Here is a 57,671-nt window from a genome sequence, read left to right on the forward strand (position 1 = left end):
CGCCGCCCTCGCCGCAACCGACGAGGAAAAGTGCGAGAAGAAGAAGCTTCTGGCGCTGGGCAAACGCGAACTGTGCCTCCAGAAGGAGCGAGCGAAGGAGGTCCTGGGCAAGACGCCGAACGTGGCCGGGTGCGCGGAGAAGTTCGACAAGGGGATCGCGGCGGCGGAGAAGAAGGCGACCTGCCGCTGGCTGGAGAACGGCGACGGGACGGCCACGGACCTGAACTCGGGGCTTCAGTGGGAGCTCAAGACGGACGACGGCTCGATCCACGACAAGGACGACACGTACGTCTGGGGCGGTCTCCTCGGTGGTGGTCTGTTTAAGCCGGACGGCACAGCGTTCGTGGACTTCCTGGGGACCCTCAACGGGGGCAAGATGATGCCAAGCGCCGTGACGACGACGGGATGCTTCGCGGAAAAGTGTGACTGGCGGCTTCCGAAGATCGAGGAGTTGCTGGGGCTTCTGAGCCACCGCGCCCCCTGGATCGACGCACCTTGCGAAACTTCGCCGTGCACGACGATTCCGGGCGAGACCGTTTTGTCGTTCTACTGGTCGTCCTCTACCATTGGGGACGACTCTTCCAGCGTGTGGGTCGCGAACTTCGACCATGGCGGCTTAACCGACCGCGGTAAGTGGGGCGACCTTCATGTTCGTGCCGTCCGCGGCGGCTCGTGAGGTCGATGATTCCGCTACACGCCGCGTTGACCGCTAGAAGTGGCCTGGGCCAAAAAGGACCTTGATGTCGGCTACCGTCCTTCAGCTCGATCCAGGCAGCTTTGCCGCCCGCGCAGATATGGACGTCCGGCACGCCAGGGCTAGTGGCGCTTTCGATCCGCGTCGCATGGACGCCGCCCAGGCGCCGTTTCAGGGCAGCCCAGAGGTTCGCTTCAGCAGGCATTTTGAGCCCCATTTTGAGCCCCACGGCAGTGATAAACCGAGCAATGTGGTGAGACTCGCTGGAATTGATAGTTCAATGAAACCGGGCGTAATCTGACTCGATGTGACGCCACGCACGCCCTTTTAGCGGACTTGAAATCCTCTGGGGCGTAAGCCCCGTGCGGGTTCAAGTCCCGCCCCCGGCATTGATTAGGGTCTGGTTTCCAGGGGTGTTTCAGGGTCCCGGACTTCCATTGGCTCCCAGCCACAGGGTGCTGAGGAAATTGGCTCGTGAAGCCCATTTGGAGGCTTGTTTACATTCCAAGTACCGCCCGACCGTCCTCTGGACGGAAGTGGCATCAGTCGAGCGCGGGACAAGATTTGGGCTTGATCTCGTTCGGGTTTTGCTCACCCAGATAGATCCCGATGATCTGCACCTCTTTGTCGCCGACAGCGGAGCCGACGTGGCACCAGTCGATGGCCTCGACATAGGCCTCACCCGCCGAAAAAGATCGCTTGCCTCGGCTTCCGTAGTCGACCCCCAGCGTTCCCGATATCACGTACGCGAGCAACGGAATGGCGTGCTTGTGAGGTCCGGTCTTCATGCCTGGCTCGATAGTGATCTTGAACGTCTGGATCAGAGGCGTACCAGCCGGAAATGAATATGGCTGGCCGAGAACGGTCTTCGATGCCTCCTCTATGGGGATCGGTTCGGCACGGATGGCCTGATAGGGCTCGGTACCCGATTGGTGATCGATGGCAACGGCTGTGGAAGCGCTCGAAGCGACGATCACCAGGATCGCAAAGCGAATAATGAGGTTGCGGTCTTTACGAATCATCTGCTCTCTTTTCCATGTTTCGAGTCCATGCGTCGAGTCGTCGGATTATTTGGACGCGAATGACGAAGCCCTGCTTTGCGTGGGTGTCGAAGCCGAGCCGTTCGTAGAATTCATGAGCCCCGTCGCGGTGGGTGCCAGACATCACCATATAACAATTCGCGCCCCAACAGCAGTCGAGCATCGCCCTCAGAAGTGCCGAGCCCAGCCCTTCACACCGACGGTCGGGCGCCGTCCATACGTTTTCAATCACGGAGTACGGGCGGCCGCCTCGGTGAGATTGGGGACGACGACGGCGTTATATGTCGACAGGAGCGGTAGCCCATCGAAGGCTCCCGGCGGGATTCCCGGGGCTATGCTGAAATTATTCTACCAAGACATGTGCGGGCAAGTGATGTGATGGATTTGATTGAATCAATCCTTTTATTTGGGAGCCCTGTTTATGCGTCCGGCTGCAGTTGAAGCCCGTTTAGAAATTGCAGCAACAGTTCATCGCTGCAGGCGCGAAAGTTTTTGCTGCCGGGTTTGCGAAAGAGTCCACTAAATTCACCGCGAGACAGCTTTGCACCACCTTTTTCAAATTTTATCAGCATGTCATCTTGCTGAAGGTTGAAAGCAATCCGCAGTTTTTTGAGGACTTCGTTGTTCGAAATATCCCTCTCGTCGAGACTCGGAGGCTCTCCGTCCTGGCGCGGACCCCGCTTCGAAAGAATCAGGCCTTCGAGTACGCATCGCATTTGCTCATTGCTGCATTCGGCTAGTAACTCAGCTGACGGGCCTGCGGCCAAGGGTCGATCGCAAAGTTGGAATAGCCCGCATAAATCCTGCTCACTCAGCGTGAGAGCCCGACATATAGTTTGTAGTAACGCGTTGTTCTCCATGCTGGGGAGTAGTCTTAATGGAGTCCGAGACAACTTGACAGTCTCTCCACCTCCGCCAGAGCAGAGGCCCAGTTGCCAGGCACGATCGGAGCAGGTGCGGCTGCGACTCTCAGGTGGCCGTGGCCCGGTCTCGGTTATCGCCAGCCCGGAGGAAACTCCGATTTTAGTCGAATCCGCTCATGTCTGCATCCCGACGCTTTGGCCCGAGCCTTCGAACAGGTAGAGCAGGGAAGCGATCCGGAGGCCCGATGCGTGTCGACTATGCCCAGCTGAACAAGACTATCGTTGCACTGCTTCAACGCGAGACCGATGAGGTCGCCATCATGGCGACGTTGGCCTGCGAGGTGCATCATAGCGACGATCGTTTTGATTGGACCGGGTTCTACCGAGTCACTGCGGGGGAGTTGCTGAAAATCGGTCCCTACCAGGGCGGTCACGGCTGTTTGGTCATCCCCTTCGCCCGGGGCGTCTGTGGCGCGGCAGCCCGGACCGGTCAGGTGCAGTTGGTGCCCGATGTCGAGGCATTCCCGGGCCATATCGCCTGTGCCGCCTCGACGCGGTCGGAATTGGTGCTGCCGGTCCGCAGCGGGGCGGGGCACCTCGTCGGCGTCCTGGACATCGACAGCGATCAGCCTGACGCCTTCACACGAGAGGACGCCGACCAATTGGCGGACATCCTCTCAATCAGCTTCAGAAACTCAAAGCCGGACGGTCCGTTATAGGTGACCAAATCGTCCTCCAAATCCGGTTTCGCGTCCATACGAGCCCTTTCCGGAACTCGTTTTCGATCAAATTGCCGCCGCAGTCGGATGTCCGTCCGAAACCGCTGCAACGGGCGATCTGCCCTCGATCCTCCAGACCCGCCAATCGGAGGGGGCGACAGGTGGCAGTCGGCCTGTCGTTGGTTATCGATGAGTTGATGCGGATTTTCGCCTTTCTTCTGAGCTTGCTTCTGGCGGCCTGTACCGAAGGTGGTGCCGACAGGAAACCTTCGGGTTTAAGTCGTCCCTCGCCGGACCAGCCATTTGCTCTGGATCCATCGCGTCTCGATCGCCCGGTACCCCTCTTTCCTGCCAATGACATGGACCGCGATCCGCAGAAACGGGCGTACTTCGGCGACCTTCATGTCCATACAAAATGGTCGATGGACGCTTTTATCTTTGGCGGTACCGTAACCCCGGACGAGGCCTACCTGTACGCCCAAGGCGAGGCCCTGGCGCATCCGGCCGGGTTTACCATGCAACTCCGGGAGCCTCTCGATTTCTATGCCGTCACTGATCATGCGCTTTTTCTGGGCTTGAGTGCGGCAGCTGCCGACCGGGAGCACCCGTTTTCCAGCTATCCGGCAGCGGAGCCGCTACACGACCTGAATCGGGATGGGAATCGGACCCTTTTATCCATTCCGGGACGGCTGGGCTTGTTCTCCAAATTTGTGCCCGGAGTCCTCGATGGGCTGCGCGACGAGTCGATTCCGCAAGACGACGTAGCGGCCATCAGCAAAAGCGCCTGGCTGGATATCGTCACGGCCGCAGACGCGCATTATCAGCCTGGTTCGTTCACCACCTTTGTTGCCTATGAATATACTTCCGGCGGAGGTGATGGCGGCAGTCTGCATCGCAATGTGATCTTTCGCGACTCGGTGGGACTCCCCGCCGAGCCATTCTCCCGTTTTCATTCGCGCGACCCCGAGGGACTGTGGGACTGGCTGGACGGTCTGCGCGCCGACGGGGTCGAAGCATTGGCGATTCCCCACAACTCCAATGCTTCGGACGGGCAGATGTTCTCGCTGGTCGATTGGGCCGGCGATCCCTTCGATCGCGATTATATCGCCAAGCGGATGCGCAACGAGCCGTTATTTGAAATCAGTCAGGTAAAAGGCACCTCCGAGACGCACCCGTCGCTTTCGGACACCGACGAGTGGGCGTCTTTTGAAATCAAGCCTTTTATCGGTAGCAGTTTCGAGATTAGCGAGCCGAAAGGAAGCTACGTCCGGCAAGCTCTGCGAGACGGTTTGGTGATGGCCGATCAAGATTTGGGGAACCCCTACGCGCTGGGCTTCGTTGCGGCCAGCGATTCACATACGGGAGCCACCACGGATAATGAGGCCGACTTCTATTCCAAGATCGGCCTACTCGACGCGACCCCCGAACTACGGGGCTCGGTACCCTTGCCGTGGTGGCAATCGCTGGCGATCGGCTGGATCCTGCCCAAGCGCGTGGTCGAGCTCGAGGGGCAAACCTATGCCCGCACGCCGACCACTACTTTCGGGGCGTCCGGACTCGCTGGTGTCTGGGCGGAGGAGAATACCCGAGAGGCCCTCTATAGCGCGTTTCGGCGCAAGGAGACCTTTGCGACATCCGGGCCCCGACTGCGAGTCCGGCTCTATGCCGGCTATGGTCTGGGTCCGGATGTCCTGGAGGATCCGGCGCGATGTGCCACCGAATGTCCTTCCGCTGTACCCATGGGCGGCGAGTTTGAAACGAGGCCCGGAGAAGCCCCGCAATTTCTGGCATGGGCGGTCCGCGACCCTTTGAGCGCCCCGCTGCAACGATTGCAGATCGTCAAGGGCTGGAGCCATAACGGTATATCGGGAGAGGAAGTCCATGATGTCGCCTGTGCTGTGGGCGTCCCCGACCCCGAAACGCACCGGTGTCCACAGGTGGCGGCGCCGGTCGACCTGGGCGATTGTTCCTACACCGAGAGGCCAGGCGCCGGAGAGCTTCGAGCCCTCTGGTCGGACCCTGACTTCAACGCGGAGGAAAGAGCCTTCTACTATGTTCGGGTTCTCGAGAATCCGACTTGCCGATGGTCAACATGGGACGCTCTGCGCGCGGGGCTTCCGCCGCGGTCGGACCTGCCCGTCACCGTTCAGGAGCGGGCCTGGTCTTCCCCTGTCTGGCGATTGCCTCTGTCCTGAAAAGCGTGGCTCAGAGCCCCCGAACGCACCCGAGGGGCATCTTGGGGCGGGCATGCGGGTTTCGGATCCGAGACGTTCAGGAACTCGAGTTTCCAAGTCATTCCTCAATACTGCGCCGGGTGAGGCGGAAGACGAGGATTTTTCTTTCCGTGCGGGTTTCGTAGGTATCCATCTGTGGAATCGTCTTCTTGATTTGAGGCCAGAGTCGGCTTTTTTCTTCTTCGCCGAGGACACGAGCCCGGGCCGAAAAACGCTCTCCGCGCACCTGCACCTCCACCTCAGGGTCGGCCTCGATGTTATAGCGCCAGCCAGGATGACGCTCCTGGCCCATGGCACTTGCAACGACCAGGAAGTCGTCACCGTCTTGATGGAAGGCAAGTTGCACGTGCCGTGGCTCGCCCGACTTCCGGCCGGTCGCCGAGAGCGTCAGCATGGGCAGAGTCGGGATTCCGGTCGAGGTGAACCGACCACCTGTCGCACGGAAAAGGATCGGATCGACTTTGGTAGCAAAGTTGCGGACGATCCAGGACCCGGCCCGTGTCGCCGAAAAAGCGTTGATCAATTTCGAGTACACAAGCACTTTCCTAGCATTGGTTTTGCCGCGAGGCTCGCACGATCGCGAAATGGAACCCCCTCGCAAACCCCGATTGCGTGAGCCGATACGTTGGAGGCGGGGACGGGCCAATCACAGGTTTTCTGATCGACTCCTTGTCCCGCTCGCGCGCCAGCGCTCCGTTGGCGCCCGTGATAACCGGTCGCTGCCGCGTCCCTCTCCTCTGCCGGGCATGGGAGATCCGGCGGGCGAGCAGGAGGTTCAGGAAAACGGCCCCGAGCCTGCCACTCGAATCGTCTATGTCTTTTTCTGTCTCGTCAGGATAGGAATTTTTCCATGCTCCTCAAACGCACATCGCAGAAAGTCGCCGGCCCGATTCTCGCCGCGCTTGGTTCGCTGACTCTGTGCAGCTTGGGCTGCTCGGATCCAGCCACCACCTCAGGCACTATTCCTGCCGCCACTCCTGAAACGGGTATTGTGGAAACCGATAGAGACGTGATCGAGCGCGGGCACCGTGAGAAACAGATGGCGGCCGATATCGAACCCAATGAAGTCACGGCGACGGTCACACGGGCGATCGCCCGTGAGACCGAGCGGATTCAATCGCTGCCAGGTCGGACCGGAATTCTCGCCGAACGCTGGCAGTATTCGGTTTTCGCCGAGGAAGTCATCATTCGTGATTTCTTTCAGGACCGGAAAGAGGGTTTCTTCCTGGATGTCGGGGCCGCCTGGCCCGTTTACGGGAGCAACACCTACTATCTCGAAAAGCACCTGGGTTGGACGGGCATCGGTATTGATGCGCTCGCCGACTACGCGCCCCACTGGGCGAAGTTGCGGCCGAAATCGACCTTCCTCGTCTCTCTCGTGACCGACAAAACCGGCGGCAGTGGAAAATTCTTCAAGTCGGCGGGGCTGGGAATTTCCTCGACCGACCGCGAGCATGCCGCTGGTCGAATGTTCGGGGTCGATGTGGAACCCGAGGAGATTTCGGTACCGATGGCCACGTTGAACGATCTCCTTGATCGTGAGGGCATCACGAAGGTGGACCTGGTTTCCATGGATATTGAGGGCCACGAACTCAAGGCACTGCGGGGTTTCGACATCGAACGGTTCCAGCCGGAATTACTCGTGATCGAAGGGAATCGCCCCGAAGTCCGTCGGTACTTCGAGCGTCGCGGCTACGAACAGATCGACCGCTATCTGGAGATAGATCGTGGCAACCGATACTTCCAGCGCAAACAGAGCGCGGCGAACGCGCAGGGGGATTGAGGTCCAACGGTGATGAACCTCGGAGCGGACCGCACCGGCGATGATGGTGCGAGTGCCTCCCCTCAGGCCTTGCTGGAGCACCAGGAGCTGATCTCCAGTACCCGAGAAATGGTACTTGCCAATGCCCGGACCACGAGCCGCGAGAGGCGGGTTTTCCAGGCTCGAACGGAGCGGGGAAGGGTGGATCAAAAGGCTCGCTCGGGAAAAAAGTGTCGCGGCCGAGAAGGCAAGTCGAAGCGCCCAGTGGGCCGGGTCGGGCTTGACGAATGGAACGTCGTTGAGGCAAAATGAGACACTATGTCTTGCAAGCACCGCTTCCCCTTGTCCCGAAAAATGAAAGACGGATGGACGCGGGACCCAGCAAGAGGCCCGGTCCGTCGGACCGACGCGGCGAGCCCCTCCAGGGCAGGCCATCCGGCCTTTTTTTGCATCTGAACGAATCATGGCTGGCGTGCGAGATTTCATATCGATCCTGGCCTTTGGCCTCTTTCTGCTCGGTGGATGCACCGAGCCCCCCAAACCACCCAATATCCTACTCATCTCGATCGACAGCCTTCGCAGTGACCATCTGGGGGCCTACGGATACTTTCGTGACACGAGTCCTAATCTCGACGAGCTGGCTGAAGGTGGCGCGCGATTTGAAACAGCGATTGCCCCAAGCCCTTGGACTCTTCCTTCTCATGTCACGATGATGACGGGGAGGCACCCTGCCGCCCACGGAGTGACCACGAACCTGCGCCGACTCGGAGAAGACATACCGACTCTCGCCGAAGCCCTCAGGAACGCAGGGTATGCGACCGCAGGCTTCGTCTCGGGGCCCTACCTGCGGAACGTCTTCGGGTACGACCGTGGCTTTGACCTCTACGACCAATCCATGGCCGACGTTACGCCGGAAGCCTCGCGGACGGGAATTTCCTCTCCCCAGCTGATAGCCGCGGTCCGGGATTGGCTTGAGCAACATCGTCGGAACTCGCGTCACCAGCCGTTCTTCATTTTTCTGCACCTTTGGGATGTGCATTACGACTTCCTTCCTCCGCCCCCTTGGGACAGCCTTTTCGACCCAAACTACGCTGGATCGATCGACGGTCGCGATATCGAGGGTCTCAGCCCCGATATTAGCGAACAAGACCTCGCCCATGTCGTTGCGCTCTATGATGGCGAGATCGCTTTCACCGACAGCCAACTGGGCGTCCTCTTCGACTCGATGGAGGAACGCGGCCTTCGCCAGGACACGCTCATCGTCGTGACCGCAGACCACGGCGAAGAATTTCTGGAACACGGCAGAATAGGGCACGCCATGCAGGTCTTTGACGAGTCCCTGCGGGTTCCGCTGATCATTTCCTTTCCCGGGAGAATCGAGCCGGGATTGGTGATCGAGGAACAGGTCCGGCTGATGGACTTGCCCCAAACCGTCCTTGGGCTGACTGGGATCAAAGCACCACAGATTGGAATGCCGGCCGACGCGCCGATCCGGAGCATGGATTTGAGCCCCTGGTTGCGAGACGACTTCCTGAAGGGGTCTTTTCCCGAGTTGGTGGCTTTTCCCGAAAACCGCATCTGGGGTTCGGGAAGAACCAGCGTTCGAACGTCCACGGACAAGCTTATTCGGGACGGCGCGTTGGACTACTACGAAGTCTTTGACCTCGGGGCCGATCCCGAGGAAAGAAGCAAAAGGACAGGACACGGCGATGACCTTGCGCGTACCTTGTTCGAACTGCTCGAACTGGAGCGAGGCTGGCAGGAATGGCTGGCGGCGACGCCCGTCGATGCCCCCTTCAGCCGCATCGACGGTGGACTGCGCGCACAGCTCGAAGCTCTCGGTTACGTCGAGTCCGAGCCCGGGACCGTCGCCCCGCCCGCAACCAACCCGCCGGGGCCGAGCAAGCCTGCTCCTTCCCGCTGACGCCTGAAGCCACTCGGACCAGTTCCGCGGCAACCTACCGTCGGGCCCACCAGCGGCTCCGCCCCCGAGAATCGCCGCGCAAGACGTACAGAGATTTAGGAATGCCGTCAGTTGTGCGAAGATAGACACATGTTGCGCGCCGACAAGCCTGCCTTTTTCTGGGCGCTCGGACTTCTCGTGCTCTCCCTCGTGGTCTATCGATCCATCCTGCCGGCACCGGCGACCCTCTCCCCGTACCCGGCAGATACCTTCAGCCGGCTGGGCCAGTCTTCGTTCAACCCCGTGAATCTCAGCTTCGGAGATCGATCGATGGTCATGGCTTCGCTCGCCGCCAACGGCGACCGAATTCTCAGAAACCCGCTCCAACCGTTGGGCGAAGGGCAATGCTTTCCGACCCCGGACGCCTTCACCCTTGGCGAACCCATGTTGACGACCTCCTACATGGCTGTGCCTTTTTATGCTGCCACGGGCGAACCGATCCTGAGCTATAATATCCTCTTGATCCTCCGCCTCTGGCTCGCCGGACTCATGATGTTTTTTCTTTGTCGGAGACTCGGGCTCGGAGATCCTGCGTCGTTCCTTGCCGGTGCCGCATTTGCACTGCAGGCGCCCCGACTCGCCGACACCGATCACCCTTACGTGTTTGGCGACCTTTGGTTTCCGCTCATTCTCCTGGGCACAATTCGGTTGATGGCAAAGGGCGGACTGGTAAATTTCGTTCTCCTCCTCAGTGCAGCCCTTCTGCTCCTTGGAGAGTCGATCTATCCGATCCTGGGCAGTTGCTTGCTCCTCGCAGCCTACGGTCCTTTCCTGATCTGGGAATACCGCACGCGAATGCACCGATGGATACTCCCGCTCGGCGCGGCTCTTGGGCTTACTCTTGCCGCGGCCTTCCTGCTCCTGAACCCATGGCTGATCGCGGCCGAGACCTGGGGGACCGTGGGAAGCCGTTTCTCGTACCCCGCGGGACTGGACAAGCTCCTTCCAGGAGGATTGGTTTTCTGCGGCCCAATCGTGCTGGGGCTTGCCTTTCTCGGGACCATGTCGCCATCCCGTGATTCGTTCCGACCTGACTTACGGAAGGCCTCGATTTTCGCCTTTCTGCTGATATTGTGGAGCAGTCTCTATCGAACCCAGATCCCCGGAACCGAAATCCATATTCCTTCCCTGCTGAGCATCGTCCGGGCCGTGGTGCCCGGTGCAGATTCAGTTCGAGCCCTGGCTGCCGTGGCCAACCAGGCAGGCTTTCCCGCGGCGCTGCTTGCCGGCTATGGCGCACACGTGCTCCTGTCCCGCGTCAACGTTCGGCAGGCAGGAGTGCTGACGCTCCTGCTCGCTCTCCTGATCCTTGGCGTGCGCTCCTATGGTCCCGTCACGAGACCCCTCTTTGGACACCTGCTCCGGATCGACGCCATATCGATGCGACCCGCCGAGGAAGATCTACAGATCTATGGCAGCGATCTCGACGGTCCAATTCTGGAAGTCCCGACCTACTTCAAATCGGGCCAATTACAGCGTCTGGATCCGGGCCGATTCCTCCTGATGGGCGCCTGGAACCCCAAGGTCACGAGCACTTGCTACAATTCCTTCGCTACGCCTCTGCAGCAGCAGATCGCGGATATCGCGGAAACTCTTTCTGACCCGCGATCCGCTCAGGCCCTTGCGTCGCTGGGATTCCGAACGCTGGTCGTTCACGAATCAGCCGACCGGGCGATCCAGATGCCTTCGGACGCCGAGCTTGCCGAGGCGGGGTTCGACTTCATCTCCCAGGGAGAAACTGTGCGCGTGTTTCGCATGCCGGCGGCGCCGGCCACGATCCAGGACCCACGCAATCTCGAGCTCACGAAGGTCTCTCTCCAACCGGGCAAGCCGGCCGGTCAAAACATCCTGAATACCCGCTTCCGAAACTCTTCAGATCATTCCTGGCTTCACCCGCAACCCTTCCGACCCACTGGCGTCGTCGCGCATTGGACCTCCCTCGAGAGCGATGAGGATTTTCAAGCCGAAGCCGTCGGGATGCTTCCGGTAGCCCTCGGCCCTGGCCAGTCGAGCGAGGTCCAGTGGGAGACCGAACTGCCGGACGAGGGAAGCTGGCAACTGGAGCTGAGCCTTCGCGACGGCCAATTCCTTGGAATCGGCAGGCTGGACTTCCAAAACCGGTAAAGAAAGTATGATCCGAAACTCCAGCGCCAGATCAAATGGCCCCGCGAACCACGTGCACCAATGCAGGGTTCCTCAGCCGGAGCGGGAGGCTCCGGTTTCTGCTTCCGCGGGCATATCCCGAAGGAGGATCGTCAGCGCAGAGGACTCTCGGCGCCCGGGTTGGGCTCGCCGAGAGAAGAAATATGGCGGCACGCGGCCTCGGCTCTCGTATCAGGATCGTTTGGGTCGACTGGACGCTTCGCCGGTTTCCCACGCCTCGGGGTCGATCGCATGCAGCATATCGCGGTGTGCGCCCATCGTCCGCGGCCACTGGGTAACGATGCGACCGCTCGGTCCACGGTAATAGTCGCTACATCCGGCAAACCAGACGCCGATGGTTTCGATCTCTTTTTGCAGAAGGTCGTTGTAATCGGCCATCACGTTCGGCTTGACGTCGATCCAGTCGATATCGTCGGTGGCGAGTCGTTCGATATGCAGCATCGCATGCTCGACGTGGTACTCGATCATGGTGATCAGGGAGTCGCTGTTGGTGTTTGGGCCATAGAGCATGAAGAGATTCGGAAAGCCCGCGGTGGTCACGCCCTGGTAGGCGATCGCTCCGTCGGTCCACGCATCGCCGATGCTGCGGCCTTCACGTCCACGAACATCGATGGCTGAAAGATAGCGCGTGGTCTTGAACCCGGTCGCGAGGACCAGCGTATCGATTTCACGATCTGTGCCGTCGGCGGTGCGGATCGAGGAAGGAGTGATCCGATCGATTGGTTCAGTCACCAATTCAAGATTCGGTCGATTGAAGGCTGCGTAGTAATCGTTGGAAAAGAGAGGCCGTTTGCAGCCCCATGGATGGGTGGGGACCAGATTTTCGCGTACCTTCAGGTCTTTTACCACCGACATATTCTGGTGGCCGGCCGCTTCCATATCCGGGCGGAGCATGTCGAAAATGCCCGGTCCGCCAGCATTCAGCTGATTGAAGATTTGGTCGCGAATCTCCTGGGCTGCGTTGGGATCCTTTCGAAAATGGTCGAGCACTTCATCGGGATAGGGCGTGTCCTCCTTGGGCAGCACCCAATTGGCCGTGCGTTGGAAGTAATGCACCTGGGCTGCGTCCTTCACGATCTCGGGCACGAACTGCACGGCGCTGGCCGCACTGCCGATTACCCCGACACGCTTGCCCGCCAGATCGTGTTCCCAATCCCAGCGCGCAGAATGAAACTGCTTGCCGGCGAAGGTATCGAGGCCCTCGATCTCGGGGTAATTCAGGTCATTGAACATCCCGATGGCGCTGACGACCGCATCGCATCGGATCTCTTCGCCGGAGGCCAGCGCCAAAGTCCATTGGGCCTGATCTTCAGCCCAGCTCACGCGTTTCACCTCTGCGCCGAAGCGACAGTGGCGTCGCAGGTCGTATTTATCCGCGCAATCCTCGAGGTATTGGAGAATTTCGGGCTGCGGCGCGTAAGGACGGGACCAATCCTTTTTGACCTCGAACGAGTACGAGTAGAGATGCGAGGGGATGTCACAGGCACAACCCGGATAGCGGTTGTGGTACCACGTACCGCCTAGCCCGGGCGCCTTCTCGAGGATTTCGAAGTTCTCGAATCCGGCTCGACGCAGATGAACCCCCATGCACAACCCACCTGGGCCCGCCCCGATAATTACAATACGCAGATCGCGCTTTTTTGCCGTTTTCGTCATTTCGACTCTTCTCCCTCGACCAAATGCTTACCCCATCAGAACACGACAAGGTGCCCTTGCTCAACTCCTGATGCTCTCCGCGCTCTCGGGCATTTGTGACTTCAGCTTGGCATTTGAGCTCCCTGCTCGCCGGAAGGCAGTCTTGGCGGCCGCCGCTTGGAGCAGCCCCCCCCTCGGCACCCCGATGCTGTCTACGGATGGCAGTCCCGCAAACTAAAGTTAGCTTGAAATGCCCTTTGGAGGTCCTTTTTCGCTGTTTTGGGTGCATGCGGGGGCGGCACGGAAGCTGCTCTTACCAAGGCAGCACCCGATGATCCGAATACCCGGAGTCTGGAGGATGCACGAAAAGGAATGATGAAAATGGTTAAAAAGGAATCGATCGCAAGCAACCTCGACTGCACTTCGGGGCAACGTAAAACAATCAGCACGGCCTTCTCTGGCTTCCTGCGTCATACCATAGCGGGCGCGGTCGTGGGAGCGACCCTGCTCGCGCAACCGTTGGCCGCAATGGCGGTCCCGGGGGGCCTCGATACCGCTTTCGGACCGGGACCCTGCCTGCCGGGGTATCCCGGCTTCACATCTGTCACCTTTAACGGACCGGGCGGCTCCTGTCCGGACGATCAGGTGATGGGTATTTCCGGATCGGGCCGCGCTCTCCTCTGGCAGTCCGCCGTCGGCTCGGCGGAAGAGGCGAACGAGGGTGCATCGACCGAGATTGTTGTGGGCGGATCAATCAATCTGGGCTTTGAGAGCGAAACAGGCGAAATCCAGACAGCATTTACCTCGGTAGACCTCAACGGAGACCTTGTGCCGGAATTTCGGGATGGCGGAGCGGCAACTTCACGCGATGGCAAAATGACTGATATGTACGGTGAGGTCGCGGACCTTCTGGGGCGCGACAATGGTGCCGGGAAGCGTGACTTTATCGCTCTGGTGGAATCGGGTGGTGGTAGCGGTTTTTCGCTGGCGAAGTTCGGTCAGGACGGCTCGAACAAGGGACGCAGCTTTCGTTCCTACATCGCGCGTAACGGAGTGGCCGGCATGGCGGATGTCGATGGGAGCGATTTTCTCGTCGTTGCTACTGACCGTGATGCCAGCGGCAAGTCCGAGGTTCTCGTTCGTCGTTTCGATGCGACCTTTGGGCATGTCGCGCTGGGCGGTGCCACAGAGTACCGGATTGGAAATAGTGCCCTGGCGTCCACCGGGAAATCCTATAACGCAAGCTCCGTGTTCGTCGATCAGGACTCTGGCAGCCTCTACATCGGTGGATCGGTAAACTATATCGTTGGCCGGATTGGTGTTCTGCACATTGACCCTGTCGTGTTCAAGGTAGATTTGGCTACGGGAAAACTGGATGCGACCTTTGGCACCAACGGCATGGCCGCCTTCTCTTTTGGGGGAGGCTATAGTACGGTCGCTGCGGTCAATCAGTTGAGCGACGGTACGCTCGTGGTTGGCGGCAACACGCAGGTTCCCGCCATGTCGGGCGGCTTCTTCAACGGCATGGTGGTGGCCATGCTCGACAGTGCCTCCGGCTCAATGGTGAACGTCCGTCAGATCACACTTTCCAATGGCAAGATCGCTGCGATTGCGGTCGACAGTGTCGACCGTGTCGTGGTCGCAGGTAGCGCGGATGGCCCGACCGCCCAACAGAGCCCGGCTGTGGCGGTTGCACGGCTGATGCCTGACCTCTCCATGGATCCTCTGTTCGGCGTTGGCGGCATCACGGTAGCGCCGGCTTCCGACGATGAGAGCCGCGCCCTCGACGTGATTGTCGATCCCGTGATGGGTGATATCTACGTTGCTGCCGAAGCAGAGTTTCCGGGCTTCATGGGCACGCAATATCCGCAATTGACCCTTGGACGTTTCTTCGGTGGTCCGAATTGCTTCGATGGTCGGATCGATCCCAGCGAAGCGGATACAGACGGTGATGGCATCGAGGATCGTTGCGATAACTGCCTTTCGACTCCCAACCCGGATCAGTCCGATCTGGATGGTGATGGGCTCGGTGATGCCTGTGACAACTGCGATGACGTTCCTAACCTCGACCAGTTGGACAGGGACGGCGACGGCGCCGGTGATGTCTGCGACAACTGCGTCGACACTCCGAACCTGGACCAATCAGATGTTGATAGTGACGGTTTTGGAGATGTCTGCGATAACTGCATGGACGTTTGCAACCCAGACCAGGCAGACACCGATGGTGACTGTTCGATCCACGCGCAGGGGCCCAATCAATGCGGCGACGTCTGTGATGTATGCCCGAACACCGATGTGGAAAGCACGATGTGCAACAGCATTCGCAGCGGCAGCAACCCAGAACGTGCGAACGTGGACTGCTGCCTTTCGGATCCCGATTCGGCACCTGTCGTAGAGGGTATCTCCGTTGGCCCTGATGGCGAGTCTTGCACGCTCTCGATGGTTGACGAGTATATCGAATCTCAAAACGATATGGTCGAGCTCAAGTTGCCTCACGGCGTCGTCACCGCCGACACCAGCTTCTCGATCGAGGAACAAACTCGCAGCAAGCTGGAGCGGGTAGCCACCGGCGACTACGGACACTACTGGGGGGGGCTCGGCGAAAACTCCGGCGCGACCCACGTGGTGAACGTGGAATTCAACCCGGATGCGGGATCTTCGGCGATGACATTCGCCAAGAACGTCGTGATCAAGCTGAAGTGGGAAAACAAGACGGGTACAGACAAGGTGGTTGGTACGAACAAGAGCGAGAAGAAGTTCGCGCCTCGCTGGATCGATGCCGATCCCGGTACCAGCTCGACCTCCCCGGCGACGAACAATCTCATTGCGGGCATGTGCGAAGACCAGCAGTGTGGCTCCGTCGACGCTGATGGTTTTCCGCTGGACTGGGGAACCGACAAAGACGGAAATCCTAACGTCCGGTTCGATGATGCAAGTCTGCGGGCGTGTTGCGATATGGCCAGGAACTTCTACGCCTTCGAGACCTCCCACTTCAGCAGCTACGCGGGAATGACGAAGAATTGCTCGGAAGCGGTGCGACCGTCGATGAAAATCAAGAACCTGCACCGTTCAGGTGCCCAGCAGAAGCTCGATCTGCGATTCGACATGGTGGTCGACCCAGAGGAGGAATTGACCTGGAACCCGGCAGAGACGGGCATCCGAGTTCGACTTCAGGCCGACGGCAATGCAGTCCCTGTGGACCTGGAAGTTCCCGGAGGGCTTTACAGCCGCGAAACCGGCGAAGGTTGGAAGGCGATCAGGGGTGGCTTCAAATGGGCGAGCAAGCAGGGACCCGGCGGTCTCTCCAAGGTTATCCTGAAGGATCGCGGTCAGGGTCAGATTCAGGTCAAGGTGCAGGGCAAGGCGATGCTCCTTGCCACTTCCATCGGGAATGCCCTCAAGGCAAGTGTCGACCTGACGCCCAAATCCTTCTCTCCCTTCTGCGCGGAAGCCGGAGAAGGTGATTCCTGGAGTTGTGTCATGAATCGAGGGGGTACGACCATGACCTGCCGCTAAAGCAAAAGGGAGGGGCAGTCACCGGCGCTGCTTCCTCCAGCATCACCATCCGTCGGAGGGGTCCCCGCGAGAGCAATCTGGCGGGGATCCTTTTTTTTGGACGGCGCATCGAAGCCGTACCGCGGGCCACGCACGGACACGATGTACCAGGGCCCGCGGTGACGCGGGACCGCCAGGCCTCGCGGTTCAGCCTGTCGGTCGGGAACCGCTTCCAGGGTGCGCAATTCGGGCACGCATACCCAACGAAAACGACGCGCATAAGGACGGCTGGCTGCGGAAAGTGGAGGGAGACCAGTACCAAATCAAGGAAGCGAATATCGCGCCTTATCATGTCGATGCGACGCTTCCCGACCATCGGCTGGCGGATAAATGCAGTCTGGTTCCTGCACCTCGTTTGATGCCGACGGATTCCCGGACGATTGGGGTGGAAACACCCGTTGCGACGAAGCCTCAACAGGAACTGTGGATGAGTCGACGTTGGGAGCCTGCTGTGGGGCAACCGAGAACAAATATTGTTTCGAGGTCGTCCACTTCAGTACCTATGCGATTCTTGATCCGAACTGCGGGCTGACAATCTGGACCGCAGCAAGCTCAAAGTCCTGAAATTGGAAAAGGAGGTCGGCCAGCAGAAAATCGTCTTCTCGACGGAATTCACAGTTCCGATCGATGATACCAGCGGCGAGCCCGATCCGGCCATCGACCCGCTGAACAATGGATTCCGGATCGCGTTGGTTGATGAAGACGAGGTTGCCGCGCCCACTCTCTGGTCCGGTAGCGTGGAAGGCGGAGCCTATGACAAGGCCACCAAGACGGGGTGGAAGGTGAACAAGGCCGGCACGACCTGGACCTTCAAGGGGCGGGACCGCGAGGACGGGATTATCAAGGTGGTTGTAAAGACCCTCTACCGCAAGGAGCCCGGTCTTGTGAAGGTGAAGGTAGTGGCGAAAAATGCCGCCGTGGCGGGGGTGGACGGGCCCGTGCAGGGGGAGATCAGCCTCCATCCGGCGGGCTTCTGTGATCGATGTGCGCAGACGGCCTTCAGTGTGCCGCCAGCTGCGGAATTCTGCGTGGCGAACGGGGCTGGCACGGGTTTGATCTGTCGCTAAGCCATGGATCCGGTGCGCCAGACCATAGACTCGTTTCGCCTGCTCGAGTGCGGGAGTGCCGAAGTCTCGGCTCAGCACGTTGAAGTTGATCAATCGCGTTTTTATTGACGGATCAATGGCCAAAAGGCAAAACAGGATTTCTTATGTCGACTTATTCCTATCTGCGAAATCTCCTTATCGTTATGCTGGTATGCTCTGCGGTGCCGAGCTCGGCCCAGATTTGCGCCGGTGATCCCTGCGTTGTCAGCGGGGAGCATCGTGTTGCGGCAGGCGAGATTCTGGATCTGGGCGATTCGGTGACCTTGAGGATCGCTTCCGATGCCAGAATTATTCTCGAATTCGGCGGCAGCGAACCGGCCACGATTCGAGCAGGGAGCATTCTGGTGGACGCGGGTGCTCGTTTTTTGATGGAACCCTCAACGATAGTTCAGGCCCGCAGGCAGTGGGTGTCGGACTTGCATCTTTCCGCAACCAACGCGATCCAGATCGGCGCGCCGTCCGGGCCACCGGTAATGGGCCTGCGGGGGCCCTCGCTGAAGCTAACGGCAGGCGGGGATTTGAGCGTTCTGGGGCCTTTTGAATTGCGGGGAGTGGAGACGGATGCAGGAAGTCTCGATGCGGTTGCCGGTGGGAATCTTCAGATCATTGGCTCGCTCGATCTCTCGGCCGATGGGAAACCCCAGGGGCTTGAGTTTGCCCCAGAAAGCGGTGGTCTGACTCTGGATGCTGGCGGCTTCGTGTCCGTACCCGGCGATCTCCATCTCGGCAGCGTTGATGGGTCCGCTGGAACCCTCGACGTCGAGGCCGGGGGCAATATCCAGATTTCAGGCGCAATTTCGATTGCAGGCGGGAAGAAAGACGAGGGCGATGGGGGTGCTATTTTCCTGCATTCACTCGGTGGAGACATCCGCCTTGCCGGCAGCATTACGGGATCGCCGGGTAGCAGCGCCGAGGACTGCGGAAGTGCGGTCGAAATCGAGCTCAACGCCTCTCCTTTCGCGAACATCGATTTATGCAGTCGCAGTCGGGCAAAGGGGCCAGGCAACATTTACCTGGACGGAGTCCTGAACGTACCGGGGGATGGAAGTGCGGAATGTGAAGGCGCCTCGGTATCGGCCTGCGCGGGGGGCCGGATCGAGCAGGGACCGCTGGGCGAATTGCACGCGAGTTCCAAGCGTGGCGTGGGCGGAAGTCTGACGATGCAGGCGGCGGGTGGGATCCTGCTCGGAGCGGTGGATCTTTCCTCGGCCAATGGCACCGGCGGCTTTGTCGATACCATCGCGACTTCCGGTGAGATTCGGTTTGCCGGAGATCTGGACACCAGTGGGAAGCGGTCGCAATTCGATTTTGGTGGTATCATCTACGCGACTGCTTGCCGCATAGCGATAGAACCCGAGAGCGAATTACTGGCAGGTGGCAGCACGAACGGTTGTTTTCCGTCAGATCCCGACTGCCCAAAAATCTTCGCCGTAGCCAACCTTGCTGCGGGAGATCAACTTCGCGTCGGGGGCCGGGTAGCAGCAGGCCATGCGGTTCGGCTGGCGACGAGCGGTCTTGCTCCCGAAATCACCGGATCGGTTTCCCCAACTCCGGAGATATCCGTGCTGCCGGATTTACCGACCTGCGGCGATCTGCCTGGGGAGTGCGGCGACGGAACCCTCGATCCTGAAGAGATCTGTGACGATGGCAATACATTGGACTGCGACGGTTGCCGTGGGGATTGCCGCGCGACGGATGCAGTCTGTGGCGATTCGATTCTCGAATGCGACGAACAGTGCGACGATGGAAATGAGGAAGACGGCGACGGCTGCTCGGCGCAATGCCGACTGCCTACGGGGGAGGGCTTGCGCATACCTGGACCGATCGCGCGAAGCGGCTGTCTCGCCGCCTGGAACCTCCGGGGCAATTCTCTAAGCGTGGTCGGGTCGGGTGTGGCCTCTCGACGCCAATTCTGCACCGACGGGGATCCGGGTTGTGATCAGGATGGTATAAGCAATGGCCAATGCGAGGTCGCGGCCGCGGTCTGCTTTGGCTCGGCGGCCCCGGCCTTTCCTCAGTGTGCGGAGGCGCAAGTGGCTCGCGCGACTCTCAAGAGCCCCCGATTCCCCAAGCGCTCCGGTCTGATTGATGCCAATGCGATCACGATCAGCGATGCTTTCAAGGACACCGGAGTGACGGTCTTTGCGGGCACTCGCGAGCTCCATTCTGGAACTTCGATCGCGTCAGGCACGTGTACGAGCGAATTTTCCTTGGAGATTGCAGCCGGCCGCCGCGCCCGTTTCGACATCGGGGCACGGACCGGACCTGGCGATCGTCGCAAGATGGTGCGCAATCCACTCGATATAGAATGCGTCGTCAACACAGCTAGTTGCGGCAACGGACAGATCGAAACCGGCGAATCCTGCGATGACGGGAACACAGCGAACTGCGACGGATGCTCCTCTCGCTGTGTCCAGGAGGCCTGCGGGAACGGAATTCTCGAGTGTACCGAAGAATGTGAATCGGGAACGGGCGATGACGGCCGATGCTCCGATACCTGCCTACTTGAAGCTCCAGCAGTGCGTATTCCAGGAGGTCTTCGCCGAACCGATTGTCGTTTGAGTTGGGCGCTTGAGCATGGGGCCGAGGCGATTGCCATGGACCGCTCCGGGATTCCCTCGCGAGTGCAGGAATGCACGGACGGTGATCCGGAATGCGATTTCGATGCGGCCTCAGGCGTCTGTGGCTTCCGTGTCTGGGCATGTCTGGGTGAGGCGGACGAGCGGATTTCATGCGCGGCCGAGGAAATTGACGGGGTTCGCGCCCTGGGGTCCTGGAGACAGCCGGCAACTCTGAAGATCGCCGGCGTGCTCGCCGGGCTGGAGTTCCCCCTCGAGCCGGGTGGAGAGTGCACGCGAATGGCAACGATCCCTGTTCCTGCCGGTGGCAGGCCTGCATTGGTTGGTGCGCGTGCCCAAGCTGGTAGTGGCGGTGATCGGGACCGTATACGACTCAGCTGCCGTCCCTAGGTCGGCGCCGCCCCTGTTGGATGCCCCTCTGGCCGCTAAATGCGGGGCTCTTCGTTGCGAGTTTGACGAAGGGCGGCAGATTGCGCCAGAAGGAGCCCTAATGGCCTCGCTGGTCTGGTGAGATTAGCTCGTAGACGTAATCTCGGGCATCGACGGTGCCCGTGGCCCTGTTCGCGACCATGACCAAGCAACAATGCAAAACGCCTAGCGCTGGACGGAGAGTAACTGTGGCAAAAGACCCCCTGACCGATAGCCTGGCGGAAGATCTGCCGCCCTATGAGCCCCAGCGCATCATCGATGCCTCATTCCCCGAGCGGATTCGATTGGCCTGCACCACGTGGGCGGACTCGAGTCCGAACCGGCCGAGCGTAATGGCGCTTTACTGGGGCAAATACTTCATCGGCCTGATCGGGATCTGGGCCTTTTGGTGCAGCTTCAACGTTGGCTACCCCGGATTCCTTCAGTTCGGGGAATGGGCGTTTACGGCCGAGGCCTTCAAGAAGGCGATCGTCTGGTCGATGACCTGGGAGCTTTTGGGGTTCGGGTGCGGTTGGGGGCCGATGAATGCGCGTTTCGACAAGTTTTTCGGTGGCTATCGCCATTTCGCACGCCCCGGCACCATCAAGCTGCCGCTATTTCGCGGGGCACCGCTGATTGGTGGCGACACGCGGAACTATATCGATGTGATCGCCTATGTTCTGGCGCAGCTTTCTCTGTTTCGGGTGCTCTTTGCCCCTGAGGTCACACCCGCTTTGCTGCTTCCCTGTTTCGTGCTCGTCGCCCTGAACGGAGTGCTCGACAAGACGCTCTTTCTCGCCGCCCGCTACGAACACTATTGGGTCGTGATGGGCGCGATGATCTTTGCCGCCGCCAATGATCTCTGGATTGCCGGTGCGATGCTGACCTGGTCATTCATCTGGATCTGGGCTGCGGTATCGAAGTGGAACGGCCACTTCCCCTCGGTGATCATGTTCATGATGAACAACGGTCCTTTTTTTCCGAAAGTCCTGAAGAAGCGGCTTTTCCGGAATTTTCCCGACGATCTCCGTCCCTCTGCGATGGCCAAGAAAATCGCAATCTTCGGCCATATCTCCGAAATCGCGATTCCCTTCATCCTTCTTGCCGCGGCGCTTACCGGAAGCACTGAGCTGCTGCTCGCCGGTTGCATTCTCTTGACCGGCTTCCACGGATTCATCGGCCTGAACAACCCCAATGGGATGCCGGTGGAGTGGAACATCCTCATGATCTATGGCGGTTGGTTTCTCTTCTGGTTCCACCCCGAAATGTCGGTACTGGACATGAGTGGGATGCCGCTGCTGCTGGCGGTGATGCTTTTCTCGCTGGCGGTGGTGCCGGCATATGGCAATCTGGTGCCCTCGCGCGTCTCGTTCCTGCCCTCGATGCGCTATTACGCTGGCAACTGGGCGTATAATGTCTGGCTCTTTCGGAAGAATGGATCGGTCGAGAAGCTGAAAAAGCTCAAGAAGGTCGGCGGCACGGTCAACGACCAACTGGCCGATCTGCTCGAAGACCCCAAGGAATTTGAAGTCGCCAAGGTGATGATGGGCGTGAGCAGGTTCATGCATTTCGAAGGCCGTCCGCTTTTCGAGGCGCTGCCTGTCGCGGTGGACCAGATCGACGAATACGAATGGTACGAGGGCGAGGTTCTCGGCGGCACGATTCTCGGTTGGAACTTCGGTGATGGCCACCTGAACGGCCATCAATTGGTCCGCGCTATCCAGCCCCTCTGCGAATTTGAGGAAGGCGAACTCCGGGTCATTTCCGTCGAAGGTCAGCCGCTCTTCGGTGAGACGATGCACTGGACCGTCTACGACGCCGCCTCCGGCGAGGTCGCAAACGGCGAGACCCAGATGTCCGATTATGAAGAGCACCAGCCCTGGCCCGTCGGGGACGTGGCCAAGGCTCTGGAGTAGTCGCGCCTAGCCCTGCAAGCAGAGACGCTGGTAGCGTCGCATCAAGTTGAACGCGGAAGAAGATCGGCGATCGAGGCGAGTCACGCGGGCTGCAGCTTCATCGTAGGCCTTCCCACCAGCTTCTGTGGCAGCGCATCCGGACGACTCCCGGGTCACCTTGGTCCAGCCCGCGGCGTCGAGTCCGTCGACACCGCAGGCACCCGCCCGATCACAATCAACCTTTTCAGCAGGAACGCACCTGCCATCTTCCCATACGCGACTGGAAGCCTCGCAATCAGCCTTTGTCCCCGCCGCTGCGTTTGCCCGCGCCTCGGTCAGGCCAAGGGCCAGCAACATTCCCAGAACGACTATTGAGTACTTCATCCGATCCCTCCTTGCTATCTGGCCCCGACGTGGGCGGCCAGAGTACCCGCTCGCAGCAGGTCCTTCTGGAGGTGCAGACGTTCGACTCCCTCAATGATTACCGGATCGCTGAAAAAAAGGAGGGTTTATCTGAAAATGATCTTTTTCGAATTTTCGGATCGCCAACCACCAAGCCCCACCGACTGGTTCGGTGCAATGGCCGGTCTAGGATGAGGCGGGGCGGAAACGCGGCACGGCAAGGTCCTCGCTCATATCTTCCCAGACAACTTCGACGGGCATGCCGATCTCGATCTTCTCCGGATCGACGTCCACCAGATTCGACATGATGCGCAAGCCACCGGAGCCTTCGAGGGAGATGACCGCAATTACGGTCGGCAGCGGCTGATCGGGTGCGATGGCGCGGTGGACGGCCGTGAAGGTGTAGACCTCACCGCGGCCGGTGACTTCCTGCCACTCGGACTCTTCCGAGCGACAGGTCGCACAGACCGGCGAGGGCGGAATCCGCGTCGCCCCACAGGCGGTGCAGCGCTGAACGACCAATCGATGTTCGGCGGCATGTTGCCACCAGGGCAGGGTGATATTGTCGGCCATCGGCGACGGCATTGCATCCGGAAAGAATCTCTCGCTCATTTCTATTTCCTTCCCAACAGCACGGCGCTCGAAGGAACGCAGGCACCGCTTGTCACCAGGCAGACCTCGGCATTGTCGACCGGGCTGGTGCTCTCGCCGCGCAGGGATCTCACGCCCTCGACGACATGGTTGAGTCCGTGGATGTAGGCCTCGCTGAGGCTGCCGCCGTGAGTATTGGTCGGCAGACTGCCGCCGTCCCAGGCAAGGGCACCCGACTCGATGAAGGGGCCGCCTTCACCACGCTCGCAGAATCCGTAGTCTTCCAGTTGCATGACTACGCAGCCTGTAAAGTGATCATAGATCTGGGCCACATCGACGTCCTTGGGCTGCAGGCCGGCCTTGCCCCAGAGACGACCGGCCATCTCTTCGCAGGCACCGGTAGCATAAATCTCGTCGGCGACATTGGCGTTGGTAAACGGGCCGAAGGCAAATCCCTCGGGCGCGCCTTGCTCACTTGCGAGGATCTCCACGCGAGCCGCTCTGAGGTCGCGGGCACGTTCCTCGGTCGTGACCACCACCGCACACGCACCGTCGCTCTCGAGACAGCAATCGAAGAGCCGGTGCGGATCAGCGATCATCGGGGAGGCAAAATAATCATCGATATTCATCGGCTTGTGCCCCATCACGGCTCGCGGATTGCGACTGGCATGCTCGCGGAACGTTACAGCGAGCTGTCCGAGGTGTTCCGGGCGGGTGCCGTAGAGGTGCATATGACGACGAGTCGGCAAGGCATAGGCAGCGGCGGCCATGAGCATTCCGTAGGGCATCGCGAAGCCCATCGATGCGGCCATGGGATTCTGGGCCTGCGTCACGGTGGGCGTCGGCGTCTGGGCGCCCCAATCGTCCACGCCAGCGTTACCGAAACGGAAGAACTGCCCCTGACACAGAGAGCGGTAAACAACCACAACCTCCGCCTGTCCGGTTTCGACCGCCATGGCAGCGTTGCCGACGGCCGCGCAGCCACCGCCGCCACCCGGGAGCCAGACCATGTTGGCGTAGCGCAAAGTCGGAAGACCGAGTTCAGCGGCTAGAAAGACGGCCTCATTTCGATCCTCGGCGAACGAGGACATCCCGTCGACGTCGTCGATGGTCAAGCCAGCATCGTCAACGGCATTCAGGATGGCCCGAATGGCTAAAGTGTGTTCGGGGGTATCGGTGATCTTGCCCCAACGGGCGTATTGCGTTTCTCCGACTCCCACGATGTGCGCTCGGCGACTCATGCTGCTTGCTCTCCTTTCAATCTGCTCGGCCGCGGCAGGCCGAGGGTCGTCCGACGCCCGGAGAGCTCCCTGTGAACACCCGGATCCATTTGGCAACGACGCCTGATGATGCAACCGCAAGGCACTCAATAGACCCGTCCGGGCGAACGATCAAGCGACATCGCGCCGTTCGGCCGCCTGAAGCTCGCCAAACCAGCATGGAATCCAGGCAGCCTCGCAGTTGACGGCCGGAAGCGAATTGGGGCAGAAATATCCTCGATGTCGGCGGTCATGGTCGGCCCGTGTTTCAACTCAGGAGGTCCAGATGCCCTACCGTGTTATCCAATGGTACACCGGCTCCATTGCCAGTGAGCAGATCCGGCTGATCGCGCAGCATCCCGAACTGACGCTGGTTGGCGCGGTTGTGCATCACGCCGACAAGGTCGGCCGCGACGCAGGCGAGATTGCCGGCATTGCTCCCCTTGGCGTAAAGGCCGTCGGCAATGGCGAAGAAGCCTTCGGGGTCGATGCCGACGTCGTGCTCTATAATTCACCGTTTGAGCGTTACGACGAAATTCTGCAGATTCTGGCTGCGGGCAAGAACGTGATCACGCCAAGTGCCGCTTTCTATCCGAAGAGTCGTCCGGAATTCGCGGATTTGCAGGCGGCATGCACGAAGGGGCAATCTTCCCTTCTGGGCACAGGGGTGAACCCCGGCTTCGGAGGTGATCTGTTGCCGCTGGTTGCATCGTCCCTTTGCGCCCGCGTGCGCGGCGTACATATACGCGAAAACGGCGATCTGCGCGGGTGGGACCCCTTCCTGCTGACGGAGGTGATGCGGTTTGGCCGCCAAGTCGAGGCGCTCGAGGCCGATCCGGACTACTTTGACTTCATGACCAATTCCTTTCAGCAAGCGTGCCGGATGCTTGCCGAAGCGCTCGCATTCGATGTCGAGTCGGTAGGTACCCGTCCCGCATTTGCCCGGGCGCGCGAAGATATGCTCGGAGGGCGCGTGAAGGCCGGTACAGTGGGTGGGATCCACCTTCAGGTCTCGGTCATGGCTGCGGGAAATGCGGTGGTGACCGAAGACCTGATGTGGCGGGTAGGCGATGCGCTCGACCCCGATTGGTCAGTCGAGCCTCATGCGGGCGTCTGGAAGGTGCATGTCGATGGCGATCCGGGGGTACACCTGAACGTGGGGCTCTCGGGCAGCGGCAGCGATGCCGGGGCCGGCACGCTGGGCACAGCCGCACGGATGATCAATTCGATCCCGGATGTCTGTACCGCGGCACCCGGGCTCCTGACGGTTGCAAACGCGCCCATGCCGCGGTGTTGGAACGTACCCGGTCAGCTCGAGACCGCGACCTGACGTTCGCCAACGGGCACTGTGGTATGGCATAGCAGGGCCATGCTGATGCGAAATAGCCTGCTCGCCTTGTGTACCGCCATGATCGTTGCCGCCTGCGGGGATAGCGGTAGCCCCGGTCCCGATCCCACCCCCACACCGACCCCGGGGCCGACGCCGACGCCGCTTCTCTGCAACGGAGGGAGCCAGCTATGTGATCGCGCGTACGACGAAGTCGCCTATGCGACGACTCATAATGCATACTCGAATGCCACGGATGGATTCATTGGACCCAATCAGGAGTTTGCGGTCCCGCGGCAGTTGTCCGATGGCATCCGCGGGTTGATGCTCGACGCGTATATCCTCGACGGAGAAGTGGTTCAGTATCACGCGCTGGCGGACCTGGGCACTTATCCGCTGCTCTCCACCCTCACGGAGATCCGCGAATTCCTGCAAGCGAATCCCCGCGAGGTCGTGACGATTATCTTCGAAAGCTATGTGGATGGTGATGATATCGCGGACGTTTTCGCCGAGGCGGGCCTTGTCGAATATGCGCATGCGCAGTCCCTCGAGGATCCCTGGCCCACCCTGGGAGAGATGATCGAGAGTGGCAAACGACTCGTTGTATTTACCGATTTGGATGGAGGTGCACGCGACTGGTACTTGCCGGTTTGGGATTTCGCCTTTGAGACACCCTATTCGTTTTCTGTGCCGGAAGACTTGAGTTGTGAGCCGAATCGCGGCAACCCGGAGAATTCGCTCTTTATCCTGAATCACTTCCTGACGCAGACCCTGGGCTCCCCGGAGCTGGCGGAGCAGATCAATTTCAACCCACTTCTTGGATCTCGAATCGAGGAATGCATGCTCCGCAATGATCGAATGGCCAACTTCGTCACGGTGGACTTCTATAATATCGGGGACACGCTCGTCGATGTCGCGGCCCTGAACGAATAGGAGATGGACTGCAGCGAGATCGTCTCGACCGATCGGCTGGACGCGGACCGGCTCTGCTCGCACGCGCACGCGGCTTTCCTTAGGCTGTTCGGGTGAGTGAAAGCCGGTATTTCGAGACGCGAGGACTGCGCCTGCACTATCTGGATTGGGGCGGGGAAGGGCCGGTGGTTGTTCTCGCCCATGGACTTCTGGAACATGCGCATGCCTTCGACGGGCTGGCGCCACTCCTGCGCGACGCGGGCTATCACCCGGTCGCCCTCGATTGGCGCGGGCATGGAGACTCGGATTGGGGCGGCGCCGGGGCCTACTATCATTTTGCGGAATACGTGGCCGATCTGGGCTTTCTGGTCCGCCACCTCGGCGACAAGGTCTGCCTTGTCGGCCATTCCATGGGCGGCAATGTGTCGGTGCAATATGCGGGAACCGAACCGGAGCGGGTCCTGGCGATGGTCAATATCGAAGGCTTGGGCCCCCCCGGCGCAGATTTCTCGGTCGCACCGGAGAAGTTTGCCAAATGGATCGATGATCTCGAGCGGATCGAGGGCCGCATCCTGAAGCCTTTTGCTCGTGAAGCCGCCGTGCGTCGATTGCACGAAGGTTTTCCTCTTCTCGATGAGAATTCTGCTCGTCATATGGTGTTGCATGGGACGCGCGCGGTGGAGGGCGGCTATCTCTGGAAATACGACCCATTACACCGGACCACGTCGCCGCAGCCGTACTATTCTCAACAGGCCTGGGAATTCTGGAAACGAGTCCAGTGTCCGATGCTCTATATCGACGGCGGCTCCAGCGCGGTTGCGATGTCGATGGCCGAGATCGCCGGCCGCGTTGAGGCAACGGGTGCGCAGCGGGTGACAATGCCCGGAGTGAGGCATCATCCTCATCTTGAGTGCCCGGAGGATTTGGCCGCCTTGATTGCGGACTTTCTGCGCCAATCGATAGCGGGCGGCACGGCCTAGGCAAGAAACATATGCAGAAGGGTGATCAGCAAGGCCAGAGGCAGGCTGGCCCGGAACCAATGCGCTCCTCGGGCTTGCTGGATCGTCGCGACCGACAGGCCGAGCATTCCGAAAGCGAGAAGCATGGTCAGAATACCGTGATTGCGTAGTCCTCCGAATCCTTCCTGCCAGAGGTTCCGGAGTTTCTCGGGCAAGACCGTCTCGACAGGAGCGACCATGGCGCTCAGCAACAGGAACGCGATGATCAGTCCGATGGCAGCGACGATCTCCATATTCAGTCGGACCATCCGCCGGGGCAGTTTTCCTTCGGGTCCAGGCCCGAGCGTCAAACCGGCAATCAATGCCAATGGCGGCAGAATCGGCAGTATCATGTTGCCAAGCTCAACCGACCAGAGGGTTGCGGTGACGATCAGGGACAGCCAGAAGACCACCAGCGCCCAGCTCGCAATAAATCCCCAGCCGGGAGGGCTCACGCCGCGGCCGATTTTCCAGGAGGCCACAGCGATCAGGATCAAAAGCCATGGGAATATGGCAAAAAGACCCTGAGCGAGATTCTCGCCGCCCCGGGAAGGATCATCGGTCATTGCCGCGAAAAGCTTCACGGCAATACCCAGGAGAGCGAGGAGAGCCGCGCCCTTCCAAAGAAGTCCGATAGCCCGCGGCGGGAGAGTCGTATCAACTCCCGATGACCGCTGCAGAACAAGGGCAGCCGCAAGCGTAGCGCCAAAGGTTGTCAGAAAGGGCGCCAAAGATCCTTGCAGCCCGATCATCCATCCGAAACTGGAGCAAAGGAACAGGGCAGCCAGCCATCCCGATCGGATCCGTCCGATCCGCGCACCGATGTGGAAAACCAGCAGGGCTGTGCCGACGGAAAGGGCCGCGATCGGGATTTGGCCGCCGACCAACGACAGATCACACGAGTCTCGCATGCAGCCTCCGGCAATCCTTCCTGCAGGCAGGCTGAGTGCGAAGCCACCGCTCGCGAGGGCTCCCAGCAGTACGTTGCGGTTCCGGGATTGCATGCGTGGAGGAGTATACTCTGGCGCGGTGTGTCCGCGCAAAGGATCCTGCTTGCGTTCTGCGCAGAGGAACCGCAGGATGTCGTTCATGCCTGAGAGTGGAACCCCTGAATGGCTCGCCCAAGTCGCCGAGGAAGTCCTCGATCCGCAGGTCGAGATTGTGGACCCGCACCATCACCTTTGGCCCGCCGGCTCGATGTTCAACTACTCGGGTGACGAACTAGCGTCAGATACAACCAGCAGCCACAACGTGGTCGCAACGATGTTCATGGAGTGCCAGTCGGCTTACCGAGAGGATGGCCCCGAACACTTGCGGTCGGTGGGCGAGACCGAGTTTGTGGTTGCCGAGGAAGCCCGGATGCAAGCCCAAAATCCCGCTGCGCCGCCGATCGCCGGGATCGTTGCGCACGCCGACCTGGCAAGCCCCGCGCTCGACGAAATCCTCGACGCCCATATCGCGGCAGCGGCCGGCAAGTTCCGCGGTATTCGCGATGCCCTATGCAGCTGTGACGATCCCGCCCTCATGATCCCACCGCCGGCACCGCCGGAGAAGTTCAAGGGTGAGGCTTTTCGCAAAGGCGTGCGACGGTTGGCCGAGCGCGGCTTCACCTACGACTCGTGGCATTATCACTATCAGAACGCCGAATTTGCCGAGCTGGCACGGGCCTGCCCGGATACGGTGATGGTTCTCGACCATTTCGGAACACCGCTCGGTGTCGGCCGCTACGCGGGAATGCGGGATGCGATTTTCGAGGAATGGAAGATCGGCATCGCCGACGCGGCCTCCTGCGAGAACACCGTGCTCAAAGCGGGCGGCCTGGCCATGCCGGATAACGGGTTCCCGTGGTTTCGTGGCGAGCGCCCTCCAACCTCGGATGAGTTCATCGAACTGCAGGAACGCTACTACCATTACGCAATCGAACAATTCGGGCCCGAGCGCTGCATGTTCGAAAGCAACTTCCCGGTCGATCGCCTCTCCGTAGGCTATGGCGTCCTCTGGAATGCCCTGAAGAAAATCGCCTCGCGCTACAGCGCCAGCGAGCAATCTGCGATGTTCGCGGGAACCGCTCGACGCATCTACAGCCTCGAGACGTGAAAGGAAACTCATGTCCGGAATCCCGCGAACCAAATATCAGACGATCTCGGTGGACCCGCTATCCCCGACCGTCGGCGCCGAAGTCGCCGGCTTTCGTATGGATGGAAATTGCTCACCTTCGTGTATCGCCGAAATTCGGCAGGCTTTGCTGGATTGGAAGGTGATTTTTTTCCGCGATCAGGACGTCAGCCGCGAGGACCATATCGCCTTCGGGCGATCCTTTGGAGAACTGGAGATTCATCCGTTCGCCACCAACCATCCCGACCACCCCGAGATCGTGGTCATTCATCACGACGAGAGATCGAAATCAGGTCAAAACAGCTGGCATAGTGATGTCACCTGGCGCGAGGAGCCCTCGCTAGGCTCGATCCTGCGGGGACGAGTGATCCCGGACGTCGGCGGCGACACTCTTTTTGCGGATATGCAGGCTGGCTACGACGGGCTCTCCGCCGACATACGCGAACAGATCGACGGGATGACGGCCGTCCATTCCTACACGCGGGTTTTTGGACAAAACCTCTCGCCGGATGAGCAGGTCCGCATGCGTGAGAAGTACCCCGACGTGCGACATCCCGTTGTCCGCACGCATCCCGAGACAGGGGCACGTTCGCTCTACGTCAATTTCTCCTTTGTCTCTCATATCGAGGGTCTGGAGGAGGTCGCGAGCCATCGCTTGCTGCGCAAACTCTACCGACAAGCCACGATTCCGGAATATCAGTGTCGGTTCCGCTGGAAGCAGGACTCGGTTGCCTTCTGGGACAATCGAGCCGTCCAGCACTATGCTGCCTTTGATTACCGCCCGGCGACCCGCCGCGTCGAGCGAGTCACAGTGGTCGGCGATCGACCCGTCTGAACCCGAAAGCCCGGACCGTCTGCATGGGGGAATCGAGAAAGGATCGCTGGGCTCGCCAACGGCAGGAGACGCTCGTGCGCGAGAAAGTCTTCTGGTCGAGCGGCCAAACCAGAATAGCCGGCGTGGACGAGGTCGGTGTTGGTCCGCTGGCCGGCCCATTGATGGCAGCGGCCGTCATCCTCCCGCCGAGCATTGCGATTGACGGCGTTCGGGACTCCAAAAAAGTGAGCCCCAAGCGACGGGAAGAACTATTCGAAGAAATCACCGCTGCGGCGGTGGCCTGGAGCGTCGGCGAAGTGACCCCCGCCGAAGTCGACCAACTCAACCCATATCACGGAGCCCTCGAGGCAATGCGTCGCGCAGTGACGGGACTTCCGGAGGCACCTGAGCATGTTTTGGTGGATGCCCGCACCATCCCGGAAATCAGTTTTCCTCAGACAGCGATCGTTCGGGGCGACGCGTCCGTTTATTCGATCGCGGCGGCCTCGATTGTGGCCAAGGTGAGTCGAGATCGCCGAATGGCGGTGCTCGATCAAACCTATCCCGGATACGGGTTTAGTCGACATGCCGGCTACGGCACTCCCGAGCATTTCCGGGCATTGGATGATTTGGGGCCTTGTCCGGCCCACCGGCGATCCTTCGCTCCGGTCCGTGCCCGGCTGATAGATGCTCCGGGAGCCTCGACGCGCTAGAGTCATATAGGGAACGGAAATCCGAACTCCGACAAGAAACATCTATGGACAATCGAAAGCACGGAACGGAAGGCCCCAACGGGCCCGGTGGGGCCTCAAGCGAACCGCCTCGCGGGGAGGGTGGCCCGATCCGCGTCGATCGCTCGCCTCCCGGATTCTCGGCGTCCGCGGTGGCGCCGCTGCCCGCCAGCGAGGTGCATCGGATTCCGGTCTCCGGAATGCGGGCTGCAATCGCCCGACGGATGCACCAAAGCCAACGCGAAGTGCCGCTCTTTCATGTCGAGCGCGAGATTCTCATGGACCGCGCCCTGGAACTCTGTGCGAGGCTGCGCGACGAGGGCCACCAGATATCCTGCGGCCATATATTTCTGAAAGCAGCAGCAGACGCGCTCGTTGCTCAGCCCGAATTGAACGCTCGCTTTGTCGGGGATGCAATCGAAGTTCTCCGACGGATTCATCTTGCGATCGCAATTGCCCTCCCGGAGGGACTGATCTTTCCGGTACTGCACGATGCGCCGGGATTGAACCTGCTCCAGATAGCCGAGCGCACAGCCAATTTACGCAGCCAGGCCGAGGCCAAGACGCTCGCATCGGAAGACCTTGCCGGTGCATCCTTTACCGTCTCCAATCTCGGCAAGCGCGGCGTCGACCGGTTCACCACGGTCGTTCATCCGCCGCAGGCGGCCAGTCTGGCACTCGGGATGGTTGCCCACCGACCGGTGGTCGAGAAGAACGCCGTCCGCGCGGCCGCCACCGTGCACGCGACCTTGTCCTGCGATCACCGGGCGGTAGACGGCCAGCAGGCGGCGGCATATCTCGAGGCGCTCCGTCTCCTTTTGGAGGATCCCGAAAAGCTCCTCACGGGAATCCATCTCGGAGAGACGTGACCAGCGCCGATCCCACCCTCGGGAGGGCACCCAAAGCCCTATGGGACCGGGACGAAGGTACTCTCCGTTGCCGCTTTCTGGGGCGGGTGGAATACACCCGGGCCCTGCAGCTCCAGGAATCATTGATCGAGACCAGTCGGGCGGGAGAGGATCAACTTCTGCTCCTCGAACACCCGCCGGTCTACACGACGGGCCGCAGCGGGGATCCGGCGAATCTCCCGGCTGACGCGGCCGGGGTCCCTGTGATTCGCACCGGCCGCGGCGGCGATGCTACCTTTCACGGCCCCGGCCAGTTGGTTGGCTACCCGATCGTGGACCTCCGACGTCGAGGCAGCGACGTCCACCGCTACCTCCGGCAGATCGAGGCCGGTCTCCTCGCTGCGTTGGCCTCCTACGAGATCGACGCGCACAGAGAGTCGGGCCGCACGGGCATTTGGGTCCGGCGCCCCGACGATATGGAATCGGCCAAGATCGCCTCGATCGGTATCGCCGTGCGACGCGGTGTCGCCTGGCATGGGTTTGCCCTCAACGTCGACAACGACGTCCGTGGATTCGAGCGGATTACCGCCTGCGGGATTCCCGGAATCCGCATGACCTCGATCATGGAGGCCGGTTCCGGCGCCAGACCGAGCCTGCCGGACGTGGCGGAGACGGTCGCCCGGGCGATGGCCAGCGCCCTGGGAGCGCCCGCTCCTAGTTGATTTCATGATAGTTTTGGCCGCTATATTGCTTCGCGAACCCGTTTCCCGTAGCAATCTGTACGGCCGGATCTGATGGTCCGGTGTGGTTTCGGAGGAGAGGCGATGCTCAAGCTATACGATTATATGCAGTGTCCGTTTGGCCAGAAGGCCCGGATCGTGCTGGCCGAGAAGCAGCTCGATTACGAGTTGGTGCCGGTCGACCTGCGGAAAAATGAGCAGTTCGAGGCCGCTTTCGTCGAAATGAGCCCATTTCACAAGGTTCCCGTCCTCGTCGACGAGGAGGGCGCTGATGACCCCGAACGTATTGTTGTCTATGACTCGACGACAATTGGCGAATACCTCGAAGACGAGTATCCGGAGCCTGCTCTGTTGCCTCCCGCCGAGGAAGCCGCAGACCGCGCGAGGATCCGCAGTCTCGAGGATTTTGCCGATCAGGCCTTCGTTCTACCGGCAGGAAACTACCTGACCGAGTATATCAAGGAAGAGAACGGCGATCCCGACAGACTGGGGCGCGCCAAGGACGAACTGGATCGAGCCTTTTTCCGCCTCGAGCGGGAACTTCAAGGCGGTCGCAAATACCTCGGAGGCGATCTCTTCACGCTTGCGGATGCCGCTTTCGCCCCGCGCTTGCTTCTGCTGGCTGGTCGCGGTGTCGAGCTCCCGGCCGAGACGAGGGCGCTTCGAGGCTATATCGACAGGCTCCGTCAACGCGAGAGCATTCGCGGTCTGCAAGGGATCTGATCCCGAGCCGCGAACCATGCTGACTCCGGAGCCGTGGTTCAGGAAGGCAGGCAACGCGGATGACGCCTGAAGAGGAAGAAGCGAAGAGACTCGCGATCGTGAAGTCCTTCCGGGTGGTCTGCCTCTGCAACAAGATCAAACGGGGCATCATTGAGAAGGCGATCGACTCCGGTGCAACGACGATCACCGAAGTACGAATGCGAACGCGGGCCGCGACCGGCCCTTGTGGGGCCAAACGATGCGGGCCCGTCATCACTCGGATGCTTCGCGGGGAGGACTGACGTCTTGCCTGCCGCTTATCGAGTGATACCCTCGGAGGCTGCCGACCAAGACCGGACGGCCGAGGTTGCCTATGAACGAGATTGAATTGCCCGCGAGCATTCCCCTTTTTCCCCTTCCGAATGCCATTCTTTTCCCTGGGCTCAGCTTGCCCCTGCATATTTTCGAACCGCGCTACCGAGAGATGGCCGCCGACGCACGCGCCGGTGAGGGCATGATCGGGATGGTATTGCTCAATCCGGCCGACAAGCCGAGCCCCGACGGGGATCCGGCTGTATTCCCGATCGGCTGCGCCGGCAAAATAGACCAATTCGAACTCCTCGAAGATGGACGTTCCAATCTCCTGTTGAAAGGGTTCCGACGTTTTCGAATTCGCCTCGAGCAGGGCGAGAAACCCTATCGCATTGCCGAGATTGAATGGCTCGACGGCGAGGGAATCGACGAGAGTCTGTCTGCAATTCCCGCAGAACTTGTCCCGAAACTAGAGGAACTCCTGAAACGCGAAGGACGTAACTTTGAAGGGAGCCTCGTCGATCACCTTCCGGATGACCCCGCGATCGCGATCAATACGCTCGCTTTCGCGATGGATCTGAATATGGTCGAAAAAATGGCTTTGCTGGAATGCGACACGGCCCTCCTGCGAGCGGACCGCCTGCTTGAGTTCGTCGAGTTCCGGCTTGCCGGCACCGTCCAGGGCTTGTCGGACGCCGAAAGGATCGTGCACTGAGATGATGGCCCAAATCCCGGCGCTGCTTGCGCTTATCGCGCTCATCTCCGCAATCGTCACGATGGTAATCGGAGTTTCAGTCGGACATGAGAATGCGTCCGTGGAGACATTGATCTATGCGGGCATGGCAACGATCTTTCTCCAGGTTTTCGCATTGGCGGTGACCTTTATTCACAGCCGCCTGGTGACCCAGGATATCGCGGAGTTGATGTTGGCCGTCAAGGCGGCCGAGGAGGGCGCTTCCCCCGCCTCGGATGGGATAAGGCAGCCCATAGATTCACATGCTAGTAAATCGAGGTAAATTCGAGGTGAATCATGAAACGCAGCCTGCAAGATGTACTCAAGGATGCCCGCGCCATCGTGCCCGAGGTATCGACAGACGAGGTATCCGCCAGAATAGCCGAGGGACTCGGTAAGGCGGTCCTTCTCGACGTTCGTGAAAAAGAAGAGTTTCGGGAAGGCCACCTCCCCGAGGCAGTCTCGGTTCCCCGGGGTTTTCTTGAAATTCAGATCGAAACCGCCATTCCGGATCGAGACACGCCGATCGTCGCCTATTGTCAGGGAGGGACGCGATCATTGATCGCCGGGCGCGCCCTCAAGGAAATGGGCTACACCGATGTGGTATCGATGGCAGGGGGCTACGGCGTCTGGAAGGGAGCCGGGCACCCATGGACACAAGACCATCAATTCACGCCCGACCAGTTGCAGCGATACAGCCGCCACTTTCTTCTGCCTGAGGTAGGCGAAGAGGGACAGGCAAAACTTCTCGATGCCAAAGTCCTTCTGATCGGCGCAGGCGGTCTCGGTTCGCCGACGGCCTACTATCTCGCTGCGGCCGGAGTGGGCACCATCGGTATCGTCGACGACGATACCGTGGATCGATCCAACCTCCAGCGCCAGATCCTGCATACCGAAGAGCGAGTCGGGATGCCCAAGGTCGAATCAGCTCAATTGACGCTGCAGGGCCTGAACCCGGACGTCAAAGTCGTGCCCTATCAGGAGCGCATCAGCTCCGAAAACGTCATGAGCCTCTTTGCTGACTACGACATCATCGTGGATGGATGCGACAACTTTCCCACCCGGTATCTCGTCAATGACGCCTGCGTGTTTTTGAACAAGACAAACGTTCACGGCAGCATTTTTCAGTTCGAAGGCCAGACGACGGTTTTCAAGCCCCACGAAGGCCCCTGCTACCGATGCCTGTTCCCCGAGCCACCACCTCCGGGAGCTGCTCCTTCATGCGCCGAGGCCGGCGTACTTGGCGTCCTGCCCGGTCTGATCGGCTGCATTCAGGCGGTTGAGACGGTAAAGTTGATCCTGGGGGCTGGACGAGGCCTTATGGGCCGGCTCCTGCATCTGGATACCCTCGCCATGGAAATCAACACCATGAAGCTTCGTCGCGATCCGGAGTGCCCGGTTTGCGGCGAATCCCCGACCATAACCGAACTCATCGACTACGAAGAGTTTTGCGGCCTGCACTGAGACGGACCAAATGAAAGTCACAATCAAACTCTTCGCAGGCCTGCGAAAATTCGCTCCCGAGGGCGGAAGCGACGAAATCGAGTTGGAGCTTCCCGAGGGAGCCACGGCCGAGGACGCCGTCAGCGCACTCGGGATTCCCGAAGGTCATGCGGGTGCAGCCTTCATCAACAATGAACGCGCAGACCTGACGGTATCTCTGGCCGAGGGGCAGGTCGTTGGACTGATCCCGCCTCTGGGCGGCGGCTGAGCCCAGACATCACTCTCTCCGGTGCGTCCGACGGCGAGAGCTCTGATGTTCCGAGTGCTCACGGGGCCGCCTCCACAGACAGCGGGCATAAAAAAACCCCGAGGACGTTTTCTCGCGCGTGTTCCGACGACTAGCGTCAAAGGCGCGGGCCCTGCCGGTTGTACAGGGCGCCCCCGGGGCCGATGGTGCCTGGATCTCCAGGCCACCACGATATTACCGTGACTGGCCTAGGAGGCCACCACCTCACAGATCACCGTGTATGTACTATCAGCCAATTTGGACCACCTCCATTCTCGGCGCCGTCGCACCGTCAAAACGGTCCGACTCTTCCGCGGGACCAGACCCGCCCGCACGTCCCAGCCGCCGTTCCTGTGCCGTGCGCATGATTCACCAGATCCACGCGGCTTCACCGCGTCATCCAGATCCCCGGGCGCTGTGTTTCGCCCGAACCATCACCACCAGAATACGCCCTAACCAAACTCTTGTAAATCGACGGTGTTTCTTTCTTCGTAAAAAAGTCCGAGGCTACATCCCGTGTCGAAAACCGGATATACCCCGACCATGGAAGAAGGGACTGCGATGATGAGCAATTTCATAGAAACGGAAACTAAAGAACGAGTGCTTTGGATCACGATCAATCGCCCCGAGGTCATGAACTCCCTGCATCCACCTTGCCACGAAGAATTACACGAGGTGTGGAACAACTTTCGCGACGATCCCGATCTCTGGATTGCTGTTTTGACGGGAGCAGGGACGAAGGCATTTTCGGCAGGCAACGATCTGAAATGGACTGCCGAAAACCAGGGGAAGCTAGCGGCGCCACCCGAAAGCGGATTTGGTGGTTTGACCAACAGGTTTGACCTGAACAAACCGGTGATCGCCATGGTCAACGGCTTCGCTCTTGGTGGAGGCTTCGAAATGGCTCTGAGTTGCGATCTGATCATCGCTGCCGAAAGTGCGAGCTTTGCACTCCCCGAGCCGAAAGTCGGCCTCTACGCTGCGGCCGGTGGCACCCAAAGATTGCTGCGGCATGTTCCACTCAAGATGGCGATGGGCATGATGCTCACAGGCAAGCGAATCAGCGCCACGGAGGCACAGAATCTCGGCTTGGTGAACGAGGTGGCCGCAGCTGAGGATCTTCGCGCCACCACCGAGAGATGGGTCGCCGAAATTCTGGCGTGTTCTCCCTTGAGCATTCGAGCAACCAAGGAAACCGCCATGGGCAGCCTGGACCGGCCGCTGCAGGAGTCTATCAATCCGGGTCAATACCCGTCGGTGCGGGCGCTGTTCAGCTCCGAGGATATGATTGAAGGGCCGCTCGCATTCGCGCAGAAGCGCGCCCCCGCATGGAAAGGCCGATAGCCTGCGAGGCGCGTCTCCTGCTGCCGCTCAATCCTTGGCGCGGGAGACGTAGTCGCCGGTCTCGGTCGCGACTCGAATCACATCGTCTACCGAGATGAAGCTTGGCACCTGCACGACCAGACCGGTTTCGGTCGTGGCGGGCTTGAGCTGTGCTGCTGCCGTGGCGCCCTTGATCGCCGGAGCCGTCTCCTCGACCTTGAGGTCGACGTTTTTGGGCAGCGACACGCCGAGGGGTCGCCCCTCGAAACTTTCCACATCGATTTTCATATTCGCGAGCAAGAATTTGCGTGCGTCTCCGAGGTCGTCGACAGTCAACTCGATCTGATCGTAGGTCTCGGTGTTCATGAAATGGAAAGTCTCCCCATCCGCGTAGAGAAACTCCATCTCGTTCTGCTCGAGCGTTGCCCGATCGACTTTGTCGCTGGAGCTGAATCGGTGTTCCGCCGTGTTGCCCGAACGCAGGTTCCGTAGCTTGGTCTGAACCATGCCGCGCCAGTTTCCCGGAGTGACGTGCATGACGTGAAATACCCGATGCAGTTCCTTGTTATGCATGATCACCATGCCGACGCGTAATTGTGTTGCAGGAATTAACATTGGTTTCTCTCCCACCGGCAAAGCCGGTTCATGACCTGATTGATATCCAGACGGTAGCGAGGGTCAGCAGGACCGTCGTCCAGGCAGCGCCTCCGAGGCGACCGAGCCGACTTTTCAGCAGCTTTTCGTCCACATCCTCACCCCATTCCTCTTCTCGAACCACCCGATGCCCAATGCCCATGGAAACCCAGGTGCCCGACATCACCACCAAAAAAGCGAGGGTGAGCTTTCCAGCAAGAAAAGTGGCGAAGGTGGAAAAATAGGCCTCACCCAATTCCGCCTTCAGGCCGGTGATACTCCAGGCGCCAGTCATCACCATCAAACCGAGAAGGGCGATCGCCAGAGGATCATAAATTTTCAGAACATGAGCAAGACGCGCCCGGCAATGCCTTGGGTCAGGCGCACGCCGAGCGTGCCCGACGGTAAATAGGGCCAAGCCAAGGGTCGAACCGAGAAATCCGCCTGTCGCGAGAAGGTGTATCCAGAAGAGCACATAAACAAACTACAGAATTCGGAAGACAATCGCATCTACGGGATTGCGTGCCGGAAGATTCGCTGGTTGTGTACCGGCCTATGTCTGACATCGCGCCCGCCGAGCTGTTCTACCGCGGCACTGTCGTGCGCCTTTCGCACGCCACCCGACGAGGCCTCCTGCGCAGTGCGACAGGTCGTGAGGTCGAATTCGACCTGCAATTCGTCACCTTGGCCAAGGCGTTCCGCGGCAAGCCCCCCGAAATAGCGCTGAAGGAAGGTCTTGAAGTCGGTTTCGATGTCGGCTGGACGTCACGAGGCCTGCGGGCATCTCGGCTCTTTCCCGCGCCTCTCGATTCAGAGAGGAAATCCGGTCAGGAAGGTGATGTACCGGCCGATAAAAGCTCCGGTGAGAACGAATATCAGCTCGATATAGAATAAGCCGGTTGCGGCCATGGTCTGCGGGATGACCAAGACACGATAGACCATCAGCGCAATCCCGAGAGCGGGCAGAGGACCGAGGAGCACTCGGAGGGCCACAGCCGTCGAGTACCCAAAGAAGCGCTCTTCACCGGAGCCTCCGAGCAGCCACATGCCGAAGATGCCGATGGCGAGGACCGCAGTCTCGAAAATCAGGGTTCCCAGAAAAAACCGAAAGCACTTCCGAAAGGGCTCGATATCCATTTCGATATCGATCAAATACCAATGGCCGAACCACATTCCGGTCCAAACGCCCCCGAGGACGCCCGCGCCGGCAAAGCTCGTCAGAACGGCAAGAACCTGAACCGCAAAACCGAATTCGGACGACAGGGACACGGCGCTCACGCCCAAGGCCAGAAATCCGAGCCCCAGGCCGAGCGGGAAGAGTCGCGCCCGCGCCAACTCCGCCTCGCCCCAAAGGGTCGATACATAGAGAGCCATCACCGGGAGGAAGGCCATCCACAAGGCCGTCTCTCCGGCCCCGATCGAGCTCTCCGGCCGGGAAAAATATAGATAAATGGTACCGCCAGCCCCGAGCAGACCGAAAAGAAAGTAGATGACCCCTGTGGACTTGTAGAATCCGCGCTCCACATCCCTGAAGGGCGGGACGGCAAGCGAAAGCATCCCGCCGACCGCGCTTTGGCAGAGCACCAACAAAAAGCATCGAGCAAATTCCGTCATAAAAGGGTCGACCGACGCAAAGGGTAGCGCACGGGTCCCCCTCCGCAAGGATAGGCGGTAAAGATTACGAAGGTCTTGCTGCCAAACCCTTGAAAATGCCCCGAAAAATCTGGAGGGCTTGATCCAGAGCACCGTAGCGGGCAAGCTTGGAAAGGAATTCCGACTCGGAGAGGAAAAAATGATTCAAGAACCGACCAGACCGACCGTCCGCCCTCAGGCAATCTCGAAGCGCCTGATCCTCAGCCTTTGCCTCGCAGGGGCGGCAGTGACGTTCCTTCCCGCGGCTGCCGCAGCCGACGCTCTCGCCGTTGCCGAGGACGAAGTCTTGACCGTGGAAAAAGCTGGTAACGTGGAGGCCGTGATTGTCGGGGCCCCCATCAAATCGACCGAGGGAGCCCGTGGCGGAGATCTCGGGAAATGGTCCAATTATGCCGAGCCCGGCGAGCTCGAGTCTCGCGGCCAGCAGCCGAGGAGCGACTCGCCCAATCTTGACCGAACAAAGCGAGCTTTGCTGGCGGTAGGCTCCACCATCGGCAGTATTTTATACTTTCCCGTGAAATTGGTCGTTGGCGTTACCGGGGCCTTCGTGGGCGGGATCGCAGGTGCGGTCTCGGGCGGAGACCAGGCAACCGCGTCCGGAATCTGGAATGTCACAACCGACGGGGATTATTTCGTGAGCCCCGAGGAACTCGACGGTACGACCGAATTTCGGTTCACCGGGGACCATCGCTAGACAACCTTTCCCCGGCGGCACGGTCCCGGAATCGAGGGCCGAGCAACGGCCCGTTTGGGGCTTGCGCACGCCTGTTTCGGGCTTATCGTAAAGGTATGGAAAATACCTTCAGCGAAGCTGATATGGCTATGCTCCTGCTGGACCAGAAAGATCTGGTCCACCTTGGAGCCATACTCGGACTGCAAGCCCGGTTCGGAACGCAACCCGAGGAAGCCACGACCCCGACAAACCCCTTACCTCTGGAGTTCGACGCCTGAGCAGGACCTGGGGCCGGAACGGAGTTGACGGCCCGCCGACGTAACCTCCTGTTCAAGTCCCGTACCCGAGCAAGATCGCCGGTAATCACAGAACCCCAAACAAGATATCAACCCGGCCTCACGCGCCCTCGGATCACCTCCGCCGCTCGCGCTGTCGGCCGGGCCGGCCGAAAGCCTCAGATTCTTCCGAGGTCCGTAATCCTTTTCAGTCTCCTGACGGGAACCTCGCGGGTCTGTGGGGTGCCGCGACCACCACGCCATGACGGGAGGCCATTCGCTCCAGAGTGGCTCGCGCCAGTTTACTCGGGTTGGAATGTCCGTTTTCCCATCGGTTCACGGTACTGACGGTGATTCCGAGTTCCTGAGCGAATTCTTCCTGAGTCATCTCGAGTTGATGACGCATATCACGAACCTTGATATCATTTTTTATTTGCATTTCTGTATCCTCCGCCGGACGCACCTCCGGCTGACTTGAGGTAAGACGGGCGAACGCCATAGATATTCGAGAGCCCTCCAACCCTTGCTCTTCACAGTTACGCAAATGCCGTGCCCTGTTCTGCATCACCGAAATTGGACCAGCCTCGGTCCCGATCGGCGAAAAGTTGCCACTTCTCCGTTTGATCGGCGGAGATTTGCCACCGAGCGAGGGGCAGAGTAACTGCAGAGGGTGGACAATACGGAACGAGTGACCAAAGCTTGCGCGTGTGCCAACGTGGCGCTCGTGAAGTACTGGGGCAAGCGCGACCCCGAAGCGAATTTGCCGGCAGTCGGGAGCATTTCCCTGACGCTCGAAGGGCTCGAGGCCGAGGCGACCATTTCGATGCGTCCCGCCGATCGCTTTACGAGCCGCGGCAAGACGGTCCCTGGAAGGGCATACGACCAAATGGTCAGTTTTCTGGACTGGGTCGCCAGAACGTACGATAGCGAGACCCCGCTGGCAGTAAATATAGAGACGAATTTTCCGGTCGCGGCCGGTCTGGCGTCCTCCGCAGCCATCTACTGCGCAACAGCCACTGCCGCGCTTTCGTTCCTCGAGGTATCTGCATCCCGTCGCGAACTCTCGGCGATCGCTCGACGGGGATCCGGCTCCGCCTCTCGTTCGGTTTTCGGAGGCCTCGTCGAATGGCACCGTGGCACCGACCCTGGCGGCGACGACTCCTTCGCGGATCCTCTCCTGCCAGCCGAAGACTGGGCGCTCGGAATGGTCGTTGCGATCCTGGACGAAGGCCAAAAGAAAACATCCTCTCGCGATGCGATGCAGCACGTCGCCGAAACCTCACCTCTCTACTCTGGATGGCTGGCCGCACAGGAAGATGACCTCGAATCGATGCGTCACGCGATTCATGCCCGGGATTTTCCGACCGTCGGCAGAATCACCGAGGAAAGCACGCTGCGCATGCACGCAGTCACCATGGCCGCTCGACCGGCCGTCCTTTATTGGCAACCGGCAACCTTGCACGTCATGGAAGCGGTACGCGAACTGCGCGCGACGGGCCTCGACGCCTACTTCACAATGGACGCAGGGCCTCAAGTCAAAGTTCTCTGTCAACAACAAGATATGGGGGCCGTGGCAGCGAAGCTCGAATCGGTCCCCGCCGTCCTGCGGGTTTTACAAGCTCGCGCCGGCAGTGGTGTTCGTGTTCTTGAGGGCAAGGCCCCTTGGAAATAAGCGCCAGCGCTCCCGGAAAGCTATTCCTGCTCGGCGAGTACGCCGTGACGGCCGGTGAGCCCGCCGTTCTTTGCGCAACGGACAGGCGGTTGGAATGCCAGATTTCCGCGCGCTCCGGGTCCGGTCAGATCCGGATCATCCGCAAAGGTGGGGAATCCTACCTTTGTCCTCCGAATTTGGAAGAAGTGAACAGAGCCCCCGAGAGCATGCGCTTCGCCGTGGCCGCAGTGCAGGTCGGGTGTCGCGCAGCAGGGATCGCAGATCTGGACCTCGAAATTGCCCCCGCCGAAACCCTGGACCGAGGCACCCCAAAAGTCGGCCTTGGAGGCAGCGCCGCGATCACGGCGGCGATTCTCGCCGGAGTCGCCGAACTCCCGGGCGCGGCATCGATTCGAGACCAAACTCGCCGCATCACGCTCGGAGTTCAGGCACACCGACTGGCACAGCAGGGAGGCTCCGGTGCCGACGTCGCGGCCATCACCACAGGCGGGTTGGCCTGGGTGGAAGGCATTGGCGACGCACCACCGCCCCGCAATATCAGCGAAGCGGCGCGTACGAATCTGCCTGATCTTTCGGTCGCCCCACTCGAGCTCCCGGCGGGTTTGGACCTCCGGGCCCTGGCGACCGGACGACCCGCGCGCAGCGGCCCACGCGCAGCACATTTTCGCCACGCACTTGCAGGACACGGCCCCCTGAGCGAGGCGGGCGCGCAAGCCCTGCGCGCCTGGAACACGTGCATGACCGAGGCCACCCAGGATTTCCGGAAGGCTTGCTTGAACAACAACGCGGATCTCGCACTTCGAGCACTCGCAGACGGTGGGGAACTCTTCGCACGCCTTCCGGTGATTTCCGGCATACCGGTCTGGAGCCCGGAACTGCGTCGATTGCAAGCGCGTAGTCGCGCAGAGAGCGCATTGTCCATCAAGCCCTCGGGAGCGGGCGGCGGTGATTGCGCCGTTGCGCTCATCCGTGCACCGGAGCCGCCGTTCTGGCAAAAGGACACGGTGATTAATTCCCTTGGAACCGTTGCTCTGAAAACCACCGGAAACGGTGCTGTAGCGCAACAGGAGAGCACACGATGAGCGGCCGAAAAAAATCCACCGCGGAAGACCTTCTGGCCGAACGCAAGCAGGACCATCTGGACCTATGCCTGCGCGAAGATGTCGGCACCGAGCACAAAACCACCCTTTTGGAAGAGGTCGAACTCATCCACGAAGCCTTGCCGGATGTCTCCTATGATCAACTCGACACCACCAGAAAGTGGTTGGGCAAGACGTTGGCGGTGCCTCTGATCATTACAGGAATGACGGGGGGCACACGTCAGGCCTTCGCGGTGAATCGCGATATGGCGAAAGTCGCAGAAGCCTGCGGAATCGCATTCGGAGTGGGAAGCCAACGAGCAATGCAAAGCCGTCCCGACTCGGCCTGGACCTACGAGGTCCGCAAATACGCACCGACGACCATCGTCCTTGCGAATATCGGGCTTGGGCAGGCCTGCACCATGAAACTTCCGGAATATACTCCGCTGATCGATTCTCTTGAGGCAGACGGCCTCTGCCTCCATCTCAATGTAGGTCAGGAAATGATCCAAACCGAGGGCGATCGAGATTTCCGTGGAGGCCTGCAAGCTTTCCGTCGCTTGAAGAGAGGCCTTCAAGTTCCCGTGATCGCCAAGGAAACGGGCTGCGGAATCTCCCGTGCCACCGCCGTTCGGCTCAAGGAGGCCGGGATCCGCAACCTCGACCTTTCCGGGGCAGGAGGAACCTCCTGGATCCGGATCGAGGCCCTGCGCGAAACTCCTGGTCAGGGCCCCGGCGAAGTGTACCGCGAGTGGGGCATCCCGACGGCCGGCAGTCTTGTGCAGGTGCAGGGTCTGGGCCTGACCACGATCGCCAGCGGTGGAATTCGTACCGGCCTCGATATCGCTCGCGCCATCGCGCTCGGAGCGAACATCGCCGGCGTCGCTCTCCCGGTGTATCAGGCCTACCGAGCGGGTGGGGTCCCGGGCGCGATGGAATTTGTCGAACAGTTGGTACACGAACTCAAGATCGCGATGCTCTTGACGGGTAGCAAGAACCTGCGAGAGCTGGGCAAGGCCGACCACATCCGGGGGCCCAAGCTTCGGCAGTGGGAGACCGCCCCCTCCAAGCGGGGGAAAGGCGCTCGATGAAACACAAACAAGAGTCTAGAATCTCGGGCTTTCACAGGCTTTCCATTGCCGACCGCCAGGAGGAATTGGCCAGACGTTGGGATTTGAACCCGGAAGAAATGGCGGATCTGCGCAATGAAGCGCCGCTCGCCCTGTCGCGCGCGGCACAACTGACCGAAAACACCGTGGGCATTTATGCACTCCCAATGGGGGTCGCACTGAATTTTCGAGTGGATGGCGAGGACCGTTTGGTCCCGATGGTTACCGAAGAGCCCTCCGTCATCGCTGCAGCCTCGAACGCGGCCCGTCTGGCACTTGATGGAGGTGGCTTTCGAGCCGAGAGCGACCCATCCTCCATGATCGCCCAAATCCAACTGGTCGATGTCCCCGACCCAGAACAAGCCAAGGCTTCGATCGAAGCCGCCAGTGGCACTTTGATGGCGCGGATCGACGCGCTGGCGCCGGGCATGGCGCGACGCGGTGGGGGCGCGCGGAGCATCGACGTCCGGATTCTGCCCGCGCCCATGGAGCATACCTTTGTCGTGGTCCATCTCCATATCGATGTTGGCGACGCGATGGGCGCAAATGCAATCAATACCATCGCCGAGGAATTGGCACCGGAAATCGCGGCGCTTTCAGGTGGCAGGGCCCACCTCCGCATCCTCTCCAACTTGCCGGACCGGCGAGTCTCGCGAGCCGAGGCCCTCTATACGTTTGCAGCTCTGGAGATGCCGGATCGCTCCGGTGCCGAAGTCGCCCGCGCTATCGAACTGGCGAGCCTCTTTGCCGAGGCCGACCCCTATCGCGCAGCCACCCATAATAAAGGCATCATGAATGGCATTGATGCGGTCGCCATTGCCACCGGGAACGACTGGCGCGCCCTGGAAGCCAGCGCCCATGCCTTCGCGGCACAGAAAGGCAGCTATACAGCGCTGTCTACATGGCGGGTAACGGAGCAGGGACTCCGCGGCCGAATCGAAATTCCGATCGCCGTAGGCGTGGTCGGCGCGACGGTCGACGGCAATCCACGAGCGCGCCTCGCACTGAAACTTCTTGGCTGCGAGAAGGCCACCGAACTCGCTTCCGTGATGGCCGCGGTCGGCCTCGCACAGAACTTCGGGGCTCTTCGCGCCCTGGCGACCGAAGGCATCCAGAAAGGTCATATGGCGCGGCACGCGCGAGCAGTCGCATCTGGGGCCGGGGTGCCCGACGATCGCGTCGAGGAGATCGCCGAGCTCCTGATCCAAAAGGGCGAGATCAAAATTGAGGCTGCGCGACGCTTGCTTGCCGAGGATGCGAAGGCCTGACGGCCCCCGTTCGACCCGGATGTCACAATTCAGAGCGGAGAGAGCAACGGGGTGGGCTTCGGGCAAAGTCATCCTCCTGGGCGAGCATGCAGTCGTCCACGGCAGCCCCGCAATCGCGGCAGGGCTGGAGCAGGGCGTCGAAATCTCCTTGCAGCCGGCAAGGGAACAGGCACGCGATGTGCCCACGGGTGCTGATCCGCGTCTGGCGGAGGCATTCCGACAAGCCGCCTCTCTTACCGGAATCCCCGATAGCATCGGTCTTTCCTTGTCGATCCGGAGCGAGTTACCCGAGGCGGTCGGCTTCGGCAGCTCCGCAGCGCTCGCGGTCGGTCTCGTGCGAGCCTGTCTGGCCGGGCAAGAGGAGATCTGGTCGAATGCAGAGGTGGCCGTGGCCGCCAATAGCATCGAGAAAATCTTTCACGGCCGGCCCTCGGGGATTGACGCGACAACAGCGGCGATGGGAGGCGTGCTGCGCTTCCAGATCGGTCCGCCGCTCGCCTACGAGAACGTGCCCCTGGGCGCTGAACTGGTTTTACTGCTCGTGGAGACCGGCACCCGGCACACAACCTCATCGACAGTCGGTGCGCTGGGGGACCGGGCACGCGCGCAGCCCGCAATCTATCAGCCAGTCTTCGATGCCATCACCGCGCTAGTTGGCGAGGCTGATCAAGCGCTCCGTGCCGGGAACCTCGCTTTCCTCGGCGATGCCATGACCATGAATCACGGATTGCTCCGCGCGCTCGGGGTTTCGACGAGCGAACTGGACGACGCGGTCGAAGTCGCTCTCGAGGGAGGCGCGCTCGGCGCCAAACTGACAGGTGCCGGCGGTGGCGGCGCGATCCTCGCGCTCTGCGGCGAAAACGCCGCAGAGATCCAGCAAATTCTGCAGCAAGCCGGCTACAGGACCAGCCTGTCTCGATTTGCAGCAAGCCCCGGTGCATGATTCGAATCAATCCATGGGCAAATCATCGAGAAAGTCAGGACAGAAGAAACGATCGGCAAAGCCTGAGGCCACCGAGCCCGAGGCCTCGAATCCGGACGCCGATCGATTCGTCCTTCCGATCGTGGTTGCCGTGAGTGCGCTGGTTCTGGTCACCGCCGCGCTCACCGATCAATGGCGTGGGGCGGTGATCACCGAGATCCAGGTCCTTGTCGTCGGGGCCGTGGCCTGGTGGGGCCTGCGGGCCTGATCCCCTCCGCTTGAGGGGCTCCGTCGAGGCCATTTTCGCCCACATGGAAGCAAACAGCTTGCTCTGCTAAAGGTCGGGCAGGGAGCTCCATGAATTCGGGGCCTTTGAGCAACGAATGAACGAAGAAACAACTGAAGCCCCATCCATCCCGGTCGCGACCCACCGCTCTGAGGAGGTAGAAATCGTCCGCTTTGACGAGCTGGACCTGCCCGACGAAATGCAAAAGGGTATCGCGAAAGCCGGATTCGAGAATTGCACCCCAATTCAGGCCAAAACGCTGCCAATCACGCTTGGTGGGAAAGATGTCGCTGGTCAGGCACAAACCGGCACCGGCAAAACGGCGGCCTTCCTGATCAGCGTATTCTCTCGACTGCTGCTCAACAAACGTGAGCGCAAAAAAGGAGCGCCACGCGCTCTGGTCATCGCGCCCACCCGCGAGTTGGCCATCCAGATCGGAAACGACGCGAAACTTCTGGGAGCGGAAACCGGATTTAAAGTTCAGGTCGTTTACGGCGGAGTGGATTATCGCAAGCAGCGCGAAGATCTCGCCGAGGAAGTCGATCTTCTGATCGGAACGCCGGGCCGCTTGATCGACTATTACAAGCAGCACGTCTACGATCTTCGCTCAATCGAAACCGTCGTAGTTGACGAAGCCGATCGCATGTTCGACATGGGCTTCATCAAGGACCTGCGTTTTTTGATGAAACGTTGCCCACCCCCGGAGGAGCGCCAGTCCCTGCTATTTTCGGCCACACTCTCGTTCGATGTGATGGAGCTCGCCTTCGTCTTCATGAATGACGCGGTCAAGGTCGAGATTCAGCCGGAACAGGTCACCGCCGAAAAAGTCGAGCACGTACTTTACCACGTGGGCCAAGACGAAAAGTTCCCGACACTTTTCGGCCTCTTGAAAAAGGAACAACCCGAGCGCACGCTTGTCTTTACGAATATGCGCCGCATGGCCGACGACATCGTCCGAACTCTGGAACTGAACGGCTATCGAGCCGAACAGATCACCGGCGATATCGACCAGCGCAAGCGGATGCGAATTCTTGAGGAGTTTCGCGAAGGGACCGTGCCCATTCTTGTCGCTACGGACGTCGCCTCACGCGGGCTCCATATCGAAGATGTCTCGCATGTCATCAACTTCGATCTTCCCCTCGACGCCGAAGACTATGTGCACCGCGTCGGGCGCACAGCACGCGCAGGCGCTTCAGGTACAGCGATCTCTCTGGCGTGTGAACGTTACGTCGAGGGACTTGAAGCGATCGAAAAGTACGTCGGTTTCAAATTGCCATACGACTTCCCGGACAGCGAACTTCTGGTCGAATTCAAGCGCGCGCCTCGTCGACCGCGCAAGCCTGGCCCCGGTGGGCGAGGAGGACGCCCCGGCGACTCGCGTGGACGCGGCGGCAGTAGCGGCGGCAATCGTCGTGATAGCCGGGGTGGAAACCCCCGCAGTAAAAGCGCCTCAAGCGCATCATCATCTGGCTCGGCAACGACGGGGGCGGGTGAAGAAGGGGGCAAGAAGAAGCGCCGTCGGCGCAAACGACGCTCTTCCGACTCCGGCGGAGCGGAAGCCAGCCCCAAACCTGAATCAGGCGAGTGACCAGAAAGCTGCCGAGAAAGTTGGTTCTGGCCGGGGGAGGCCACGCGCAGTTAGCGGTCCTGCGGTCCCTGATCATGGCGCCCATTCCCGGCAATGAAATCACGCTGGTGAACCCACATCGGGAAACCTTCTACTCAGGGATGCTGCCCGGCATGCTTGCGGGCCTGTTCCCGCGCGATGCATGTACCATCGATGTTGCCGCGCTGGCCGCTCGTGCGCGTGTGCGTTTCCTCGAAGATGCCGTCGCAGCGGTTGATAGCGGCGAACGAACGATACGCCTTGTGTCCGGCGCAAATCTGGATTTCGACGTCCTCTCTCTCGACATCGGAGCCCGGATGCAGGATATGCCTGACGGCGCCACGAACCCGGGGATTATTCCGGTGCGGCCACTGACCAGCGCGCTCACTCGAATTCAGCACGCTGTCGCGGAGATTCGCGCCGGCACACGGGACCCTGAGCTTCTGGTCATCGGTGGTGGCGCTGCCGGAGTCGAACTGGCCTTCGCCTTCCGTGCCGCTTTGCGGGATGTCCCCGAAGCGAACATCTCCCTTCTCCAATCTGCGTCCCAGGTTCTCCCGGACGTTTCTCGGGCCGCACAGCAGCGAGCGTTGGATCTGCTCGAGCAATACGGGATCGAGGTAAGGCGCGGCCTGGGTCGTCTCGAACCGGATGCCAGCGGCGTGCGTACAGCCGCGGGCGAGATTTTCCGCGGCCAGACAATTCTTTGGGCGACGGGAGCTGCTCCATTCTCGTGGCTACCCACGAGCGGATTGGTCACCACGGCTGACGGCTTTCTGCTCACCGGCCGGGATTTAAGATGTCGCGGAACCGATTCTGTTTTCGCAGCCGGCGACACGGCCCAAATCGACCAGTTTCCCATGACACCCCGCTCCGGGGTCCACGCCGTGCGCCAGGGCCCTGTCCTCAACCAAAATCTTCGTGCTGCCATGCGGGGAAGGGGGCGATTGCAGCCCTACCGACCCCAGAAAGATTTCCTGCGACTTCTCTCGACCGGCGACGGACGCGCCCTCGCCATTTATCGAGGCCGGACCCGTCATGGGAAGATCTGGTGGCAACTCAAAAAGCAGATCGATACACGGTTCCTGAGCCAGCATCGGCCCCCCAGAGTCGACTCGTTTACCGGCCCCGACCCCCGAATGCAGGAAGAGATGGGCGACTGCGGAGGGTGCTCGGCAAAAGTCGCGCCCGAGATCCTGGATCAAGCGATCTTCAAGAGCACAGGCAACGAGCCGTCCGACCCAACCGGCCGCGAACAGGGCCGTGTGACGATTACGCTCGCCGACCGCGACGATGCTGCGATTTTCACAGCCGCCGCCAACCGTCGGGTCGTCGTCACAACGGACGCCTTCCCGCCCTTCGCCGACGACCTGGCCTTGGTGGCGGAGATCGGTGCGATCAATGCAGCCAGTGATATTTATGCGATGGGAGCAACGCCCCGACAAGCATTGGTTCTCGCGGGACTGCCCGCCCAAGGGACCGCCAACGATCTCGCGGCCCTTCAGCGAGGCGCGCAAAAAGCCTTCGCCGAACTTGGCGTTGAAATTCTCGGGGGCCACTCGGTAAAAGTCGAAACGCCGCTGATCGGCTTTACCGTATTCGGTGAAATCGGTGACGATCCGCTGACAAAGGGCGGCGCGCAACCCGGCGACCTCCTCGTATTGAGCAAGCCTCTGGGTACCGGGATTCTGCTCGCGGCCGCTCGCGGGGGCGAGTGTCCCGCCAATTGGTGGGCATCGAGTATCGCCTCGATGCGCCAAAGCAATGCTTCTGCGGCCGAGGTATTCCGGCAGACCGGAGCTCATGCGTGCACTGATATCAGCGGGTTTGGTCTTCTCGGGCATGCGCTGGAGATGCTGGCTGCCGGCGAGGTTCGGGCGCGGTTGGATCTAGCCAAACTGCCCGCACTGCCGGGCGCTCGCGAACTCGCCGCAGTCGGTTGGTCTGCCACCGGCAGCGAGGCCTTGCAGCCCTATCTCGAAGAGGTCGAACTCGAGGCGAAGGGGGTCCACGCCGCAGGAGGGATCGCACTCCTACTCGACCCCCAGACTTCCGGAGGACTGCTCGCCGCGGTCCCTCCGGAGAAAGCCGTGGGTCTGATCCAGGCGGATCCAATCGAAGGCACTGACTTCCAAATCATAGGCGAAGTCCTGCCGGCATCCTTTCAGAGCCCGCGGGTGATCCTCGACGACGGGGCCCGCGCCTAGCGACCCTTCCAACGAGGAGGACGTTTCTCCGCAAAGGCGCGCGGGCCTTCCGCGTGGTCCTCGGTCTGCTCGCCGATCTCGAGATACCCCGCAGCGATCTCTTCCGCTTGCTCCACGGGCAAGCCCAGCCCGCGGACGATCCCCATCTTGGTTGCCCAGACCGCGAGCGGTGCGTTCTCGCAAACCAGACCCGCCAACTCTCGAGCACGCGCCATCAGATCGTCGTGCGGCACGACCTCGGTGATCAGCCCCAACTGCAAAGCGCGATCAGCCGGCATCTTTTCCTTCGCGCCTAACAGTGCCATCCGCATTGCCGCGGCAACCGGAATTCGACGTGCCAAATTAACAACCTCATGAGACGAGACAAATCCAAGCGAGACATGAGAGTCCATGAAAGTGGCCCGATCGGAGGCGATCGGAATATCGGACTCCGTCACCAGGTCGAGGAGGTTACCGTTACAGACGCCATTGACCGCTGCGATTACCGGCTTCATCACTCCGAGCCGCCGCGGCGTCGGCAGGTCGCGAATCGTTTCGATCATGGCCAGTTCACGAAACCGATCCGGCTTGGTGAACTTTTTCTTCTCCAGCGAGGACACGTCTGCGCCGCTGGAGAACGCCCGGCCAGCGCCTGTGATGATCGTGCACCAAATATCGGGATCGTCACGAACCTCGATCCACGCCGCTCGCAGCTCATCCTTCATCGCCTGGTTATAGGCGTTGAGCTTCTCCGGTCGATTCAATGTGATGGTCAGGATCCGACCCTCGCGCTCCACCAAGACCGTCTTCTGCGTTGCCATCACTGCGCTTTCTCATATCCGGCATTCCGTCACAAGCTCTCGCCGTTCGGGACGCCAGGCAAGCTATGACAATGAATTCCGTGCACCTGCGGCCGTCCGTATGACCCGCCTTGGGGAAACGCCGCGCAACGGGGACACAGCTCTGCGGGCCTCTCGCTACGCCGTGGCCGGTTCGGGCAACAGGAGATTCGGACACTCTCGAGCAGGGCTGATTGACGTAACCCTGTTGCCGTGGGAAGGAGCCACATGAAGCAGGATAGCCCCAGCGTCGTCGCGGATCTGCAAATCCAGACCACATGCCAGTTGCTGATCGCGGCCGTCGTCGTGGGGGGGGCCCTGTATTGGCTCCAATCTGTCGTAATTCCGTTTGTTCTCGCCGCATTTCTGGCACTGGGGCTGGCCCCGATAACGGATCTGATGATGCGATGGATGCGCCTCCCGAAAGCCTTGGCCGTATTCATCACGCTGGTTCTGGCAGCGGGACTTTGCGTACTCGGCTTCACGATCGTGTCGAGTGCCGTCACCCAACTGGCGGCGAGCGCTGGCGAATACCAGAAGGGCATGAATCAACTTCTGGACTGGGCCACCAAGGTGCTGCCTTTGGAGCGATTCGGCATTACCGAAGCCGAAATTCGGAAACCTCTCGCCAAGATTCCGCTCGAAACCGTCAGCGGCATGTTGGTTGGCACGACTACGGCGATTCTCGACCTCTTGTCGCAGGCTTTGCTGGTATCGGTCTTTTCCATATTCCTTCTGATCGGCTTCAGCGGCCGGCAAGCTCGAGCCGGCGTGTGGGGGCAGGCGGAACAACAGGTCAAGAGTTTTCTCGTCGCCAAGGTGATCGTGTCTGCGATCACCGGCCTGCTCGTGGGTGCCTGCCTGAACCTGCTTGGGGTAGAGTTGGCGCTTGTGTTTGGGCTCTTTGCCTTCCTTCTGAACTTCATCCCGACAGTCGGGTCGGTGATTTCAACACTTCTACCGCTCCCGATCCTCTTGCTGAATCCGGAAATCGGTCTCGGCACAGGCCTCGCGGCGATCTTGATTCCCGGGACGATTCACTTCGGCATCGGAAACGTCGTGGAACCCTTGGTGATGGGTGATTCACTGGAATTGCATCCCGTCGCCATTCTCGTGGCGCTGATGGTTTGGGGCGTTCTTTGGGGCGTTGTCGGCATGTTACTGGCCACACCGATCACCGCCGTGATGCGAATTCTCTTCGGTCGAATGACGCAAACCCGCCCTCTCGCACAGCTTCTTTCGGGCAACTTCGCCGACGCCAAGCCTTAGGCGTCAGGTCGGCACTCGGGGAGCTCCGTCAGAAAATCCGCGATCGCTGCGGCCACAGCCTCAGGCTGTTCCAGATGCAGGCTATGCGTCGCTTCAGGAAGCGTGACGCCGCGCCCCTCGGGCAGCCGCCTGACCATTTCCGCATGATCCTCGGCTGAGAGAATCGTGGAATCCCCCCCGCGAACAGCGAGTACCGGGCAAGAGATACGACGGAACTGCTCAGGGAAATCCTCGAGCAAGCCCGCATCGTGTTCGCGGAGCGCGCGCATCCTCGTCCAATGAAATTTCGAGTAGAAACCGCCATCCCCCGACGGACGAAAACTTCGGTCGGCGAGATATTTCACGACGTTGTCGGGAGCTCGATGGGGCAGGGGGTATGGCTGGAAGCCGCGCTTGGCGGTGGCCTCGGAGGGATAACGAATTTGCGGAATCCGCCGCAATCGATCCCCGGTCTTGCGCATCTCCGGAGCCATCGGGTCGTAGGGGATGTCCAGGAGGACGGCGCCGGCAATCGGCAGATTGTCGCGGAGCAGGGTCGGGACCGTCAAGACCCCCCCTTGCGAATGGCCCACGAGAATCCAGGGGCCCGGGTCGAGTTGGGTGCAGGCCTCCTCGAGATCCTCGACATCCCGTCGAAACCCGTAGTTCTCCTTCTCGGTCCAATCGCTATCCCCGTGGCCTCGCCGATCCATCGAGAACGGACGCGTCACGGAGGTCAGGAAAGACGCCAATGGGTCGAAGAATGCGGTATGCGCCATGCCGCCATGCAGAAACATCAAGGCCGGCGTGCCGACGTTGCCGCCATAAGAGCGTGCGTGCAGCTTCAGTCCATCGATCGCCAGACTATGAGCCTGACCCGCCTCGAACGCCACGGGCATGGGCCTCAATACCGCGGCAGTGATTCGTCGACGAAGATTGCCCACGCATCGATTCCGCCGCGGACATTCCGGACTTTCTCGAAACCCTGCTGCACGAGAAATCCGGCCACTTGGGCGCTCCTCATCCCATGGTGGCAAAGACAATAAATCTCGGTATCCGGATCCAACTCGGCGATCCGGCCGGGAATATCACCCATCGGGATATGCGTTGCCCCCTCGACCGCCACGATACGCAGCTCTTCATCCTCGCGCACATCCAGAAGAACTGCACCGGGAGTGGCCGCAATCCGCTCGGCCGCGTCTTTTGCCTCAACTTCCTCGATCATCCTGAATGGCTAACGCTTCCGCGCGCCACCCTCAATAGATCAAATATCCACGTCAGCGACGGCCGCCGCTCGTTCCATAATCAGCTCATAGCGCGGCGCGACATCGCGTCCCATCAGCGAGCTGATCATTGTATTGGTCGTGCCGGCGTCATCGATCGTCACGCGCAGCATCGCACGCGAATCCGGATTCAGAGTGGTGAGCTTCAACGTGTCGGGGTTCATCTCCCCCAATCCCTTGAATCGGGTGACCTGCGGGATCGCGCGGCTCTTGGACTTGGCCACGATCGAAGCCTTCTCCTCTTCGTCCTGCGCCCAGTGCGTCTCTTTCCCGATATCGACACGATAAAGCGGCGGAACCGCCAGAAAGAGGTGCCCATCCGCAATCAACTGCGGCATATGTCGGTAAAAAAAGGTGAGCAGCAAGGTGGCAATATGGTGCCCGTCGGAATCCGCGTCCATAAGCAAAACGAGTTTGTGATAGCGCAGCTTATTGGCGTCATAGTCCGAGCCGAGGCCACAGCCCATAGCCTTGACGATGTCTGCGAGCTCCGCATTCGCCAGCACTTTTGCTCGACTCGCGGTCTCGGTATTCAGGACCTTGCCCCGCAGAGGCAGGATTGCCTGAAACTTGCGATCCCGCGCCTGCTTGGCGGACCCTCCCGCTGACTCGCCTTCCACCAAAAAGAGTTCGGACTTTCGCGGATCTGTGGAAGAACAATCCGCAAGCTTCCCGGGAAGATTGAGTCGATGGGATACAGCGCTTTTGCGCGCGACTTCTTTGGCCGCTGCACGAGAAGCATTCCGCGCACGGGCTGCGAGGATCACCCGGTTGGAGATCGCCTCTGCCGACGAAGGGTTTCCATTGAGCCAGTTCTCGACAGCGCTCCTGATAAAGGAGTCCACCGCGGCAGCCACCTCCGGGTTGTTGAGTCGGTCCTTCGTCTGCCCCTGAAACTGCGGCTCCGGCATGAAACAGGACAGGATCCCCACGACACCCTCGCGGACATCGTCCGCCGTGATCGCCAGACCCCGAGGCACCAGACTATGAATCTCGAGATAGTTGCGCACCGCCTTGACGAGGCCCGATTTCAGACCGTTTTCATGAGTCCCGCCGTCGCCGGTCGGAATGCTGTTCACGAACGATGCGAATTCTTCGTTAGGGTCCTCTGTCCAGGCCAGAGCGCATTCCATTCGGACGCCTTCGCTTTCCTTCGCCGCATGGAAAGTCTCTGCCGGAATTCGCTTCCGCTTGCCTGCCTCGAGTTGTTTTTCGAGATAGGCGCGAATTCCTTCCTCATAATGGTAGGTCTGCTTGGTGCTGTTCGCCTTGTCCTCAAAAACGACCGTCAGGCCCTGATGCAGATAAGCCTTGGCCTCCAGGCGATCCGCAATCGTCGTGGGATTGAACTTCACCTTCGAGAAGATCTTGGGATCCGGATGGAATTCGATCGAGGTCCCTGTCCCCCGGATCTTGCGACCCTTCTTGAGCCGACTGGTCGGCTTCCCGCGCGAGAAGGATTGCACGTGCTCATGCCCGCTACGCTTGATTCGCACAGTCATCTTGTCGGCAAGCGCGGTCACGACCGAGGCGCCTACTCCGTGCAAACCTCCTGAATGAAGGTAATTTTTAGCCTCGAATTTCCCGCCCGCGTGGAGCGTCGTCAGGATAAGTTCGACCGCCGGCTTTTTGTACTTTTTATGGATGTCCACCGGAATACCGCGGCCGTCATCGGAAACCATCAGGGTTTCGCCATCCTTGGCAAGGATCACCTCGATTCGACTGCAATGACCATTCATCGCCTCGTCGACCGAGTTATCGACCACCTCCCAGAGCAGGTGGTGCAGGCCGGTCGTATCGACCCCCCCGATGTACATACCCGGTCGTTTCCGGACGGGTTCCAACCCCTCCAGAACGGTTATATCCTTGGCCGTATAATTCTTCGCCACCACCACGCCTCCCGTTCGGAACCGCCGGTACCTAACCCGAATCGCGAGCCATGGCGAGCGTTTCGGCTGCATTCGTGACCGGAAAGCGATCTGGGGCCAATCGTGAGACTTCGAAACGACTACTGCGGCCCGATACGATCAGATCTGCGGCGATCTGGCCGTAGGCGGGACTGGTCTCGATCCCGGCGCCTCCCTGACCGGCCAGCCAGAAAAAACCTTTTCGGTCGGGGTCGGGACCGATCACCGGTGCCCCATCCACAGCAAAGGTGCGCAGCCCCGACCAACGGGAACGAATGGAGCGCGGAACCAGAGAGGGGGCCAACTCGCTCAGTCGCTCGAGCGAGGCAGCGATGGTCTCGTCGTCCGGGCTCGGATCGCAGGGGCCCATCGCAACCTGGTCCATCGGACTCAGCATCATCTCGCCCGCCTCGGGAACGAAGTATACCTCGTGAGGGTCGCTCCAGACCATGGGCCAGTTGCCGAATTCAACATCAGCCGGTCCTGCAAACGTAAACAAGGATCGACGTTTGGGCTGGAGCTCCACGGCGCGAGCCTCTGCCATCTGGCCCACCGTCGACGCCCAGGCGCCGGCAGCATTCACGACCAAACCAGCCTCGACCTCTCGGTCTCGCAGCCGCACACCGCTGATTCGGCCTTGGGAGTGAACGAGCCCGAGAACCTCCGCACCCAGCTCCATCTGCGCCCCGCCAGCGCGCGCATGCCGCAAATAGGCCTGCAAGATCCCATGCACATCGAGGCGGCCATCCTGCGGCGCATACAGCGCCCCTCCCATGCCGGGAAAGGTCAGGGCAGGTACCTTGGCGCGAACGGCATCGGGTCGCATGAGCTCGAACTCCAGGCCCCGCGCCCGCAGTTCACCTTCCCGGCCTTCCAGCTT

54 protein-coding genes and 1 tRNA gene (1 of these 55 running past the window's edge) are annotated in these 57,671 nt (G+C 60.5%); 38 read left to right on the forward strand and 17 right to left on the reverse strand.

All coding sequences use genetic code 11. The features are described from left to right. Together P8K07_03285 and P8K07_03290 are read left to right on the forward strand one after the other, a co-directional pair. Positions 1–676 (forward strand): DUF1566 domain-containing protein (locus P8K07_03285; protein MDG1957543.1); only part of this gene is annotated, 676 nt, incomplete at its 5' end. A gap of 304 nt (positions 677–980) precedes the next feature. Then, positions 981–1,083 (forward strand) — tRNA-OTHER (locus P8K07_03290). Between the two features lie 153 nt (positions 1,084–1,236). On the opposite strand, the gene P8K07_03295 is transcribed toward P8K07_03290, so the two are convergent. Together P8K07_03295 and P8K07_03300 are read right to left on the reverse strand one after the other, a co-directional pair. Next, complete coding sequence (locus P8K07_03295; GenBank protein ID MDG1957544.1) at positions 1,237–1,716, reverse strand: cupin domain-containing protein; 480 nt, start codon at positions 1,714–1,716, stop codon at positions 1,237–1,239. A gap of 437 nt (positions 1,717–2,153) precedes the next feature. Next, positions 2,154–2,501 (reverse strand): DUF1456 family protein, encoded by a 348-nt coding sequence (locus P8K07_03300; GenBank protein MDG1957545.1) that lies wholly within the window; start codon positions 2,499–2,501, stop codon positions 2,154–2,156. 341 nt (positions 2,502–2,842) lie between these two features. Here P8K07_03300 and P8K07_03305 point away from each other — a divergent pair, with 341 nt between their 5' ends. Further along, the gene (locus tag P8K07_03305; GenBank protein ID MDG1957546.1) at positions 2,843–3,316 is read left to right on the forward strand and encodes a GAF domain-containing protein; all 474 of its coding nucleotides are present in this window, start codon (positions 2,843–2,845) and stop codon (positions 3,314–3,316) included. Positions 3,317–3,477: 161 nt separating this feature from the next. Beyond that, positions 3,478–5,511, forward strand: a complete 2,034-nt coding sequence (locus P8K07_03310) for a DUF3604 domain-containing protein (GenBank protein MDG1957547.1) — start codon at positions 3,478–3,480, stop codon at positions 5,509–5,511. A gap of 97 nt (positions 5,512–5,608) precedes the next feature. On the opposite strand, the gene P8K07_03315 is transcribed toward P8K07_03310, so the two are convergent. Next, complete coding sequence (locus P8K07_03315; protein MDG1957548.1) at positions 5,609–6,085, reverse strand: nitroreductase/quinone reductase family protein; 477 nt, start codon at positions 6,083–6,085, stop codon at positions 5,609–5,611. 315 nt (positions 6,086–6,400) lie between these two features. On the opposite strand from P8K07_03315, the gene P8K07_03320 reads away from it, so the two are divergent. The 3 genes from P8K07_03320 (at position 6,401) to P8K07_03330 (ending at position 11,399) form a co-directional block, all read left to right on the forward strand. Continuing rightward, positions 6,401–7,333 carry an FkbM family methyltransferase gene (locus tag P8K07_03320; GenBank protein ID MDG1957549.1) on the forward strand — a complete coding sequence of 311 codons (933 nt, stop codon included), beginning with the start codon at positions 6,401–6,403 and terminating at the stop codon, positions 7,331–7,333. Positions 7,334–7,784: 451 nt separating this feature from the next. Further along, entirely contained in the window at positions 7,785–9,236 is a 1,452-nt protein-coding gene (locus P8K07_03325; protein ID MDG1957550.1) for a sulfatase, read from the forward strand. 129 nt (positions 9,237–9,365) lie between these two features. Then, entirely contained in the window at positions 9,366–11,399 is a 2,034-nt protein-coding gene (locus P8K07_03330; protein MDG1957551.1) for a hypothetical protein, read from the forward strand. 210 nt (positions 11,400–11,609) lie between these two features. On the opposite strand, the gene P8K07_03335 is transcribed toward P8K07_03330, so the two are convergent. Further along, entirely contained in the window at positions 11,610–13,094 is a 1,485-nt protein-coding gene (locus tag P8K07_03335; GenBank protein MDG1957552.1) for an NAD(P)/FAD-dependent oxidoreductase, read from the reverse strand. 360 nt (positions 13,095–13,454) lie between these two features. On the opposite strand from P8K07_03335, the gene P8K07_03340 reads away from it, so the two are divergent. The 5 genes from P8K07_03340 (at position 13,455) to P8K07_03360 (ending at position 22,637) form a co-directional block, all read left to right on the forward strand. Further along, positions 13,455–16,589: a thrombospondin type 3 repeat-containing protein gene (locus tag P8K07_03340; protein ID MDG1957553.1), complete on the forward strand. Its 3,135-nt coding sequence runs from the start codon at positions 13,455–13,457 to the stop codon at positions 16,587–16,589. 369 nt (positions 16,590–16,958) lie between these two features. Next, complete coding sequence (locus P8K07_03345; GenBank protein ID MDG1957554.1) at positions 16,959–17,192, forward strand: hypothetical protein; 234 nt, start codon at positions 16,959–16,961, stop codon at positions 17,190–17,192. Positions 17,193–17,194: 2 nt separating this feature from the next. Continuing rightward, positions 17,195–17,695 (forward strand): hypothetical protein, encoded by a 501-nt coding sequence (locus P8K07_03350; GenBank protein MDG1957555.1) that lies wholly within the window; start codon positions 17,195–17,197, stop codon positions 17,693–17,695. A gap of 143 nt (positions 17,696–17,838) precedes the next feature. Further along, positions 17,839–20,703, forward strand: a complete 2,865-nt coding sequence (locus P8K07_03355) for a hypothetical protein (protein ID MDG1957556.1) — start codon at positions 17,839–17,841, stop codon at positions 20,701–20,703. Positions 20,704–20,930: 227 nt separating this feature from the next. Continuing rightward, positions 20,931–22,637, forward strand: coding sequence for a DUF3556 domain-containing protein (locus P8K07_03360; GenBank protein MDG1957557.1), 1,707 nt, complete (start codon positions 20,931–20,933; stop codon positions 22,635–22,637). A gap of 6 nt (positions 22,638–22,643) precedes the next feature. Here P8K07_03360 and P8K07_03365 read toward each other — a convergent pair whose 3' ends face one another. The 3 genes from P8K07_03365 to P8K07_03375 all read right to left on the reverse strand — a co-directional run bounded on the left by P8K07_03365 (position 22,644) and on the right by P8K07_03375 (position 24,850). Continuing rightward, a complete protein-coding gene (locus P8K07_03365; GenBank protein ID MDG1957558.1) occupies positions 22,644–23,000 on the reverse strand; it encodes a hypothetical protein in 357 nt (118 codons plus the stop codon). Positions 23,001–23,204: 204 nt separating this feature from the next. After that, positions 23,205–23,630, reverse strand: coding sequence for a Zn-ribbon domain-containing OB-fold protein (locus tag P8K07_03370; GenBank protein MDG1957559.1), 426 nt, complete (start codon positions 23,628–23,630; stop codon positions 23,205–23,207). 2 nt (positions 23,631–23,632) lie between these two features. Continuing rightward, complete coding sequence (locus P8K07_03375; protein ID MDG1957560.1) at positions 23,633–24,850, reverse strand: hypothetical protein; 1,218 nt, start codon at positions 24,848–24,850, stop codon at positions 23,633–23,635. 304 nt (positions 24,851–25,154) lie between these two features. Here P8K07_03375 and P8K07_03380 point away from each other — a divergent pair, with 304 nt between their 5' ends. The 3 genes from P8K07_03380 to P8K07_03390 all read left to right on the forward strand — a co-directional run bounded on the left by P8K07_03380 (position 25,155) and on the right by P8K07_03390 (position 28,087). Next, positions 25,155–26,198: a hypothetical protein gene (locus P8K07_03380; GenBank protein MDG1957561.1), complete on the forward strand. Its 1,044-nt coding sequence runs from the start codon at positions 25,155–25,157 to the stop codon at positions 26,196–26,198. A 39-nt stretch (positions 26,199–26,237) separates the two neighbouring features. Then, on the forward strand, positions 26,238–27,128 hold the full coding sequence (locus tag P8K07_03385; GenBank protein ID MDG1957562.1) for a hypothetical protein: 891 nt from the start codon (positions 26,238–26,240) through the stop codon (positions 27,126–27,128). Positions 27,129–27,220: 92 nt separating this feature from the next. Next, positions 27,221–28,087: an alpha/beta hydrolase gene (locus P8K07_03390; protein MDG1957563.1), complete on the forward strand. Its 867-nt coding sequence runs from the start codon at positions 27,221–27,223 to the stop codon at positions 28,085–28,087. On the opposite strand, the gene P8K07_03395 is transcribed toward P8K07_03390, so the two are convergent. Continuing rightward, complete coding sequence (locus P8K07_03395; protein ID MDG1957564.1) at positions 28,084–29,109, reverse strand: hypothetical protein; 1,026 nt, start codon at positions 29,107–29,109, stop codon at positions 28,084–28,086. The genes P8K07_03390 and P8K07_03395 overlap by 4 nt on opposite strands. A gap of 85 nt (positions 29,110–29,194) precedes the next feature. Between P8K07_03395 and P8K07_03400 the strand changes: the two genes are divergently transcribed. From P8K07_03400 to P8K07_03455, 12 genes are all read left to right on the forward strand, one after another. Next, a complete protein-coding gene (locus P8K07_03400) occupies positions 29,195–30,202 on the forward strand; it encodes an amidohydrolase family protein (protein ID MDG1957565.1) in 1,008 nt (335 codons plus the stop codon). Positions 30,203–30,212: 10 nt separating this feature from the next. After that, positions 30,213–31,055, forward strand: a complete 843-nt coding sequence (locus P8K07_03405; protein MDG1957566.1) for a TauD/TfdA family dioxygenase — start codon at positions 30,213–30,215, stop codon at positions 31,053–31,055. A gap of 23 nt (positions 31,056–31,078) precedes the next feature. Then, positions 31,079–31,747: a ribonuclease HII gene (locus P8K07_03410; protein MDG1957567.1), complete on the forward strand. Its 669-nt coding sequence runs from the start codon at positions 31,079–31,081 to the stop codon at positions 31,745–31,747. Between the two features lie 44 nt (positions 31,748–31,791). Beyond that, positions 31,792–32,634 (forward strand): 2-oxo acid dehydrogenase subunit E2, encoded by an 843-nt coding sequence (locus P8K07_03415; protein ID MDG1957568.1) that lies wholly within the window; start codon positions 31,792–31,794, stop codon positions 32,632–32,634. Next, positions 32,631–33,335 carry a lipoyl(octanoyl) transferase LipB gene (gene lipB / locus P8K07_03420; protein MDG1957569.1) on the forward strand — a complete coding sequence of 235 codons (705 nt, stop codon included), beginning with the start codon at positions 32,631–32,633 and terminating at the stop codon, positions 33,333–33,335. The genes P8K07_03415 and lipB overlap by 4 nt, the downstream gene beginning before the upstream one ends. Before the next feature lie 102 nt (positions 33,336–33,437). Beyond that, positions 33,438–34,076 (forward strand): glutathione S-transferase family protein, encoded by a 639-nt coding sequence (locus P8K07_03425; GenBank protein ID MDG1957570.1) that lies wholly within the window; start codon positions 33,438–33,440, stop codon positions 34,074–34,076. 59 nt (positions 34,077–34,135) lie between these two features. Next, a complete protein-coding gene (locus tag P8K07_03430) occupies positions 34,136–34,357 on the forward strand; it encodes a (2Fe-2S)-binding protein (GenBank protein ID MDG1957571.1) in 222 nt (73 codons plus the stop codon). A 71-nt stretch (positions 34,358–34,428) separates the two neighbouring features. Beyond that, entirely contained in the window at positions 34,429–35,082 is a 654-nt protein-coding gene (locus P8K07_03435) for an LON peptidase substrate-binding domain-containing protein (protein ID MDG1957572.1), read from the forward strand. Between the two features lies 1 nt (position 35,083). Continuing rightward, positions 35,084–35,383, forward strand: coding sequence for a hypothetical protein (locus tag P8K07_03440; protein MDG1957573.1), 300 nt, complete (start codon positions 35,084–35,086; stop codon positions 35,381–35,383). 14 nt (positions 35,384–35,397) lie between these two features. Continuing rightward, entirely contained in the window at positions 35,398–36,564 is a 1,167-nt protein-coding gene (moeB, locus tag P8K07_03445; protein ID MDG1957574.1) for a molybdopterin-synthase adenylyltransferase MoeB, read from the forward strand. A 10-nt stretch (positions 36,565–36,574) separates the two neighbouring features. Then, on the forward strand, positions 36,575–36,811 hold the full coding sequence (locus P8K07_03450; GenBank protein MDG1957575.1) for a MoaD/ThiS family protein: 237 nt from the start codon (positions 36,575–36,577) through the stop codon (positions 36,809–36,811). A 579-nt stretch (positions 36,812–37,390) separates the two neighbouring features. Next, positions 37,391–38,173: an enoyl-CoA hydratase-related protein gene (locus tag P8K07_03455; GenBank protein ID MDG1957576.1), complete on the forward strand. Its 783-nt coding sequence runs from the start codon at positions 37,391–37,393 to the stop codon at positions 38,171–38,173. A 27-nt stretch (positions 38,174–38,200) separates the two neighbouring features. Here P8K07_03455 and efp read toward each other — a convergent pair whose 3' ends face one another. The 3 genes from efp to P8K07_03470 all read right to left on the reverse strand — a co-directional run bounded on the left by efp (position 38,201) and on the right by P8K07_03470 (position 40,399). Then, complete coding sequence (gene efp, locus P8K07_03460; GenBank protein ID MDG1957577.1) at positions 38,201–38,767, reverse strand: elongation factor P; 567 nt, start codon at positions 38,765–38,767, stop codon at positions 38,201–38,203. A gap of 28 nt (positions 38,768–38,795) precedes the next feature. Next, a complete protein-coding gene (locus P8K07_03465) occupies positions 38,796–39,260 on the reverse strand; it encodes a hypothetical protein (protein ID MDG1957578.1) in 465 nt (154 codons plus the stop codon). A 335-nt stretch (positions 39,261–39,595) separates the two neighbouring features. Next, a complete protein-coding gene (locus P8K07_03470) occupies positions 39,596–40,399 on the reverse strand; it encodes a hypothetical protein (GenBank protein ID MDG1957579.1) in 804 nt (267 codons plus the stop codon). A gap of 178 nt (positions 40,400–40,577) precedes the next feature. On the opposite strand from P8K07_03470, the gene P8K07_03475 reads away from it, so the two are divergent. Beyond that, positions 40,578–41,132: a hypothetical protein gene (locus P8K07_03475; protein ID MDG1957580.1), complete on the forward strand. Its 555-nt coding sequence runs from the start codon at positions 40,578–40,580 to the stop codon at positions 41,130–41,132. Between the two features lie 95 nt (positions 41,133–41,227). Then, a complete protein-coding gene (locus tag P8K07_03480; GenBank protein ID MDG1957581.1) occupies positions 41,228–41,389 on the forward strand; it encodes a hypothetical protein in 162 nt (53 codons plus the stop codon). Positions 41,390–41,594: 205 nt separating this feature from the next. Here the strand turns inward: P8K07_03480 and P8K07_03485 are convergent, their stop codons facing one another. Continuing rightward, positions 41,595–41,825: a helix-turn-helix transcriptional regulator gene (locus tag P8K07_03485; GenBank protein ID MDG1957582.1), complete on the reverse strand. Its 231-nt coding sequence runs from the start codon at positions 41,823–41,825 to the stop codon at positions 41,595–41,597. A gap of 231 nt (positions 41,826–42,056) precedes the next feature. Here P8K07_03485 and mvaD point away from each other — a divergent pair, with 231 nt between their 5' ends. The 8 genes from mvaD to selD all read left to right on the forward strand — a co-directional run bounded on the left by mvaD (position 42,057) and on the right by selD (position 51,535). After that, entirely contained in the window at positions 42,057–43,058 is a 1,002-nt protein-coding gene (mvaD, locus tag P8K07_03490; GenBank protein MDG1957583.1) for a diphosphomevalonate decarboxylase, read from the forward strand. Beyond that, complete coding sequence (locus tag P8K07_03495) at positions 43,049–44,140, forward strand: hypothetical protein (protein MDG1957584.1); 1,092 nt, start codon at positions 43,049–43,051, stop codon at positions 44,138–44,140. Before mvaD ends, P8K07_03495 begins: the two co-directional genes overlap by 10 nt. Continuing rightward, on the forward strand, positions 44,137–45,228 hold the full coding sequence (gene fni, locus P8K07_03500; protein ID MDG1957585.1) for a type 2 isopentenyl-diphosphate Delta-isomerase: 1,092 nt from the start codon (positions 44,137–44,139) through the stop codon (positions 45,226–45,228). The genes P8K07_03495 and fni overlap by 4 nt, the downstream gene beginning before the upstream one ends. Then, complete coding sequence (locus P8K07_03505; GenBank protein MDG1957586.1) at positions 45,225–46,514, forward strand: hydroxymethylglutaryl-CoA reductase, degradative; 1,290 nt, start codon at positions 45,225–45,227, stop codon at positions 46,512–46,514. Before fni ends, P8K07_03505 begins: the two co-directional genes overlap by 4 nt. Positions 46,515–46,533: 19 nt before the next feature. Next, a complete protein-coding gene (mvk, locus tag P8K07_03510) occupies positions 46,534–47,457 on the forward strand; it encodes a mevalonate kinase (GenBank protein MDG1957587.1) in 924 nt (307 codons plus the stop codon). Then, complete coding sequence (locus P8K07_03515; protein ID MDG1957588.1) at positions 47,450–47,704, forward strand: hypothetical protein; 255 nt, start codon at positions 47,450–47,452, stop codon at positions 47,702–47,704. The genes mvk and P8K07_03515 overlap by 8 nt, the downstream gene beginning before the upstream one ends. A 115-nt stretch (positions 47,705–47,819) precedes the next feature. Continuing rightward, on the forward strand, positions 47,820–49,310 hold the full coding sequence (locus tag P8K07_03520; protein MDG1957589.1) for a DEAD/DEAH box helicase: 1,491 nt from the start codon (positions 47,820–47,822) through the stop codon (positions 49,308–49,310). After that, the gene (gene selD / locus P8K07_03525) at positions 49,307–51,535 is read left to right on the forward strand and encodes a selenide, water dikinase SelD (GenBank protein ID MDG1957590.1); all 2,229 of its coding nucleotides are present in this window, start codon (positions 49,307–49,309) and stop codon (positions 51,533–51,535) included. Before P8K07_03520 ends, selD begins: the two co-directional genes overlap by 4 nt. Here the strand turns inward: selD and P8K07_03530 are convergent. Next, on the reverse strand, positions 51,532–52,335 hold the full coding sequence (locus P8K07_03530) for an enoyl-CoA hydratase-related protein (GenBank protein MDG1957591.1): 804 nt from the start codon (positions 52,333–52,335) through the stop codon (positions 51,532–51,534). The genes selD and P8K07_03530 overlap by 4 nt on opposite strands. 246 nt (positions 52,336–52,581) lie before the next feature. Here P8K07_03530 and P8K07_03535 point away from each other — a divergent pair, with 246 nt between their 5' ends. After that, positions 52,582–53,622: an AI-2E family transporter gene (locus P8K07_03535; GenBank protein ID MDG1957592.1), complete on the forward strand. Its 1,041-nt coding sequence runs from the start codon at positions 52,582–52,584 to the stop codon at positions 53,620–53,622. Here P8K07_03535 and P8K07_03540 read toward each other — a convergent pair. The 4 genes in view from P8K07_03540 to P8K07_03555 are tightly spaced (at most 39 nt apart) and all read right to left on the reverse strand, a layout consistent with a single transcriptional unit that may run on beyond the window. Continuing rightward, entirely contained in the window at positions 53,619–54,500 is an 882-nt protein-coding gene (locus tag P8K07_03540; protein ID MDG1957593.1) for an alpha/beta hydrolase, read from the reverse strand. The two genes, P8K07_03535 and P8K07_03540, sit on opposite strands and share 4 nt — an antisense overlap. Positions 54,501–54,505: 5 nt before the next feature. After that, positions 54,506–54,826 (reverse strand): rhodanese-like domain-containing protein, encoded by a 321-nt coding sequence (locus tag P8K07_03545; GenBank protein ID MDG1957594.1) that lies wholly within the window; start codon positions 54,824–54,826, stop codon positions 54,506–54,508. A gap of 39 nt (positions 54,827–54,865) precedes the next feature. Then, complete coding sequence (locus tag P8K07_03550) at positions 54,866–56,779, reverse strand: DNA topoisomerase IV subunit B (protein ID MDG1957595.1); 1,914 nt, start codon at positions 56,777–56,779, stop codon at positions 54,866–54,868. A gap of 25 nt (positions 56,780–56,804) precedes the next feature. After that, a protein-coding gene (locus P8K07_03555; protein MDG1957596.1) for an FAD-binding oxidoreductase crosses the window boundary here: on the reverse strand, positions 56,805–57,671 show its 3' portion. It continues 306 nt past the right edge of the window; 867 of the gene's 1,173 nt are visible here — the last part of the coding sequence; the start codon falls outside the window, past its right edge — the gene reads right to left on this strand; it ends in the stop codon at positions 56,805–56,807.

This window comes from Candidatus Binatia bacterium (assembly GCA_029248525.1).
Lineage (GTDB): Bacteria > Desulfobacterota > Binatia > UBA12015 > UBA12015 > UBA12015.

Excerpts from the sequence above, each read along its gene's own strand:
- P8K07_03475 (MDG1957580.1), top strand. The coding sequence starts at position 40,578 with ATGATTCAAGAACCGACCAGACCGACCGTCCGCCCTCAGGCAATCTCG.
- P8K07_03425 (MDG1957570.1), top strand. The coding sequence starts at position 33,438 with ATGCTCAAGCTATACGATTATATGCAGTGTCCGTTTGGCCAGAAGGCC.
- P8K07_03410 (MDG1957567.1), top strand. The coding sequence starts at position 31,079 with ATGGGGGAATCGAGAAAGGATCGCTGGGCTCGCCAACGGCAGGAGACG.
- P8K07_03405 (MDG1957566.1), top strand. The coding sequence starts at position 30,213 with ATGTCCGGAATCCCGCGAACCAAATATCAGACGATCTCGGTGGACCCG.
- P8K07_03305 (MDG1957546.1), top strand. The coding sequence starts at position 2,843 with ATGCGTGTCGACTATGCCCAGCTGAACAAGACTATCGTTGCACTGCTT.
- mvk (MDG1957587.1), top strand. The coding sequence starts at position 46,534 with ATGTCACAATTCAGAGCGGAGAGAGCAACGGGGTGGGCTTCGGGCAAA.
- moeB (MDG1957574.1), top strand. The coding sequence starts at position 35,398 with ATGAAACGCAGCCTGCAAGATGTACTCAAGGATGCCCGCGCCATCGTG.
- P8K07_03545 (MDG1957594.1), bottom strand. The coding sequence starts at position 54,826 with ATGATCGAGGAAGTTGAGGCAAAAGACGCGGCCGAGCGGATTGCGGCC.
- P8K07_03385 (MDG1957562.1), top strand. The coding sequence starts at position 26,238 with ATGCTGATGCGAAATAGCCTGCTCGCCTTGTGTACCGCCATGATCGTT.
- P8K07_03520 (MDG1957589.1), top strand. The coding sequence starts at position 47,820 with ATGAACGAAGAAACAACTGAAGCCCCATCCATCCCGGTCGCGACCCAC.
- P8K07_03365 (MDG1957558.1), bottom strand. The coding sequence starts at position 23,000 with ATGAAGTACTCAATAGTCGTTCTGGGAATGTTGCTGGCCCTTGGCCTG.
- P8K07_03295 (MDG1957544.1), bottom strand. The coding sequence starts at position 1,716 with ATGATTCGTAAAGACCGCAACCTCATTATTCGCTTTGCGATCCTGGTG.
- P8K07_03335 (MDG1957552.1), bottom strand. The coding sequence starts at position 13,094 with ATGACGAAAACGGCAAAAAAGCGCGATCTGCGTATTGTAATTATCGGG.
- P8K07_03345 (MDG1957554.1), top strand. The coding sequence starts at position 16,959 with ATGCAGTCTGGTTCCTGCACCTCGTTTGATGCCGACGGATTCCCGGAC.
- P8K07_03330 (MDG1957551.1), top strand. The coding sequence starts at position 9,366 with ATGTTGCGCGCCGACAAGCCTGCCTTTTTCTGGGCGCTCGGACTTCTC.
- P8K07_03375 (MDG1957560.1), bottom strand. The coding sequence starts at position 24,850 with ATGAGTCGCCGAGCGCACATCGTGGGAGTCGGAGAAACGCAATACGCC.
- P8K07_03450 (MDG1957575.1), top strand. The coding sequence starts at position 36,575 with ATGAAAGTCACAATCAAACTCTTCGCAGGCCTGCGAAAATTCGCTCCC.
- P8K07_03400 (MDG1957565.1), top strand. The coding sequence starts at position 29,195 with ATGCCTGAGAGTGGAACCCCTGAATGGCTCGCCCAAGTCGCCGAGGAA.
- fni (MDG1957585.1), top strand. The coding sequence starts at position 44,137 with ATGAGCGGCCGAAAAAAATCCACCGCGGAAGACCTTCTGGCCGAACGC.
- P8K07_03415 (MDG1957568.1), top strand. The coding sequence starts at position 31,792 with ATGGACAATCGAAAGCACGGAACGGAAGGCCCCAACGGGCCCGGTGGG.
- P8K07_03440 (MDG1957573.1), top strand. The coding sequence starts at position 35,084 with ATGATGGCCCAAATCCCGGCGCTGCTTGCGCTTATCGCGCTCATCTCC.
- P8K07_03540 (MDG1957593.1), bottom strand. The coding sequence starts at position 54,500 with ATGCCCGTGGCGTTCGAGGCGGGTCAGGCTCATAGTCTGGCGATCGAT.
- P8K07_03470 (MDG1957579.1), bottom strand. The coding sequence starts at position 40,399 with ATGACGGAATTTGCTCGATGCTTTTTGTTGGTGCTCTGCCAAAGCGCG.
- P8K07_03340 (MDG1957553.1), top strand. The coding sequence starts at position 13,455 with ATGGTTAAAAAGGAATCGATCGCAAGCAACCTCGACTGCACTTCGGGG.
- P8K07_03320 (MDG1957549.1), top strand. The coding sequence starts at position 6,401 with ATGCTCCTCAAACGCACATCGCAGAAAGTCGCCGGCCCGATTCTCGCC.
- P8K07_03380 (MDG1957561.1), top strand. The coding sequence starts at position 25,155 with ATGCCCTACCGTGTTATCCAATGGTACACCGGCTCCATTGCCAGTGAG.
- P8K07_03395 (MDG1957564.1), bottom strand. The coding sequence starts at position 29,109 with ATGCAATCCCGGAACCGCAACGTACTGCTGGGAGCCCTCGCGAGCGGT.
- P8K07_03455 (MDG1957576.1), top strand. The coding sequence starts at position 37,391 with ATGATGAGCAATTTCATAGAAACGGAAACTAAAGAACGAGTGCTTTGG.
- P8K07_03530 (MDG1957591.1), bottom strand. The coding sequence starts at position 52,335 with ATGGCAACGCAGAAGACGGTCTTGGTGGAGCGCGAGGGTCGGATCCTG.
- efp (MDG1957577.1), bottom strand. The coding sequence starts at position 38,767 with ATGTTAATTCCTGCAACACAATTACGCGTCGGCATGGTGATCATGCAT.
- P8K07_03480 (MDG1957581.1), top strand. The coding sequence starts at position 41,228 with ATGGAAAATACCTTCAGCGAAGCTGATATGGCTATGCTCCTGCTGGAC.
- P8K07_03430 (MDG1957571.1), top strand. The coding sequence starts at position 34,136 with ATGACGCCTGAAGAGGAAGAAGCGAAGAGACTCGCGATCGTGAAGTCC.
- P8K07_03505 (MDG1957586.1), top strand. The coding sequence starts at position 45,225 with ATGAAACACAAACAAGAGTCTAGAATCTCGGGCTTTCACAGGCTTTCC.
- P8K07_03485 (MDG1957582.1), bottom strand. The coding sequence starts at position 41,825 with ATGCAAATAAAAAATGATATCAAGGTTCGTGATATGCGTCATCAACTC.
- P8K07_03535 (MDG1957592.1), top strand. The coding sequence starts at position 52,582 with ATGAAGCAGGATAGCCCCAGCGTCGTCGCGGATCTGCAAATCCAGACC.
- P8K07_03355 (MDG1957556.1), top strand. The coding sequence starts at position 17,839 with ATGTCGACTTATTCCTATCTGCGAAATCTCCTTATCGTTATGCTGGTA.
- P8K07_03370 (MDG1957559.1), bottom strand. The coding sequence starts at position 23,630 with ATGAGCGAGAGATTCTTTCCGGATGCAATGCCGTCGCCGATGGCCGAC.
- P8K07_03435 (MDG1957572.1), top strand. The coding sequence starts at position 34,429 with ATGAACGAGATTGAATTGCCCGCGAGCATTCCCCTTTTTCCCCTTCCG.